52 protein-coding genes and 3 tRNA genes (1 of these 55 cut by a window edge) are annotated in these 56,956 nt (G+C 74.4%); 18 read left to right on the top strand and 37 right to left on the bottom strand.

Features of this window, described 5'->3' with window-relative positions; translation table 11 throughout:
- Positions 1-208, bottom strand: the start of a protein-coding gene (rfbC, locus tag FVA95_RS07100; RefSeq protein ID WP_149663480.1) for a dTDP-4-dehydrorhamnose 3,5-epimerase. The gene continues 365 nt to the left of window position 1, outside the view; the window shows 208 of its 573 coding nt (coding positions 1-208); it begins with the start codon at positions 206-208; the stop codon falls past the left edge of the window.
- Between the two features lie 57 nt (positions 209-265).
- The gene (locus FVA95_RS07095) at positions 266-835 is read right to left on the bottom strand and encodes a DUF4232 domain-containing protein (RefSeq protein WP_149663479.1); all 570 of its coding nucleotides are present in this window, start codon (positions 833-835) and stop codon (positions 266-268) included.
- Between the two features lie 441 nt (positions 836-1,276).
- Between FVA95_RS07095 and FVA95_RS07090 the strand changes: the two genes are divergently transcribed.
- The gene (locus tag FVA95_RS07090; protein ID WP_020628449.1) at positions 1,277-2,074 is read left to right on the top strand and encodes a glucose-1-phosphate cytidylyltransferase; all 798 of its coding nucleotides are present in this window, start codon (positions 1,277-1,279) and stop codon (positions 2,072-2,074) included.
- A 54-nt stretch (positions 2,075-2,128) separates the two neighbouring features.
- Here FVA95_RS07090 and FVA95_RS07085 read toward each other — a convergent pair whose 3' ends face one another.
- The gene (locus FVA95_RS07085) at positions 2,129-3,196 is read right to left on the bottom strand and encodes an LCP family protein (protein WP_149663478.1); all 1,068 of its coding nucleotides are present in this window, start codon (positions 3,194-3,196) and stop codon (positions 2,129-2,131) included.
- Between the two features lie 269 nt (positions 3,197-3,465).
- Here FVA95_RS07085 and FVA95_RS07080 point away from each other — a divergent pair, with 269 nt between their 5' ends.
- Complete coding sequence (locus FVA95_RS07080; RefSeq protein WP_149663477.1) at positions 3,466-3,756, top strand: hypothetical protein; 291 nt, start codon at positions 3,466-3,468, stop codon at positions 3,754-3,756.
- A 70-nt stretch (positions 3,757-3,826) separates the two neighbouring features.
- Here FVA95_RS07080 and FVA95_RS07075 read toward each other — a convergent pair whose 3' ends face one another.
- The 3 genes from FVA95_RS07075 to FVA95_RS07065 form a co-directional block, all read right to left on the bottom strand.
- Positions 3,827-4,927, bottom strand: coding sequence for a class I SAM-dependent methyltransferase (locus tag FVA95_RS07075; protein WP_149663476.1), 1,101 nt, complete (start codon positions 4,925-4,927; stop codon positions 3,827-3,829).
- Positions 4,924-5,514 carry a dTDP-4-dehydrorhamnose 3,5-epimerase family protein gene (locus tag FVA95_RS07070; RefSeq protein WP_149663475.1) on the bottom strand — a complete coding sequence of 197 codons (591 nt, stop codon included), beginning with the start codon at positions 5,512-5,514 and terminating at the stop codon, positions 4,924-4,926. The genes FVA95_RS07075 and FVA95_RS07070 overlap by 4 nt, the downstream gene beginning before the upstream one ends.
- Before the next feature lie 151 nt (positions 5,515-5,665).
- Positions 5,666-6,409 carry an SDR family oxidoreductase gene (locus FVA95_RS07065; protein ID WP_149663474.1) on the bottom strand — a complete coding sequence of 248 codons (744 nt, stop codon included), beginning with the start codon at positions 6,407-6,409 and terminating at the stop codon, positions 5,666-5,668.
- A 41-nt stretch (positions 6,410-6,450) separates the two neighbouring features.
- Here FVA95_RS07065 and FVA95_RS07060 point away from each other — a divergent pair, with 41 nt between their 5' ends.
- Positions 6,451-7,674, top strand: a complete 1,224-nt coding sequence (locus FVA95_RS07060) for a putative glycoside hydrolase (protein ID WP_149663473.1) — start codon at positions 6,451-6,453, stop codon at positions 7,672-7,674.
- Between the two features lie 14 nt (positions 7,675-7,688).
- On the opposite strand, the gene FVA95_RS07055 is transcribed toward FVA95_RS07060, so the two are convergent.
- The 10 genes from FVA95_RS07055 to FVA95_RS07010 form a co-directional block, all read right to left on the bottom strand.
- Entirely contained in the window at positions 7,689-8,804 is a 1,116-nt protein-coding gene (locus FVA95_RS07055) for a glycosyltransferase family 4 protein (RefSeq protein WP_149663472.1), read from the bottom strand.
- Positions 8,801-9,682: a bifunctional 2-polyprenyl-6-hydroxyphenol methylase/3-demethylubiquinol 3-O-methyltransferase UbiG gene (locus FVA95_RS07050; protein WP_149663471.1), complete on the bottom strand. Its 882-nt coding sequence runs from the start codon at positions 9,680-9,682 to the stop codon at positions 8,801-8,803. Before FVA95_RS07050 ends, FVA95_RS07055 begins: the two co-directional genes overlap by 4 nt.
- Positions 9,658-11,202: an oligosaccharide flippase family protein gene (locus FVA95_RS07045; RefSeq protein WP_149663470.1), complete on the bottom strand. Its 1,545-nt coding sequence runs from the start codon at positions 11,200-11,202 to the stop codon at positions 9,658-9,660. Before FVA95_RS07045 ends, FVA95_RS07050 begins: the two co-directional genes overlap by 25 nt.
- Before the next feature lies 1 nt (position 11,203).
- Positions 11,204-12,229 (bottom strand): hypothetical protein, encoded by a 1,026-nt coding sequence (locus FVA95_RS07040; RefSeq protein WP_149663469.1) that lies wholly within the window; start codon positions 12,227-12,229, stop codon positions 11,204-11,206.
- Complete coding sequence (locus tag FVA95_RS07035) at positions 12,226-13,449, bottom strand: glycosyltransferase (protein WP_149663468.1); 1,224 nt, start codon at positions 13,447-13,449, stop codon at positions 12,226-12,228. Before FVA95_RS07035 ends, FVA95_RS07040 begins: the two co-directional genes overlap by 4 nt.
- 40 nt (positions 13,450-13,489) lie before the next feature.
- Complete coding sequence (locus tag FVA95_RS07030; RefSeq protein WP_240051322.1) at positions 13,490-14,359, bottom strand: sortase domain-bontaining protein; 870 nt, start codon at positions 14,357-14,359, stop codon at positions 13,490-13,492.
- A 3-nt stretch (positions 14,360-14,362) separates the two neighbouring features.
- Positions 14,363-15,262: a DUF4397 domain-containing protein gene (locus tag FVA95_RS07025; RefSeq protein WP_149663467.1), complete on the bottom strand. Its 900-nt coding sequence runs from the start codon at positions 15,260-15,262 to the stop codon at positions 14,363-14,365.
- Between the two features lie 146 nt (positions 15,263-15,408).
- Positions 15,409-16,050: an HNH endonuclease gene (locus FVA95_RS07020; protein ID WP_369804849.1), complete on the bottom strand. Its 642-nt coding sequence runs from the start codon at positions 16,048-16,050 to the stop codon at positions 15,409-15,411.
- 189 nt (positions 16,051-16,239) lie between these two features.
- Positions 16,240-18,240 (bottom strand): glycosyltransferase, encoded by a 2,001-nt coding sequence (locus tag FVA95_RS32700; RefSeq protein WP_240051321.1) that lies wholly within the window; start codon positions 18,238-18,240, stop codon positions 16,240-16,242.
- Positions 18,237-19,529 (bottom strand): O-antigen ligase, encoded by a 1,293-nt coding sequence (locus FVA95_RS07010; RefSeq protein WP_149663466.1) that lies wholly within the window; start codon positions 19,527-19,529, stop codon positions 18,237-18,239. Before FVA95_RS07010 ends, FVA95_RS32700 begins: the two co-directional genes overlap by 4 nt.
- A gap of 160 nt (positions 19,530-19,689) precedes the next feature.
- On the opposite strand from FVA95_RS07010, the gene FVA95_RS07005 reads away from it, so the two are divergent.
- Positions 19,690-20,718 carry a glycosyltransferase family A protein gene (locus tag FVA95_RS07005; RefSeq protein ID WP_149663465.1) on the top strand — a complete coding sequence of 343 codons (1,029 nt, stop codon included), beginning with the start codon at positions 19,690-19,692 and terminating at the stop codon, positions 20,716-20,718.
- 6 nt (positions 20,719-20,724) lie between these two features.
- On the opposite strand, the gene FVA95_RS07000 is transcribed toward FVA95_RS07005, so the two are convergent.
- The 4 genes from FVA95_RS07000 to FVA95_RS06985 all read right to left on the bottom strand — a co-directional run bounded on the left by FVA95_RS07000 (position 20,725) and on the right by FVA95_RS06985 (position 24,606).
- Positions 20,725-21,651, bottom strand: a complete 927-nt coding sequence (locus FVA95_RS07000) for a class I SAM-dependent methyltransferase (protein ID WP_149663464.1) — start codon at positions 21,649-21,651, stop codon at positions 20,725-20,727.
- Positions 21,652-21,713: 62 nt separating this feature from the next.
- A complete protein-coding gene (locus FVA95_RS06995) occupies positions 21,714-22,826 on the bottom strand; it encodes a cystathionine gamma-lyase (protein WP_060714811.1) in 1,113 nt (370 codons plus the stop codon).
- 5 nt (positions 22,827-22,831) lie between these two features.
- Positions 22,832-23,890, bottom strand: a complete 1,059-nt coding sequence (locus FVA95_RS06990; RefSeq protein WP_149663463.1) for an NAD(P)H-dependent glycerol-3-phosphate dehydrogenase — start codon at positions 23,888-23,890, stop codon at positions 22,832-22,834.
- On the bottom strand, positions 23,887-24,606 hold the full coding sequence (locus FVA95_RS06985; protein WP_075310690.1) for a 1-acyl-sn-glycerol-3-phosphate acyltransferase: 720 nt from the start codon (positions 24,604-24,606) through the stop codon (positions 23,887-23,889). The genes FVA95_RS06990 and FVA95_RS06985 overlap by 4 nt, the downstream gene beginning before the upstream one ends.
- A 129-nt stretch (positions 24,607-24,735) precedes the next feature.
- Here FVA95_RS06985 and cofC point away from each other — a divergent pair, with 129 nt between their 5' ends.
- From cofC to FVA95_RS06965, 4 genes are all read left to right on the top strand, one after another.
- Positions 24,736-25,473: a 2-phospho-L-lactate guanylyltransferase gene (cofC, locus tag FVA95_RS06980; protein WP_368667304.1), complete on the top strand. Its 738-nt coding sequence runs from the start codon at positions 24,736-24,738 to the stop codon at positions 25,471-25,473.
- An 85-nt stretch (positions 25,474-25,558) separates the two neighbouring features.
- Positions 25,559-27,940: an RNA degradosome polyphosphate kinase gene (locus FVA95_RS06975; RefSeq protein WP_240051320.1), complete on the top strand. Its 2,382-nt coding sequence runs from the start codon at positions 25,559-25,561 to the stop codon at positions 27,938-27,940.
- On the top strand, positions 27,940-28,887 hold the full coding sequence (locus FVA95_RS06970) for an NUDIX hydrolase (RefSeq protein WP_149663462.1): 948 nt from the start codon (positions 27,940-27,942) through the stop codon (positions 28,885-28,887). The genes FVA95_RS06975 and FVA95_RS06970 overlap by 1 nt, the downstream gene beginning before the upstream one ends.
- Positions 28,888-29,013: 126 nt before the next feature.
- Entirely contained in the window at positions 29,014-29,946 is a 933-nt protein-coding gene (locus FVA95_RS06965) for an endonuclease domain-containing protein (protein WP_149663461.1), read from the top strand.
- 283 nt (positions 29,947-30,229) lie between these two features.
- Here FVA95_RS06965 and FVA95_RS06960 read toward each other — a convergent pair whose 3' ends face one another.
- From FVA95_RS06960 to leuC, 3 genes are all read right to left on the bottom strand, one after another.
- Positions 30,230-30,751 (bottom strand): HU family DNA-binding protein, encoded by a 522-nt coding sequence (locus tag FVA95_RS06960; RefSeq protein ID WP_149663460.1) that lies wholly within the window; start codon positions 30,749-30,751, stop codon positions 30,230-30,232.
- A gap of 138 nt (positions 30,752-30,889) precedes the next feature.
- Complete coding sequence (leuD, locus tag FVA95_RS06955; RefSeq protein ID WP_020625107.1) at positions 30,890-31,480, bottom strand: 3-isopropylmalate dehydratase small subunit; 591 nt, start codon at positions 31,478-31,480, stop codon at positions 30,890-30,892.
- A complete protein-coding gene (leuC, locus tag FVA95_RS06950) occupies positions 31,480-32,907 on the bottom strand; it encodes a 3-isopropylmalate dehydratase large subunit (protein WP_149663459.1) in 1,428 nt (475 codons plus the stop codon). The genes leuD and leuC overlap by 1 nt, the downstream gene beginning before the upstream one ends.
- A gap of 65 nt (positions 32,908-32,972) precedes the next feature.
- Here leuC and FVA95_RS06945 point away from each other — a divergent pair, with 65 nt between their 5' ends.
- From FVA95_RS06945 to FVA95_RS06930, 4 genes are all read left to right on the top strand, one after another.
- On the top strand, positions 32,973-33,677 hold the full coding sequence (locus FVA95_RS06945) for an IclR family transcriptional regulator (RefSeq protein ID WP_051050238.1): 705 nt from the start codon (positions 32,973-32,975) through the stop codon (positions 33,675-33,677).
- A 147-nt stretch (positions 33,678-33,824) separates the two neighbouring features.
- Positions 33,825-35,585, top strand: coding sequence for an Hsp70 family protein (locus FVA95_RS06940; RefSeq protein ID WP_149663458.1), 1,761 nt, complete (start codon positions 33,825-33,827; stop codon positions 35,583-35,585).
- 62 nt (positions 35,586-35,647) lie between these two features.
- The gene (locus FVA95_RS06935) at positions 35,648-36,088 is read left to right on the top strand and encodes a MarR family winged helix-turn-helix transcriptional regulator (RefSeq protein ID WP_149663457.1); all 441 of its coding nucleotides are present in this window, start codon (positions 35,648-35,650) and stop codon (positions 36,086-36,088) included.
- Complete coding sequence (locus FVA95_RS06930) at positions 36,085-37,482, top strand: MFS transporter (RefSeq protein WP_149663456.1); 1,398 nt, start codon at positions 36,085-36,087, stop codon at positions 37,480-37,482. Before FVA95_RS06935 ends, FVA95_RS06930 begins: the two co-directional genes overlap by 4 nt.
- An 83-nt stretch (positions 37,483-37,565) precedes the next feature.
- Here FVA95_RS06930 and FVA95_RS06925 read toward each other — a convergent pair.
- The 4 genes from FVA95_RS06925 to gltX all read right to left on the bottom strand — a co-directional run bounded on the left by FVA95_RS06925 (position 37,566) and on the right by gltX (position 39,426).
- Positions 37,566-37,638 (bottom strand) — tRNA-Glu (locus tag FVA95_RS06925).
- Positions 37,639-37,686: 48 nt separating this feature from the next.
- Positions 37,687-37,762: transfer RNA gene (locus tag FVA95_RS06920), tRNA-Glu, on the bottom strand.
- A 58-nt stretch (positions 37,763-37,820) separates the two neighbouring features.
- Positions 37,821-37,892, bottom strand: a tRNA-Gln gene (locus FVA95_RS06915).
- Positions 37,893-37,947: 55 nt separating this feature from the next.
- Entirely contained in the window at positions 37,948-39,426 is a 1,479-nt protein-coding gene (gene gltX / locus FVA95_RS06910) for a glutamate--tRNA ligase (protein ID WP_149663455.1), read from the bottom strand.
- Positions 39,427-39,548: 122 nt separating this feature from the next.
- On the opposite strand from gltX, the gene FVA95_RS06905 reads away from it, so the two are divergent.
- Positions 39,549-39,857, top strand: coding sequence for an EthD family reductase (locus FVA95_RS06905; protein ID WP_020625275.1), 309 nt, complete (start codon positions 39,549-39,551; stop codon positions 39,855-39,857).
- A 43-nt stretch (positions 39,858-39,900) separates the two neighbouring features.
- Here the strand turns inward: FVA95_RS06905 and FVA95_RS06900 are convergent, their stop codons facing one another.
- Complete coding sequence (locus FVA95_RS06900; RefSeq protein ID WP_020625276.1) at positions 39,901-40,941, bottom strand: 3-isopropylmalate dehydrogenase; 1,041 nt, start codon at positions 40,939-40,941, stop codon at positions 39,901-39,903.
- A 242-nt stretch (positions 40,942-41,183) separates the two neighbouring features.
- On the opposite strand from FVA95_RS06900, the gene FVA95_RS06895 reads away from it, so the two are divergent.
- A complete protein-coding gene (locus FVA95_RS06895) occupies positions 41,184-42,194 on the top strand; it encodes an LLM class flavin-dependent oxidoreductase (RefSeq protein WP_149663502.1) in 1,011 nt (336 codons plus the stop codon).
- A 28-nt stretch (positions 42,195-42,222) separates the two neighbouring features.
- Here the strand turns inward: FVA95_RS06895 and FVA95_RS06890 are convergent, their stop codons facing one another.
- From FVA95_RS06890 to FVA95_RS06870, 5 genes are all read right to left on the bottom strand, one after another.
- Complete coding sequence (locus FVA95_RS06890) at positions 42,223-42,483, bottom strand: hypothetical protein (protein WP_020627336.1); 261 nt, start codon at positions 42,481-42,483, stop codon at positions 42,223-42,225.
- 85 nt (positions 42,484-42,568) lie between these two features.
- Positions 42,569-44,179, bottom strand: a complete 1,611-nt coding sequence (gene serA / locus FVA95_RS06885; protein WP_149663454.1) for a phosphoglycerate dehydrogenase — start codon at positions 44,177-44,179, stop codon at positions 42,569-42,571.
- A gap of 260 nt (positions 44,180-44,439) precedes the next feature.
- Positions 44,440-45,444 (bottom strand): ketol-acid reductoisomerase, encoded by a 1,005-nt coding sequence (gene ilvC, locus FVA95_RS06880; RefSeq protein WP_020627338.1) that lies wholly within the window; start codon positions 45,442-45,444, stop codon positions 44,440-44,442.
- 54 nt (positions 45,445-45,498) lie between these two features.
- Positions 45,499-46,008 carry an acetolactate synthase small subunit gene (gene ilvN, locus FVA95_RS06875; RefSeq protein ID WP_060712994.1) on the bottom strand — a complete coding sequence of 170 codons (510 nt, stop codon included), beginning with the start codon at positions 46,006-46,008 and terminating at the stop codon, positions 45,499-45,501.
- On the bottom strand, positions 46,005-47,801 hold the full coding sequence (locus tag FVA95_RS06870) for an acetolactate synthase large subunit (RefSeq protein ID WP_240051323.1): 1,797 nt from the start codon (positions 47,799-47,801) through the stop codon (positions 46,005-46,007). The genes ilvN and FVA95_RS06870 overlap by 4 nt, the downstream gene beginning before the upstream one ends.
- A gap of 426 nt (positions 47,802-48,227) precedes the next feature.
- Between FVA95_RS06870 and FVA95_RS06865 the strand changes: the two genes are divergently transcribed.
- The 4 genes from FVA95_RS06865 (at position 48,228) to FVA95_RS06850 (ending at position 53,301) form a co-directional block, all read left to right on the top strand.
- A complete protein-coding gene (locus FVA95_RS06865; protein ID WP_149663452.1) occupies positions 48,228-48,773 on the top strand; it encodes a PH domain-containing protein in 546 nt (181 codons plus the stop codon).
- A 178-nt stretch (positions 48,774-48,951) separates the two neighbouring features.
- Entirely contained in the window at positions 48,952-50,793 is a 1,842-nt protein-coding gene (gene ilvD, locus FVA95_RS06860) for a dihydroxy-acid dehydratase (protein WP_149663451.1), read from the top strand.
- A gap of 71 nt (positions 50,794-50,864) precedes the next feature.
- Complete coding sequence (locus FVA95_RS06855) at positions 50,865-51,863, top strand: aldo/keto reductase (RefSeq protein ID WP_370460839.1); 999 nt, start codon at positions 50,865-50,867, stop codon at positions 51,861-51,863.
- A 55-nt stretch (positions 51,864-51,918) separates the two neighbouring features.
- Complete coding sequence (locus FVA95_RS06850; protein WP_149663450.1) at positions 51,919-53,301, top strand: NAD-dependent succinate-semialdehyde dehydrogenase; 1,383 nt, start codon at positions 51,919-51,921, stop codon at positions 53,299-53,301.
- Between the two features lie 21 nt (positions 53,302-53,322).
- On the opposite strand, the gene FVA95_RS06845 is transcribed toward FVA95_RS06850, so the two are convergent.
- The 4 genes from FVA95_RS06845 to FVA95_RS06830 form a co-directional block, all read right to left on the bottom strand.
- Complete coding sequence (locus FVA95_RS06845) at positions 53,323-54,549, bottom strand: glycosyltransferase 87 family protein (RefSeq protein ID WP_149663449.1); 1,227 nt, start codon at positions 54,547-54,549, stop codon at positions 53,323-53,325.
- Between the two features lie 75 nt (positions 54,550-54,624).
- Positions 54,625-55,287: a response regulator transcription factor gene (locus FVA95_RS06840; RefSeq protein ID WP_205015781.1), complete on the bottom strand. Its 663-nt coding sequence runs from the start codon at positions 55,285-55,287 to the stop codon at positions 54,625-54,627.
- Complete coding sequence (locus tag FVA95_RS06835; RefSeq protein WP_149663448.1) at positions 55,284-56,474, bottom strand: sensor histidine kinase; 1,191 nt, start codon at positions 56,472-56,474, stop codon at positions 55,284-55,286. Before FVA95_RS06835 ends, FVA95_RS06840 begins: the two co-directional genes overlap by 4 nt.
- A 90-nt stretch (positions 56,475-56,564) precedes the next feature.
- A partial coding sequence (locus FVA95_RS06830; RefSeq protein WP_193564307.1) for a transposase occupies positions 56,565-56,956 on the bottom strand: 392 nt, incomplete at its 5' end.

Here is a 56,956-nt window from a genome sequence, read left to right as displayed (position 1 = left end):
CGGCGTTGGGCTCCAGCTGGTAGTGGAAGCCGCGCAGGGTGCCCGCCTCGTGGTTGTACGAGAGGTTGCACTGGGTGATCGTCGGGTCGAGCCCGGCGTCGGTGAACTCCTGCTCGCAGAAGGAACGCGCGAAGAAGCCACGGTCGTCCTCGAGTCGCCTCAGGTCGATGAGAGCCGATCCGGGGAGCGGGGTCGGATGGATGTCCATGCCCCTCTTGTACGTCACGACCGTGGCTTCGTTAACCGCAGGGTGGCGACGCCCCGATCACACCGAGCCGGGCGCCACCGGGTGGATGTAGGTGCCGGGGCGGGTCGCGCCGTCCTGGCGGAGCACCGGCCCCTGGTCCCACTTCAGCGTCGTCGACGTGGTCTCGTCCGGCGCGGTCACGACGATGTCGGTCGGCGTCCAGCTGCCCCCGGGCAGCCAGGTGATGACGGTGTGCGCGGTGCCGCCCGGCTTCACGACGAGCGTGGTCGGCTCCTCCGCCGCGCGCGGCAGCGAGTAGGACGGCCCCCACTGCGGGTCGTCCGGTCCGCGCAGGTCGACGCCGCCGAAGCCGGTCATGGTGCAGGGCGCGGCCGAGGCGTTGCGCCAGACGATGGTCGTGTCCTTCTGGTCGTTGCCGAGCGTGGTGCCGACGGATGCCTCGAGGGTCCGGCTGGTGCAGCGGGCGACCTGACCGGCTTCCCCGGTGGGCTGCTGTGCCACGGTGGTGGGCGGGGACGACAGCGCCGCCGGCGCCTGGTTCGCCGGCTCGGCCGCGCCGCCGCACCCGGCGACGAGCAGGCCGGCCGACAGCAGTCCGATCAGCAGTGGTGCGCGGTGAGTGGTCATGCGCGACACCGTTCTCCGGTTCGTCCGATCACGCTGGGCCGCAACGGTGGAACCACCCGGCCGTGGGTCAGTGCCCGGGGCGCGAGCCGGTGTTCGCGCCCGACCGCCACCGGCTCCCCCGCGCCCGCGAGCACGACCGGCACCACCTTCGTGTCGCAGGCCGGCCACACGCCACCGAAACACCGAAACACCGAAACACCGACCGGAGATGTTCCCGAATCGGAAGCGCCGAAGCCGAGGCGACGTCGTCACGGGTCCCAGGTCGTGGCACCACGCAATCACGATCCGTCGACACAACGTGACGATCCGTGTCCGTTCCCGCACGGTGTGAGCCGGCGAACAGACACACGGCGCTAACAGTGCGGTAGTGATGTTCGGTTCCCCTGTACGACAGGCGCCGCCGCCCACCACGCTCCCCACGAAGGAACGGATACTCAGCCCATGGATCCCGAGACCCCCGTCGTCATCCTCTGCGGAGGCAAGGGCACTCGCATCCGGGAGGCCTCCGAGAGCCTGCCGAAGGCGATGGTCGAGATCGGCGGACGGCCGATCGTCTGGCACATCATGAAGACCTACCGGGAGCACGGCTTCCGCCGATTCGTCCTGTGCCTGGGCTACAAGAGCTGGGCGATCAAGGAGTACTTCCTCGACTACCGGGCCCGCTCCGCGGACTTCACCCTGTCCATGTCGGACCGGCACCGCATCGACTTCCACAACAGTGTCGACGAGGACTGGGAGATCACCTTCGCCGAGACCGGGCTGGAGGCCGCGACCGGCTCGCGCGTCCGGAAGATCGCGCAGTACGTCGACACCGAGAACTTCTTCCTCACCTACGGCGACGGCGTCGGCACCGTCGACATCACCGCCCTGGCCAAGGAGCACGAGGAGTCCGGGAAGATCGGCACCGTCACCGGGGTGCACCCGACCTCCAAGTTCGGCGAGATGAACGTCGAGGGCGACCGGGTCGTGGAGTTCAACGAGAAGCCCACCCAGGTCACCGGCTTCGTCTCCGGCGGCTTCTTCGCCTTCCGGCGCGAGTTCCTCGACAGCTACCTCGGCGAGCCCGGCGACGACGGCGTGTGGCTCGAGCACGAGCCGCTGCAGCGCCTGGCCCGCGACGGACAGCTCAACGTGCACCGCCACGAGGACTTCTGGTCGGCGATGGACACCTTCAAGGACTACGAGTACCTCAACGACCTGTGGTCGCGCGGCGAGGCGCCCTGGAAGATCTGGGCCTGACCGAGGCCCGCCCGGGGGGCGAGGGCCACCGGTCCCCACCCCCGGGCGAGCGGGTCACGACGGCGTCGAGCTGAGTGCCTCCGTCGGGTTGCGGTCCGCGTACTGCGCCACCGACCCGTTGCGGACCGCTCCCCAGAGCTCCGCGCTGCGCTGCTCGTCCAGGTAGACGACCGACTGCTCGCCCTCCCGGCCCAGCCCGGCCACCGGTGCCGTCACGAACGCGACGCCCGACCCGCGCAGGTTGCGGTTCTCCAGGGCCAGCTGGACCAGCCCCGTGTTCGACAGCGAGTCGTCCACGCTCACCGCGTCGCCGACACGGGTCGCGAACGAATAGAGCGCGGTCGGGTCCGTGGTGGCCTTCTCCTGCACCGTCGCGAGCAGCGCCTTGATCGCGTTCTGCTGGCGGGCGGCGCGGTCGATGTCACCGTTCGGGAGGCCGTGGCGCTGGCGGACGTAGGCCAGGGCCTGGGCGCCGTCGAGGTGGTTCTCCCCCGCCCGGAAGTCCACCCCGGCGTTGCTGGTGGCCTGCGCGACCGTCACGTCGATGCCGCCGACCGAGTCGACGAGCGAGGTGAACCCGGCGAAGTCGACGACGCCGAAGTGGTCGACCCGCACCCCGGTCAGCTTCTCCACAGTCTCGATGAGCAGCGGCGCACCGCCGAAGGCGTAGGCGGCATTGATCTTGTTCATGCCGCGGCCGGGGACGTCGACCCAGGAGTCGCGCGGGATCGACACGACGCTGGCGTGCTCGCCGTCGGGGGCGAGGGTGCCGAGCATGATCACGTCGGACCGCTGGGAACCGGCGTCGACCCCCGGGGCGGCGTCGGTGCCGGTGGTGGGTGCCTCGGCCCGGGAGTCGGTGCCGACGAGCAGGAACGTGGTGCCGCCGGACGTGGCGGGACGGCTGCCCGCGTCGATCCCGCGGAACGCGTCCGGGATGCGGGCGATGCCGCCGCCGATGCTGGAGGTCAGGTAGGCCACCACGCCGCCGACCGCGAGCAGCAGCACGAGCACCAGCGCCAGCAGCACGGCGAGCACCCGCCGCCCGCACCGACGGGGACGCCCGCCACGCAGGCCGGGCACCACGTCGTCGTGCCGGGTCGGGGGGACGGCATTGCGCATCGGGTCTCCTGGGTCGGGCGTGGGCGGTCGTCCGGTCCGTCGCGTCCGGGCGGACGGCGTGACGCGACACCGCACGGTCCCACTCCCGGTGGTGCGCCACGCCACCGGACCGTGCACGCCAGACCTTCAGTGTGCACACAGCGCAGTCACAGGGACGTGCTGTGTCATCAGATGCAGGGAACCCACGGCCCTCGTGCTGACGATCCCGACGGACCGGACGATATCAGGGGCAGCACGGCCGCACGGCCCTCGTGCACCGAGGAGGAACCATGAACGTCACGCCCGAGACCCCCGCCACCAGCGTCCCCGCCGCCGCGATCCCGGCTCCGCGGGCCGCTGCCGAGAACACCGCCCTGCCGCCCGTCGGGGCCGCCCCGGTCGCGGTCGACCTGTGCCGCTGCGGTCACGAGCGCGACGCCCACGACCACTACCGCGCCGGCACCGACTGCGGTGTCTGCGGCACCTCCTGCCGCGCCTTCCACCCCCGCAGCGGCTCCGCCGACGGCCGCTCGTTCGGTCGCGCCGCCCGGCTCACCTCGGCCCTGCTGCGCCGCCGCTGATCCCTGCGCGTCCCCGGACGGTCCGCCGGGAGGCGGGGCACGAACGCCTCCCGGCGCCGGCCCGGCCGGGTCACGCCCGGACCGGCACCGCGTCGGGGAGCAGCCACCGGCCACCGGTCGCCTCCACCTGCGGCAGTGCGCGGCGCATCTCCGGGAGCAGATCGTCGACGAACAGCAGCACCGACCGCGGCGCCGCCGCGACGAGCGCGTCCGGGGCGACGATCGGGATCGCCGTCCCCGGTGTGCGCCTGCCCTGCTTGGCGACCGAGCCGTCGGCGATCGCGGGCAGCAGGTCCGGGCCGATCCCGGCCCGCGACAGCAGCGCCACCGCCCGCGACGCCGCGCTGTAGCCCCACACCGGGCGGCCGGCGGCGCGCTCGGCCTCCAGGAACTCCCGCACGCCCGTCGTCGTCCGGTCCGCGGCCCGCTGCAGTGACGCGACCGTCGCCGCGTCGCGCATGCCGGCGGCGCCCTCGGCCGCGACCATCGCCCGCACCGACTCCTGCTGCTCGCCGCCCGCCCGCGCGACGAGCAGCACGGTGCCGCCGTAGAGCGGGAACCACCAGGCCCGGACCGCGGCGAGGCCGACGGTCTCCAGCATCCCGACCAGCGCCGGGGTCGAGTAGTAGGCGAAGTGACCGTGGCGCAGGGCGTTCCACTGCGCGCCCTCGACGATCGCGCGCAGCGTGTGGAACCCGATCACCAGCGTCCCGCCCGGCCGCAGCCGGGCGACCCGCTCACGCACGGCAGTGGCCTGGTCGGCGTCGTGCATGAGACCGAGGTTGTCGACGACGACGTCGGCCGGTTCGTCCGGTGCCACCGGCGTCGCGCCGGTCGCGGCGAGGTCGGCCACCCAGGAGCCGCCGTGCGGGCTGCCGTACTCGGCGAAGGACACCCCCGGTCCGACGACGCCGGCCGCGGCGAGGGCGGCGACGGCGGCCCGGCCCTGCTCGACCAGCGCCGCGGGCTCCAGGCCGACGACCTCCTCCACCCCGCCCGGGTCCTCGGCGAGCTGGGCCAGCCCACAGGCGTCGCACAGCCACATGCGCAACGGGGACGTCGCGTCCGGCCCCGGGTCGGCGGCGGGCGGGAAGGTCGCGCAGTCCGGCTGGACACCGAGGTCGAGCACGACCTCCCCGTCGGTCCCCGCGCAGAACCGGCAGGCCGTCACCGGCGGCCCCCGTCCCGCGTGCTGGGGACCTCGACCGGAGCGCCGTCGAGGGTGCGCAGGTAGTCCGCCCAGGACGGCGCGACCCGGTCCCGTTCGCTGGTGTCCGACGGCGGCATCGGCCAGTCGACGCCGAGGTCCGGGTCGGCCCAGTGCACCGAGACGGCCTGGATCGGGTCGTGCACGCGGTCGATGGCGTAGCAGACGTCGGCGACCTCGCCGACCACCTGGAACCCGACGAGCATCCGGCGCGGCACCCGGATCGAGACCAGGTCGCGGTCGTCGAGCCGGACGGCGACGTGACGGCCCAGCGTCGGCGACTCCAGTCGTCCGTCGACGACGACCAGGTGCGCCGCGCCGTGCGCCACCCGGATGATCTTGCCCTCGCCGCCGTGGTTGCGGCCGTGCAGCCCGCGGAGCACCCCGTGCCCGGAGCGGGACTGGCTGTCCTGGACGTAGTCGGCGCGGGTGATGCCCCAGTGCTGCGCCACGGCGTCGTCGTAGGTGCGGGAGAAGAAGCCGCGGTCGTCGCGGAAGGGGCGCGGCCGGAAGAGCAGCACGCCCTCGAGCGCGGTCGTCTCGACGTCCATCAGTGGCTCCTCCACCGCCGACGGCCCGGTCGGCCGCACCGCGGGCGAGGTCGTCCCACCACTGATCGACGTTACGGGGTGTCGCGACGACGACGGCCCGTGCGGCGCCGACCCGCATGAACCGGGGCGTTGCGCAACCGAACGGTGACCGTCAGTGATGGTTGCGGTGGCCGAGCATCCGCACCACCGGGCCCAGGACGCGGCCCGCGGCGTCGCGCAACCGGGTGTCGGGCACCTCCACCACCGCGGTGTCCCGCCGCTGTGCGTCCAGCGCGGCCGACGCCACCTGCTCCGGGGTCGCCCACCGCCACGCCGGGACCCAGGACACGTCCTCGCCGTGCCGGTCGTGGAACGGGGTCCGGGTGAACCCCGGGCGCACCACGGTCACCCGCACCCCGTGTGGCGCCGCCTCGTGGCGCAGCGCGCCGGCGAGCGCCTCGACCGCCGCCTTCGTCGCCGAGTAGACGGGGGTGCCCGCCGTGGGGTGCACCGCCGCCGAGCTGGACACCATGACGATCCCGCCCCGGCCGCGGCGCAGCATCGGGGGCAGCGCGGCCCGCGACAGCCGGGCCACCGCGGTGAGGTTGAGCGCGACCTGGGCGTCGATGTCGTGGTCGGTGTGCTCGGACAGCGTGCCCGGCCCGGCCGTCCCGGCGTTGTTCACCAGCAGCCCGACCGGGGCGTCGGCGATCACCTGCTCGGTGGCGGCCAGACCGGCGTCGGTCGCCAGGTCGGCGACGAGTGTCCGGGACCGCGGCACTCCGGCGGCGACGTCGTCCAGCCGCTCCGCATCGCGCCCCACCAGCAGTACCGGGATCCCGCGGCGGCCCAGTTCCCGGGCGAACGCGGCGCCGATCCCGCTCGACGCGCCCGTCACGACCGCCCGTTCCGTCATCGCGGTCCTTTCCCCCCACGCCCCGGGTCCGGGATCTTGGCATGATCGGCGGTGTGTGTCACCGCTGCGTCCTGGTCACGCTCGTGCTGGTCGTGGCGGTGCTCGCCGGCTGCGCCGCGGCGGCCGCTCCGCCGGCACCGTCGGGGACCGAGCCCACGACCGCCCCCGCGGTGTGCGGGCTGTGGCTCGCCACCGGTGGCACCCCGACCGACGAGCAGGTCCGCTACGCGGCCGGGCGCTACGGCGTCGTCGTCCTCAACGCCTGGGAGACCGACGTCGCGCGACGGCTGCGCGCCCAGGACCCGGGGATCGTCCTGCTCGTCTACAAGGACCTGTCCTCCACCCGCGGCTACGCCGAGGTCGGGCTGCACGGCGGGCTCCTGCCGACCGGCGTCGACGGCGCCACCGCCGACCCGGCCTGGTTCGCCACCGACACCGCCGGTCGGCGCATCGAGTGGGCGCCCTACCCGCAGCACTGGCAGATGACCGTGTGGGACGAGGCCTACCAGCGGGCCTGGACCGACCGCGTCGTCGCCGAGACCGTCCGCGACGGCTGGGACGGCGTGTTCGCCGACAACGACATGTCCTCGCTGCGCTTCTACTCCGACGCCGTGGTCGCCGGGACCACCGATCGCCACGGCACCGACACCCTGCTGCGCGACGGCCTCGACGCGCTGGTGACCCGCGCCGGGACCGCGCTCGCCGAGCGGGGCAAGGTGCTGGTCCCGAACCTGTCCGAGGCGCGGCTGTTCCCCGGCCGCTGGACCCGGCACGCGCGCTTCGGCGGGGCGATGGAGGAGAACTTCGCCCAGTACGGCGAGGACGGCGCCCTCACCACCTGGCAGGGCCACCAGTGGGCGGAGATGCTCGCCGCCCCGCCGCAGGACCTGACGCTCCTGGTGACCGCGACCGCCGGGCGGCCCGAGGCGCGGCCCGGCGCGGCCGAGCGGGCCGGGTTCGCCGGGGCAGCGCTGCTCGGCGGGCCGCGCTCCTGCTGGACGCCGTCGACCACCCGGGACTACTCCCTGCCCGAGTGGTCCGGCTACCGGTCGCTCGCCCTGGGCGAGGCGACCGGACCCGCGGTCCGCGACGGACGCACCGGTGTGTGGACCCGCGGGTTCGCCGGCGGCTGGGTGGCGCTCAACCCCACCCGCGACGACGCAGAGGTGGCGGTCCCGGGCGGGCTGCGGACCGTCGACGGGGCTCAGGTCGGGGACACGGTGAGCATCGGGTCGGCCGACGCGACGATCCTGGTGCGACGCTGACCCGCCCACCCCGGTCAGCCGAGCAGCGAGCGGTAGAGCGCCAGGTGCGACCGGGCCGACGCCGCCGCCGAGTACCGCTCGGCGGCCCGGGCGGCGAGCAGCTTCCCGGTCAGGCCCGGGTCGGGGTCGGCGAACAGCGCGCGCAGCGCCGTCGCCAGCGACTCCGGGTCGCCCGGGGCGGCGGTGAAGCGGGCCGCGCCGGGGGCGGCGAGCATCGTCGTGGTGTCGCCGGTGTCGGTGGCGAGCACCGGCTTGCCCGCGGCCATCGCCTCGATGACGACCAGCGGCTGCTGCTCCATCCGCGACGGCACGACGACGGCGTCCGCGGCACGCATCAGCTCCGGCACGTCGGTGCGGAACCCGAGCAGCCGGATCCGGCCGCCCGAGGCGGCCGCGCGGGCCTCGATCGCGGCGCGTTCGGGGCCGTCGCCGACGACGGTGAGGGTCGCGTCGGCGGGGCACACCCCTGGCCGCTCCACCGCGTCGATGAGGTCGGTGATCCCCTTGCGGGGCAGCAGGAGCCCGGCCGTGAGGAGGTGACGCACCGGCCCGGCGGGCGGGTCTGGCGGGCCGAGGTCCAGGCCGTTGTCGATCTGCGCGAGGCGGTGCGCGGGCACGCGCAGCCGCCCGGACAGGAACCGACGCATCGGTTCGGCGCAGACCACGGTGCGGTCCAGCACCCGCCCGACGACGGCGTCCGCGGCGAGCGTCGCGCGGGTGTAGCGCGACGGGGCGGGCGCTGCGGCGGTGCCGCGGAACCACGCCTCGCCGACGTCCTCGGGGACCCCGTGGTAGGTCTGCAGCAGCCACGGGCGGCGGCGGCGCCACGCCGTCGTCGCGAGGACGAGGCCGGCGCGGCGGTCGTGGGCGTGCACCAGGTGCGGGCCCCAGTCGTCGATCCGGGCGAGCAGCGCACGGGCCGCGGTGACGTCGGTCTTGTCCCCCACCCCGGACTCGGTGAACACCTCGGCCGGCACGCCGGGGCCCCGGGCGGGCCGCGGGCCGAACACCCGGACCGTGGCGGCGCCGGTGCGGTGGAGCTCGCGGGCCAGCGTCAGACACACCTCGACCGGGCCGCCCCGGTCCTGGGTGAGGACGAACGCGACCCGCGGCGGCCCCGCGGGGCTCACTGGGCGCCCCGGTACTCGCCGGGCATCGCCGACGCGGGCAGCGGGGTGTCCGAACGCGCCCCCAGGAACCACACACCGCTGGCGCCGTCGGACTGGAAGGGCTCCGGGATGACCCGGTCCAGCAGACGCAGCCAGGACAGCGCCAGCCGCACCGCCCGCCCGGCGGCGCGGGAGCGGGTCAGGCCGGTCGCGACGGCACCGATCGTCCAGATCAGCTGCACGCCGGGCCCGCCGACCACCCCGGACCCGATGCGGTCGAAGTCGCGGAACAGCCAGCGGTGGCCGGACTCGGTGAACCGGGTGAAGTCGTAGGGGCCCTCGTGGACCTGCTGCAGGAACGGCGTCTCGGCGTAGACGAGACCGCCCGGGACGAGCACGCGGTGGATCTCGGCGACGACCGTCGCCGGATCGAGCACGTGCTCCAGCACGGCCTGCACCACCACGCCGTGCACGACGCCGGCGGCGAACGGGATGCGGTGCCCGTCGGCGACGAACTGCACGTGCGGGCTCGCGTAGATGTCGAAGGCCAGGACCTCGACGCCCGCGTCGGAGTAGAGCCGGTCCGCGCCGTTGCCGATCTCCCCGCCCCCGACGACGAGCACCGTCGGGCGGGGGTGCCGGGCGCGGAGCCGGTCGAGGAACACGTCGAGGTTGCGACGGGTGCCGCCGTCGGGGTTGGTGATCCGGCGCAGGTTCCGGCGCAGCGCGGCGAACGCACCGTGTCCCCGGTCGATCTCGCTGGCGGCGCCGCCGGCGAGCAGCCGGTCCCGGTCGAGGACGCTGGTGGCGAAGTCGACGTACACCGGGGTCTCGCCGACGTGGAGCGGCTCGTCGGGCCACTCGACGAACGCGCTCAGCCGCTCTGCGGGTGCGAGCATCTCCCCACCTCCGGGTCGGTCGGGCGGGCCCCGTCGTCCGGGGCGTCGCGCAGTCCACCGCGCAGGTCGCGCAGCAGGTCGAGGTTGGTCACCGCGGCGACGGCGGCCACCGTCACGACGACGACGGTGCCGGCCGCCAGCAACGCGGGCACCGAGGCCGGGTCGTCGGCCCCCGCGGCGCGGACGGCGAGGTCGGCGAGCTCGCCCGCGGCGAGCGCCGCGGCCAGCCCGCCCACGGTCCGCAGCACCGGCCACGGCCGGGGGAGGCCACCGGCCCGGTACAGCACGAGCAGCGCGGGCGGGACCACCAGCCACACCGCGACGAGCTGCGCCCAGGCCGTCGCGACGACGCCGTGGGGGACCAGCAGCGCCAGCCCGGCGACCAGCAGTGCCAGGTGCGCGAGCTGCAGCAGCAGGTAGGCACCCGGCCGGTCCACGGCCCGCACGACCTCCTGCAGCACGTACTGCAGGCCGAAACCGAGGCCGTACCCGCAGAGCACGACGAGCACCGGGGCTGCCGGGGCCCAGCGGCCGTCGAGCACGACGATCCGCTCGGCGAGCAGGGCGAAGACCACGTAGGGCACCCCGGCGAGCACGAGCAGGGCCCGGACGAATCGGGTGACCGCGGGCCGTAGGTCCCGGCGCTCGCGGCGCAGCCGGGCGTACACCGGGAACGACACCGCACCCAGCACCAGCGACACCATCACGTACGGCGCCCAGGCGATCCGGAAGCCCAGCGAGTACACGCCGACCGCGTGCGGGCCGAGCGTGCGGGACACGGCGAGGTAGTCGACGTTCACCAGCAGCACCGCGACGACCGCGCCCGGGCCGACGACCCGGGTCCAGCGCAGCGCCTCGGCGGCGGCCGCGGTGTCCCAGCCGGGACGGATCCGCACCCCGGCGGCGATCCCGAGCAGCGGCAGCGCCACCGCACCGGCGAGCAGACCGACCGGCAGCGACAGCGCACCGAACCCGCCCGCCGCCAGCGACACCGCGAGCACCGAGGCGACCAGCGCGGACCCGACGTCGGGGACCAGCCGGCGGCGGAACTGCAGGTTCCGGTGCATGAGCCCCATCTGCACGCCACCGGCCGCGGTGAACGGCAGCGACAGCGCCGCGATCCGCACGAGCGGTTCGGCGTCGGGCGCGCCCAGCGCCGCCGCGACCGGGGCGGCGCCGAGCAGCCCGGCCAGCGCCAGCAGCACCCCGATGCCGACCGAGATCGTCATGAGGACGCCGGCCATCGCATCGGGGTCGCGGTCGGTGCGGGCGACGATGTCGAACACGCCCATCGACTGCACGACCTGCCCGACGCCAACCAGCGCGACGGCGACGGTGACCAGGCCGAGCTCGGACTCGGTGAGGAACGCGGCGAGCACGACCGTCAGGACGATCTGGCTGCCCTTGGCCAGCAGGTTGACCAGGCCGAGCCACAGGGTCCCGCGGGTGGCGCTGCGGGCGAGGCCGGAGGCGGACCCGGTGTCGGCCCCCGCGTCGGCCCCGGTCGGGGTCACGGTCATCTCAGGACACGACGGCGGCGAGCACCCGGGTGCCCGGGCGCAGCGAGCGGACCACCGCGTCGAGGTCGGCCCCGTCGGCGGCCCGGTCGACGACGAGCACGAGCGACTCGTCGGCCCGCCCGCCCGCACGGCCGCCGGGTTCCCGGGCCAGGTCGGCCTGCAGAGCGAGCACCGCGTCGGCGACGCCGGACGATCCGGCGGCGACCCGGACCGGGCCGCCCGCGGCGCGGGCCAGCACGAGCAGGCGCTCGCCGGCGTCGGGGTCGCGGGCGCTCAGCACCGGGACGATCCCGTGCCCGGCCGCGACCAGCGCCGAGAGCACCGAGCGGCGCACGTCCCCGCGGCGGGCACGCATCCGGCCGACCAGCACCACGGCGGTGCCCAGCCCGGCGAGCGTCCCGGCGATCAGGCCCAGCCCGACGCCGAGCGTGAGGTCCGGGCCCTCCTCCAGCAGGGTGGCCTGCCGGTCGAGGACCCGCAACGTGCCGGCCGGGGCGAGGAGGTCGGCGGCGGCGACGCGTCCGGCGAAGGCCTCGGCCAGGCGCGCGGCGAGGTCCGGAGACCCTGCCGAGACCGACACCCGGGCCACACCGGAGCCGGCGAGCAGCTCCACCGACACGTCGTCGGCCAGCTCGGTGGGGGCCGGGGAACCGGGCACCGCGGCGGCGACGGCGTCGAGGGTCGACGGGGAGGTCACCAGGTCCGCGATCGAGGGCATCGCCAGGGTGACGACCTCGCCGTAGCTGGTGGACACCCCGGACTCACTGATCAGCGCGGAGCCGGTGGAGCCCGAGGGCAGGGCAAGAAGCCCCACCCGCCCCTCCCAGCGGCCGGGCAGCACCGCGAACACCCCCGCGACGAGCGCAGCCACCAGCAGGCCCACGAGCACCGCGACCGCGGCGACGCGCAGCCCCGGGCGGCGTGGCCCGGCGGCCGTGGCCGTGCGGGTGGGCGGCGGCGGGGCGGGGTCCACGGGCGTCGTGCCCGGGACGTACCGATCGCGCACCACACCGTTCGACCTGCTCACCGCGTTCCTCCCCCACCGGGCGGTCCTGTCGATCTCCCGGCTTCCCCTGACTCGTTCCCGGCCGTCGATCCGTTTCCCGGAGCCGTCTCCGGCGGGGATGACATGGGCCACTGACCAGCGGCCAGCTCGGCGACGAGCCCGGCGACCCGGGCCGTCATCCGGCTCCGGTCGAACAGCTCCTCGGCCCGGGCGCGGGCCGCCCGGCCCTCCCCGGCGGCCAGGCCGGGCGCAGCGAGCCGCAGGGCGATCGCGGCGGCGAGCGCGGGCACGTCGCCGGGCGGGACGGTCCGCCCGGCCGGTCCGACCGCCTCGGCCATCCCGGTCACCGCGAAGCCGACGACCGGTCGAGCGCTGGCCATCGCCTCCAGCGCCACCAGCGGCATGCCCTCCCATCGCGACGGCAGCACCACGACGTCCGCGGCCCGGTGGTACGGCGCGGGGTCGGTCGTCGGCGGGTGCAGCAGCACCGAGTCCCGCAGCACCGGGTCGGCGGCGCAGCGTGCCCGCAGCGCGTCGGCGGCCGGTCCGTCGCCGACGACCAGCAGCCGCGCACCGGGAACCCGCGCACGGACCGACGGCCAGGCGTCGAGCAGCAGGTCCTGGCCCTTCTGCTCGGTGACCCGGCCGAGGCACAGCGCCCACGGCCCCGGTCCGAGGCCGAGCACGGTGCGGGCGTCGTCCGGCCCGCCCGCGGTGAACCGGTCGAGGTCGACCCCGTTCGGGACGACGACCGCGGCACCGCCGATCCCCGCCGCGCGGCCGGTGGCGAGCTCGTCGGCGGAGACGCACAGCAACAGTGAGGTCCAGCGGGCTCCGACGCGTTCCCAAGTCCGGGCGGCGCGGGCGAAGGGCCCGGCGACGGCGTCGAAGGACCAGGCGTGCGGCTGGACGATCGTCGGGACCCGCCCGCGGACGGCGAGCCGCCCGGCCAGCCCGGCCTTCGACGAGTGCAGGTGCACGACGTCCGGTGCGGTGCGGGCCACGATCCGGGCGAGCGCGCGGACCTCCGCGAGGACCGACCGGCCGGGCGAACGGGTCGCCTGCCAGGTCCGTACCGGCACCCCGGCACCGCGGGCGGCGTCGGCGAGCGGACCGTCGGGACAGGCGAGGCGGACGTCCCAGCCGCGGTCGTGCTGGTCGGCGCACAGCGTGCGCACGACGGCGGCCACCCCGCCGTCGACGGGCTGGCTGACATGCAGGACGCGCGGGGGTCGGCTCATCGGGACTCCGCGGGGTGCGGTCGGTGGAGGCGTGGAGGGCTCAGTGGACGGAGGCGAACACGACGATGTTGTCGGTGTAGGAGCGGACGGCACGGTCGAACGACCCGCCGCAGGTGATCAGCCGGAGCTGGGCGTTGGCGGTGCCGCCGTAGACCTCGGCGGCGGGGAGGGCGTCCTTCGGGTAGGTCGCGACTCGGTCGACGGTGAAGGTGGTCCGCTTCCCGTCGGTGCGCGGGACGATGATCTGCGCGCCGACCGGGATGTCGCGCAGCCGCCAGAACACCGCGGGCCCGGCGACCGAGTCGACGTGCCCGACGATCACCGCTGGACCGGCCTGGCCGGGCCGGGGACCGGCGGCCCACCAGCCGATCCGGCCGGAGTCGACCGGGGCGCCGAGCGTCCCGTCCGGGCCGACGACCAGCTGCTCCGGTGCGCCGGCGGTCAGTCCGATCGCGGGGACCACCAGCCCGGACGGCGGAGCGACCGGACGCGCGGCCCGGGCCCCGGTCGTCGCGACGGCGGCGGCGCGGGTCGCCTCCGGGGCGGACGGCCCGGTGACCGAGGCGGCGGTGACCACCGGCGGCGACGACGGCCCCGGCTCCGCCGCCGGGGTCAGCACCGGGACCAGCGGCAGCGCGAGCACCGCGGCGGCGACGACGGCCCGGACCGCGGGCCCGCCCGGGGTACGGGCGACCCCGGCGCGCGCGGACACGCCCACCCCGTACGCCGCCGCGCGCAGCCGCCGGACCGGCCCGGGCGGGGTCCGCAGTGGCGGGGTCCAGGCGGGGGCGGTCGGCGTGCGCAGCGGCGCCCGCCAGGGCAGGCCGGTCGCGTCGAGCCAGGTCGGGTCGGGGGTTCCGTCGGGACGGGTGCCTTCGGTGCGGGTGCCCTGGGTGCGCGGCCCGGCCACCGTTCAGCCCCTGCGGCGGGCGGCGCGGAGCACCGAGGTCCCGTAGACGAGGACGGGCGCCGCGAGCAGGCACAGCGCCAGTGGCAGCACGCCAGGGCCGTCGTCGTCCGCCGTGCCGCCGGCACCGGCGGGGACGCCGCCGCGGGGCAGCGGCGCGCCGTCGTGAACGACGGCGGGCGCTGCGCCGACCGGCAGGCCGGGGGTGTCGGTGATCGGGTGCGCCGCGAGCGCCCCGCCGGGGCCGCCGGTCACGACGACCGTGGTCACCGACCCGGCGCCGACCGGGAGCTGCGCGGCCTCGGTCGCGGCGCCGGAGGACAGTCGGACGTCCCAGGTGCGGGCCGCGACGGTCGCGTACTCGGTGACGGCGCCGTAGGCGAGGTCGGTCGCCAGCCGGGGGCCGCCGACCGCGAGGGCCTGCAGCGGGGTGGGCGTCCGGGCACCCTTGACGACCCGGACCCGGCCGGAGCCGGCGGCGGGCGCGGTCAGGTCGTCGGTGACGAGGTCGCCGCGGACCTGCCCGGAGCCGGTGTCGAAGAAGAACAGCGACTGCGCGGTGCCGGGCGCGATCTGCAGCCCGGCCGCCAGCGGGGCGGGCGCGGACGGGTCACTCCCGACCGGGCGCATGGTCACCGTGTACCGACCCGGGACGAGCCGCAGGTAGCCGGTGACGTCGCCGTAGGCGGCGTCACGGGCGACGGTCTGCTCGGTGGAGCCTGCACCGTCCGGGCCGGAGATCGTCGCGACGACGGCGCGTGTCCCCGGCGACAGGTGACCGAGCCGCAGCTGCCCGACCGGCTGCGCCGCGCCTGCGACCGGCGAGAACGCCAGTCCGGCCGCCACCGCGAGCAGGATCGTCCCCACGAGGACGGCGCCCCGTACACGCCCGGTCCGCACGTGCATCCCGCACTCCCTCGCCCCGTGGCCGGCTCGGTCACCGGACCCGCCGCATCACCGGATGCAACGATCTTCGGCCGGGCGAGGTTACCCACGATCAGGGGACGGCGGCGACCGTCGTGACCCTGTGTGCCCGACCGCGGACGAGCGGTTCACGCGGCGGCGGTCAACCACGGTTCCCAGGCCGGCAGCGGCTCCACGGCGAGCACCAGGACCCCGGCCCCGTTGCGGGCCGGCGGTGCCGGAGTGGTGCGCAGCGTCCAGCCGATCTCCTCGATCAGCCGGTCGGCCTTGCGGGAGTTGCAGGCCTTGCAGGCGGCGACGCAGTTCTCCCAGCTGTGCGCCCCGCCACGGCTGCGCGGGACGACGTGGTCGATGGTGTCGGCGCGTTTGCCGCAGTAGGCGCAGCGGCGGGCGTCGCGGCGCAGCACACCGGCCCGGGTCATGGGGACGACGCGGCGGTAGGGCACCCGGACGTAGCGGGACAGGCGCAGTACCGACGGGGCGGGGAGCGAGAGGGACTCGGAGCGGAACTCCGCCCCCTCCAACGCCTCCTGGAGGCACTCGGCCTTGCCGGAGAGCAGCAGGCAGATCGCACGTTTCGACGTGACGACGGCCAGCGGTTCGAAGCTGGCGTTGAGGAGCAAGACCCGGGACCCCGCCGGGATGCGAGCCGTGGTCGGCGGCTCGGTCCCCGGTGCCGGGACGGGATCGTCGGGGAGCGGGTCGACCGCTCTCAGGTCGCCAGGGACGATCATCTCGGCACCACTGGGGACGGGTTGTCGGTACGGCACGCGACCACCTCCGGAACGCACGAGGTCCGTGATGTAGTCGACCATACGGAAGCCCGGTTACGCGAGGGTGATAACGCGGCCTCGGGGAGGTGACCGCGCGGCGCGGGCGCCCCGGGACCGCACACCCGCCCGCCGGCGCCGCACGACGGCCCTCCGGGTCCGCGCGACCGTTCGTCGGATCGAACCAGATCAGGTCAGGACGACCGCCAGCACCCGCTCCCGCTCCGGAACGGCCGTGAGGACACCGGTGAGATCCTCGGTGCGGGTGCGCCGCGGGTCCGCGAGCGCCACGACCGCGCCGGGCCGCGCCGGACCGGCCACCGGACCGTCGCGCAGCGCGAGTGCCTCGGTGATGCGCCGGGCGTCGGTCTCCAGGCCGGGACCGGCCGGCACCACCCGGGTGCGGTCCGGCCCTGCCAGCAGCCGGATCCGGTCGACGAGCACCGGGTCCGCCGCATCCAGCACCGCGACCGGGCCGCGGCCCGCCGCGGCGACGGCCCGCAGCAGTCCCGACTGCGGGGTGGCACGTCGGCGGGGCAGCAGCGCCGCCCCCGTCACGACGGCGACGACGACCCCCGAGAGCAGCGCGAGCGCCGCGGCCAGCGTGGTCGAGGTGGCGACCGGGGTGACCGCGGCCCGGGTGTCGACCGGCACCAGCCGCCCGGCCGGGTCGAGGACGTCGGCCGCCACGACCTGGTCGGCGACGGCCTCGGCCAGCGCCTCCGCGCGGGCCGGATCGGGGTCGCGCACCGAGATCCGCGCCAGCCCCGAGGCCGGGACCAGCTCGACCGACACGGCGCGGCGCAGCTGCTCGGGGTCGGGACCGCCGGGCACCGCCGCGGCCGCCCGGCCCAGCAGCGACGGCCCGGTCACGATCTCGGGCAACGCGGGCAGGGCCAGCGAGACGACCTCGCCGTAGCTGGTGGAGACCACGGGGCGGGCCGGGTCCAGCGAGACGGTTGCTCCGACGTCCGGGCGGGCCACCAGCGTGACGCCGGCCTGCTCGGTGACCGGTCCGAGCGCGACGGCCAGCAGCACCGCGGCCGTCGTCGCGAGCCCGGCCAGGGCGGCGACGCCGGCCAGCCAGAACCGGCCGGGCCCGCCGGTGCCCGCGGCGCGGGCGTCGTGGAGCAGCGCGTCGTAGCCGGCGGCCAGCGCGGCCGGGGCGTGCTCGGCAGCCACCCGGGCCCGCCCGGCCGCGGCCAGTGCCGCGCGGCGGCGCGGGTCGGCCAGCCCGTTCAGCGCGGCGGCGACCGCGGCCGGGTCGCCCGGCGGTACGAGCAGCCCCGCCGCGGGTGCGTCGGCGCGCGGGCCGAGCGCCTCGCGGACCCCGTCGACGTCGGTGGCGACCACCGGGAGCCCGGCGGCCATCGCCTCCAGGACGACCATCGGCAGGCCCTCCCAGTCGCTGGTCAGCACGGCGACGTCGGCGGCGGCGAGCAGGGTGGGCATGTCGTCGCGGGCACCGAGGAACCGCACCCGGTCACCCAGGTCGGCGACGCGCTCCTCGAGCCCGGCGCGCAGCGGACCGTCCCCGGCGAGCAGCAGCACCGGCCCGCCCCGCACCGCGCGCCAGGCGTCGAGCAGCACGTCGTGGCGCTTCTGCGGGACCAGCCGGGCCGCGCACAGTGCGACGCCGACGTCGTCGGGCAGGCCGAGGGCACGCCGGGCGTCGGCCCGGGCGGGCAGCACCGGCGGGGTGACGGCGTTGCGCAACACCGCGATCCGGGTGTCGTGCAGGCCCGCGGCACGCAGCCGGTCGGCGACCGCCGCGGACACCGCGACCACGACGTCGGCGGCGCCCGACAGCAGCCGGGCCGCCGCCGGGTAGTCCTCGGCGGCAACGCCGTGGAACACCGTCACCAGCGTCGGCCGGCGGCGCCGGGTGTGCGCGGCGAGCCGGCAGACCAGCCCGACCAGCACGTTGTGGGCGAGCACGACGTCCGGGCGGTGCCGCCGGAGGGCGGCGGCCACGGCGAGGGCCCCGCGCAGGATCCCGACCGGGGTGCGGCGCACCAGCGGCATCGTCTCGGTGCGGTGACCCTGCGCGGCCAGCTCGTCGGCCCGCACCCCGCCCGAGGACAGGACCACGGTGTCCCAGCCGAGGCCGGTCCCGTGCCGGGCGAGGTCGGCGACGACGCGCTCCGCTCCCCCGGTCCCCATCTCGTTGACGACCTGCAGGACCTTCACCGGATCGCTCCCTCGCTGCGCAGGCCCACGGCGCAGGCCGCGGCGGTCAGTGCCCACAGGGGCATGTAGTACTGCTCGGACAGGAACGCCGAGGCGACGCAGACCGCGATGAGCGCGGTCTGCACGGCCAGCGGCAGCAGCCGCCCGGGGCCGGGGCCGGCGGCCCGGACCGCCCGCTCGGCCGACCACAGCGCCACCGCGATCATCCCGACGAAGCCGGCCAGACCGAGCACCCCGAGCTCGGCGGCGACCTCGACGTACATGTTGTGGGCGACCGGGGTCTGCTCCTCCAGCTCGGCGTTGTGGGAGGCCGCGAGGTAGTGCGAGCGGAACCCGCCGGGCCCGACGCCGAGCAGCGGTTGCTCGGGCAGCAGTGTGGCCGCCACCTCCCAGCGCAGCGCCCGGCTGTCGATGTTGGAGGCGGCGACCTGGTCCTTCTGGGAGAGCGCGCGGCCGACGTCGTCACCGAAGCCGGCGACCAGCCCGACCCCCGCGACCACGACGGCGACGGCGGCCGCGGCGAGCACCCGGGGCGCGATCGCCCCGCGCACCGTCAGCCACACCACGGCGACGACGAGCGCGATCATGCCGCCGCGGGACACGGTCACCGCCGCCCCCAGCACGAGCAGCACCAGCAGCACCCCGACCAGCACCTGCGCGGCCCGGGGTGCGCGCTCGCGCCCGTCCCGGCGCGGACGGCGCAGCCACAGCGCGAGCAGCAGCGGCACCGCCGAGACCAGCACGTAGGCCAGGTCGTTGGGGTCCTCCAGCGGCCCGGTCGCCCGCGGCGAGCCCTCGATGAGGAAGCTCCACAGGGCCCCGCTCGCGGCGACGGTCGCGCCGGCGACCGAGGCCCACACCGGCACCCGCACCGGGACCTCGCGGGAGCAGACGTCGATCAGCACGGTCACGGTGACCAGGAACGACACCCAGCGCTGGGCGTAGGTCATGGTGAAGGGGTCGCCGGCGTGCACCGCGGTCGAGGCGAGCACGGCCACGGCCAGCACGGCGAGCGGCACGTGGACCGGGTGGAAGCACGGCAGCCGGAACGGGCGCAGCCGGGCCACCAGCCACACGAGCACGAGCATCGCGGCGGGGAGCTTGGTGACGACGTCGTTGACGTCGAGCAGGTAGCCCTCGCAGGAGGCCACGCCCACGGTCAGGAACACGAGCCCCTGCAGCAGCCGGGCCAGTGGCGTGCGGGTGGCGATCTCCTGCACCAGCGCGGTGCCGGGCCGCGGGCCGGTGTCCCGCAGGACCACCGCGGCCGGTGCGGTCTGCTGCACCATCCGCCTCCGCCCGCCGTCCGACATGGTCCGTACGGCGGTGCATTCGGCCGTCCACCAGGGATCGTTACCCCTCGTGACGGAGATCGACGACACCACGGCGTAACGCCGGAGCTGCTCCGGTACGACGGTCACCCCAGCGACTCCGACAGAACGGACGAGAATGGGCCACCACCGTCAGGCACGTCCGCGGTTCAGCTTCCTGTCGACCGCGTACCGCACCGAGCACGCGGTGGCGGGGATGATCGGGTCGGTGCAGGCCCAGACCGACCCGGACTGGGAGCTCGTCGTCGTCGACAACGGGATGTCGGACGAGATGGCCCGGATCGTCGGTTCCCACGCCGAGCACGACCCGCGGATCGTGCTGGTCCGCCAGCCCAACCGGGGCGCCGCGGGCGGGATCAACCGCGCCTCGACCGAGTCCTCGGGCCGCTACGTCACCCTGCTCAACTCCGACGACCGGGTGCTGCCCGAGTTCTGTGCCCGGCTCGGCGACGTGCTCGACTCCCGCCCGGACCTCGCCGCCGTCACCTGCGACGCCTGGTTCACCGACGCCGCCACCGGGGCGCGGCTGCCCGCCTCCTACCTGGAGAACGCCGGGGCGCCGACGCCGGACCCGGAGCACGTGCTGACCCTGCCCGAGCTCATCGAGGGGCCGTGCCCGTACTACACCGGGGCGGTGCGCCGGGAGGTGTGGGACGCCCACGGCCACGTCGACGACGCCGGGGTGACCGTCGCGGACCGGCACCTGTTCCTGCGGATCGTCGCGGCGGGGCACCGGATGGTGACGCTGCCCGAGCGGCTCGCGAGCTACACCCAGGCGCCGCAGTCGCTGTCCCGCGGCGGGCCCGCGGTGCTGGCCGTGGAACAGGCCCGGGAACGGGCGGTCCGCACGGCCGCCGCAGGCTCGGACGACCCGGCCGTCGCCGCCGCCCTGGGGCGGGAGCTGCGCCGCAGCCGGCACCGCCGCGGTGTCGTCGGGGCCCGGGTCGCGCTGTTCGAGGGCGATCTCGCGACCGCCCGCGCCCGGGTCCGGGCGGCGGTGCGGGAGCGGACCGACCCGCGGACCCTCGCCGTCGCCGCCGCGGTGCTGCTCGCCCCGGGCGCGACCCGCCGGGCCTACCGCCGCTCCCGGGGCGGGGAGGTCCCGGCGCCGGTCGTCCCGGCGCGGGTCACCGACGCCGCGCGCTGAGCGCGCTCACCCGGTCCGGCGGGCCAGCACGACGAGCTTGTTGCCCCGGCCCATCCGCCGGAACAGCGCCTCCGCCGCGGGCCAGCCGCGCGCGAGCAGCCGGTCCACCGGGCCGGAGCCCTCGGCCCCGTGGTCGAAGGTGGCCTGCATCTTCGCCACCGGCGAGGTCATCCGGTGCACCTCGACGACGGTCACCCCGTGCGGCGCGAGGACCCGTTCCAGGCCCCGCTCGGTGAAGTAGATCTTGTGTTCCCAGTAGTACATGTTCTTGGCCAGGTCGACCCGCCCACCGGTGGCCCGGTGCAGCGCACGCACCAGTGGCCGCACCGGGAACGCGGCGTCCGGGGTCTCCAGCAGCACCCAGCCGCCGGGACTCAGCCGGGACAGCGCGTCGGTGAGGAACGGGCCGGGGTCGGCGACGTGCTCGATCACGTCCCAGAGGGTGACCACGTCGACCTCGGTGTCCTGCGCGGCGAGCTGCTCGGGGGTGAACACCGTCAGGCCGCGGGCGGCCGCGCCGGCCAGCGCGCGCTCGTCGACGTCGGACCCGACGGCGTCCAGCCCGCGGTCCCTCGCCCACGCCAGGAAGTTCCCGATCCCGCAGCCCACGTCGAGCACCCGCCCGCACCGGCCGGCCCGGTCCTCCAGCCGGTCGAACACGGCGGCGTAGCGCTGCTCGTAGCCCACCCGGACGGCCTCACCTGCGTAGACGTCGAACTTGTAGTCCTCCCAGTACTCCCCCGCCGTCGAACCGCCGGGGACCGGGTCGCGCAGGAACTCGGTGCCGCAGCCGGTGCAGCGCAGCAGCCGGTACCGCTCCTGGACGACGTGGCGGAGCAGCCGGCCCGGGGCGCCGCAGGCCGGGCAGGCGGCGGCACCGGCCGACCCGGTGCCGGACGTGCGCTCGGCGTGGTCGGCGTGGTCGGTGGTCATGGACGGCACCTCGTCTCGCGGCGGATCGTGCACCGCTGCGCTCGTGCCGGACCTGCCCGCCGTTACCCCCCGAGGGCGCCGATCACGTCCGCGAGGAGGTCGTCGGTGTCCTCCACCCCGCAGGACAGCCGCACCAGACCGTCCGGCACCGCGTCGCCCCACCGGGCCCGCCGGTCCGCGGCCGTGCGCAGTCCGCCGAAGCTCGTCGCCGAGTCGACCAGCGTCGCGGCGGCCAGGAAGTCCGAGACGGCGTGGGTGTCGGCCAGGGTGAACCGCAGGATGCCGTTCCAGCGCCGCATCTGGGTCCGGGCGAGCAGGTGCGACGGGTCGTCGGCCAGCCCGGGCCAGCGCACGTCGCGCACGCCGGGGGTCTCCCGCAGCGCGACGGCGAGCGCGCGGGCGTTCTCGGCCTGCCGGCCCAGCCGCAGGTCCAGGGTGCCGAGCCCGCGCAGCGCCAGCCAGGTCTCCATCGGCCCGGCGATCGCCCCGCCGCGGGTGCGGAAGGCGCGGACCCGCTCGTGGTGCACCGGGTCGGCGGCGGAGACGTGCCCGAGCAGCAGGTCGCCGTGCCCGGACAGTGCCTTGGTGTCGCTGGCGACGACCAGGTCGGCCCCCAGCGCGAGCGGCTGCTGCCCGAGCGGGGTGCACGTGGTGTTGTCGACGGCGACGACCGCCCCGGCCGCGTGCGCGGCGGCGGCGACCGCGGCGACGTCGCAGACCTCCAGGCCGGGGTTCGACGGCGTCTCCAGCATCACCAGCGCGGGCCGGTGCCGGGCGATCGCCGACGCCCAGTCGCCCGCGGTCGCGCAGTAGGCGACCGGCACCCCGAGCGGGGCGAGCTCCTCGTCGGCGAGCAGGCGTGCGACGTAGTAGCCGTCGCTGGGCAGCAGCACGCCGCGCCCGGCGCCGGTGAAGGCGCGCAGGACCGCCGCGACCGCGGCCATCCCGGACGGAAAGACCGTGCACGGCCCGCCGTCGAGCTCGCCGACGGCGGCCTCGAACTCCCGCCACGTCGGGTTGTCCGCGCGGGCGTAGAAGTCCGCGCCCTGGTCGGCCTCCTCCGGGCGTCCGAGGTGGTACGTACTGGTCAGCACCGGTCCGCGATGGATCGGGTCGCCCACGGCGTGGGCGTGCTGCTCCCCGCCGTGCACACAGCGGGTGCCGTCTCCGAGCATGGGGTTCACTCCGGTTTCGGGGCCCGGGAGATCAGTTCCTTGGCCATCTGGTGGGCGGTCATGCCCTCGTGGCAGACCCGGCGGACCGCGTCGGCGATGGGCAGCTCGACCCCGGCGCGCTCGCCGAGCTCGCAGATCGACAGGCAGGACTTCACGCCCTCGGCGACCTGGCCGTGGTTGGCCTTCTCCGCCTCGGCGAGGCTCGCGCCGCGCCCCAGCTGCTCGCCGAAGGTCCGGTTGCGCGACAGCGGGGAGCTGCACGTCGCCACCAGGTCGCCCATGCCGGCCAGGCCGGCGAAGGTCAGCGGTGAGGCACCGAGCGCCATCCCGAGCCGCGACATCTCGGCCAGCCCGCGGGTGATCAGCGACGCCCGCGAGTTGTCGCCCAGCCCCATCCCGGAGGCGACGCCGACGGCGAGTGCGATAACGTTCTTGCCCGCCCCGCCCAGCTCCGCCCCGACGACGTCGGTGTTGGTGTAGGCGCGGAAGTAGCCGGTCGCGCAGGCGGTCTGCAGCGCCACCGCGCGCTCGTGGTCGGAGCAGGCGATGACGGTGGCCGTCGGCTGCTCGTGCGCGATCTCGGCGGCCAGGTTCGGCCCGGACACGACGGCGAGCCGGCCCGGGCCGACACCGGTGACGTCGTCGATGACCTCGGTCATCCGCTTGAGCGTCCCCAGCTCGACGCCCTTGGCCAGGCTGGTCAGGGTGACCCCGGCCGGGACCAGGTCGCGCCACTGCTCCAGGTTGGCGCGCAGCGACTGCGACGGCACCGCGAGGATCACCGCGTCGACGCCGTCGAGGGCCTCGGCGGCGTCGTGGGTGGCGCGCAGCGTGTCCGGCAGCGCGACGTCGGACAGGTAGTCCGGGTTGCGCCGGTCGGCGTTGATCGCCTCGGCGATCTCGCAGCGGCGGGCCCACAGCCGCACGTCCCGGCCTGCGTCGCCGAGGACCTTCGCGAACGCGGTGCCCCAGCTGCCCGCGCCGAGCACGGCGACGCGCTGGATCGAGTGCACCGGCTCGTTGACCGGGCGCTCCCCGAACGACGGGGCCCCAGGGACGCTCATCGGCCTGCCTCGCTCTCCGGGCGTCGGCGGTAGAACTCCTCCGGCGCGTCCTCGTCGCGGACCTCGGCGAGCAGCTCCCGCACCCGTCCCATGATCAGGTCGGTGACCTCGCGCAGGACGTGGGCGTCCAGCGGGCGCCCGCGGTAGGCGCTCAGGTCCACCGGGTCCCCCGCGCGCAGCACGACGTCGGTGCGCGGCAGCGGGCGGAACTTCTTCTCGTAGCCGTTCAGGACCTCGCGGGTCCCCCAGTGCACCATCGGGATGACCGGCGCGTCCGAGGCCAGGGCCATCCGCGCGACGCCGGTGCGCGAGCGCATCGGCCACCCGTCGGGGTCCCGGGTGATGGTGCCCTCCGGGTAGATGATGACGATCTTGCCGTCGGCGAGCGCCTGCGTGCCCGCGGCGAGGCTCTGCTGGGCGTCGGCGGAGTCGCGGAACACCGGGATCTGGCCCGAGCCGCGCAGCACCGCGCCGAGCACCGGCACGTTCCACAGGCTGCTCTTGGCCAGGAAGCGCGGCACCCGGCCCGCGCTGTGGACGTAGGTGCCGGTGTGGATCGGGTCCAGGTGGGAGATGTGGTTGCCGACCAGCAGCGCACCGCCGCGGGCCGGGAGGTGCTCGCGGCCCTGGTAGCGCGGCCGGCCGGTGAGCCAGCCGATCGAGTAGAAGAACGGGACGGCGAGACCGACCCAGAATCCGCCCTTCTCGCGTGCCACCGGCGGCCTCCTCCTGCCCGCCGCTGCGGCGGGTCGTGGGGTCGTCGCGGATCGGGATGATCCGGATCTGATCCGTGGAGTCTCCCCACAGAGGCCCCACGGTGTCACGCGGGGTGCCAGACTGGGGCCGTGACCCTGCGGGTGGACCTGGTGGTACCGGTGAAGCCGCTGCCCCGCGCGAAGACCCGGTTGCGTGGCGCCGCCGACGGCGGGGTCGGCGATCTCGACGCGCACCAGCGGCTCGCGCTGGCCCTGGCCCGCGACACAGTGGCCGCCGCCGTCGCCGCGACGGCGGTCCGGCACGTGCTGGTGATCTCCTCGGACCCGGCGGTGGCGGTGGAGGTCGGCGCGCTCGGCGCCGAGGTCGTCACCGACCCCGGGCGCAGGCTCAACGGCGCGCTGCGCCACGGTGCCGCGCTGCTGCGCTCGCGCGACCCGCACGTCGCGCTGGGGGCGCTGCAGGCCGACCTGCCCGCACTGCGCCCGGCCGAGCTCGACGCCGCCGTCGCCGCGGCCGCCGTGCTGTTCGCCGGCGGCGCGACCCGCGCCTTCCAGCCCGACGCCCCCGGCGAGGGCACCACGCTGCTGCTCGTCGCCCCGGGGCAGGACCTCGACCCGCACTTCGGCCGCGGGTCGGCCGCCCGGCACCGCGCCTCCGGGGCCCGTCCGCTGCCCGGTGACCGTCCCGGTCTGCGCCGCGACGTCGACACCGCCGCCGACCTCGACGACGCCGTCGCCCTCGGGGTGGGGGCGTGGACCCGGGCCGTGGTCGACGCCCGGCACGGACCCCCCGCCGTACCCCGCCCACCCGGATGCCCCCCGCCGGGTGAGGCCGTCGCCCGACGGTGTGGCACACCACGTACGTGACGGTGTGGCAGACCACGTACGTGACGTCGTCGGCCGGGGCCGTGTCCCCGTGGACGGTTGCGGAGCGGTACGAAACAATCGTGACGTGAGCGACGACTCGGCGACCCCGGACGGACGGAACGGCACCTCCGCGCACCCGGGCGGCCGTCCCCGGACGGCGGCGCGCCGTGCCCCGCGGCCGGCGTCGCGGCGGTTGCACACCGCGAGCCGCAGCGTCGCCGACCAGGCACCGTCCGCGGAGATCCCGGCCCAGCAGCACGCGCCGTCGGGTCCCGCGGCGCCGCCCGCCCCGCCGGCCGCCACGCCGTCGCCGAGCCAGGGGGCGGCCCCGATCGCGCCGCCCGCGGGGGCGACCACCCCGGCGTCGACGATGGGCGAGCTGCTCCCCGAGGACCGGTACCTCAACCGCGAGCTGTCCTGGCTCGACTTCAACGCCCGCGTGCTGGCCCTGGCCGAGGACTCCAGCCAGCCGCTGCTGGAGCGCGCGAAGTTCCTCGCGATCTTCGCCTCCAACCTCGACGAGTTCTACATGGTCCGGGTCGCGGGCCTGAAGCGCCGCGACGAGACCGGCCTGTCCGTGCGCAGCGCCGACGGCCTCACCCCGCGCCAGCAGTTGGCCCGGATCACCGAGCGGAGCCGCGCGCTGTCGCGGGCGCACGCCGAGGTGTTCATGGACGAGCTGCGCCCCGAGCTCGACGCAGCCGGCATCCACCTGCGCAGCTGGGAGGACCTGACCGACGCCGAGCGCCTGCGCCTGTCGGACTACTTCACCGAGACGGTGTTCCCGGTGCTCACCCCGCTCGCGGTCGACCCGGCGCACCCGTTCCCCTACATCTCCGGGCTGTCGCTGAACCTGGCGGTGACCGTCCGTGACCCGGAGGGCCGGACCGAACGCTTCGCCCGGGTGAAGGTGCCGAACAACGTGCCGCGTCTGGTGTCGGTCGACCCGCCGGACACCGACACCCGCGCCGGGAACCGGCAGTGCACGTTCCTGCCGATCGAGGACCTCATCTCCGCGCACCTCGGTGACCTGTTCACCGGCATGGAGGTCACCGAGGTCCATCCGTTCCGGGTCACCCGCAACGCCGACCTCGAGGTCGAGGAGGACCGCGACGAGGACCTCCTGCAGGCCCTGGAGCGCGAGCTCGCCCGGCGCCGGTTCGGGCCGCCGGTGCGCCTCGAGGTGCTCGACACGATGTCCGAGCACGTGCTGGAGCTGCTGCTGCGTGAGCTCGACGTCGATCCCAACGACGTCGTCACCGTCCCCGGGCTGCTCGACCTCACCAGCCTGTGGCAGGTGCACGGGGTCAACCGCCCCGACCTGAAGGACGAGCCGTTCCGCCCCGCGACGCACCCCGCGTTCGCCGAGCGGGAGACCCCCCGCAGCGTGTTCGCGACGCTGCGCGAGGGCGACGTGCTCGTGCACCACCCCTACGACTCGTTCTCCACCTCGGTGCAGCGCTTCATCGAGCAGGCCGCCGCGGACCCGAACGTGCTCGCGATCAAGCAGACCCTCTACCGCACCTCCGGTGACTCCCCGATCGTCAACGCGCTGATCGACGCCGCCGAGGCGGGCAAGCAGGTCGTCGCCCTGGTGGAGATCAAGGCCCGGTTCGACGAGCAGGCCAACATCCGCTGGGCGCGCGAGCTGGAGAAGGCCGGCGTGCACGTCGTCTACGGCCTCGTCGGGCTCAAGACGCACTGCAAGACCTGCCTGGTCGTGCGCCAGGAGGGGTCGGAGATCCGCCGGTACTGCCACATCGGCACCGGCAACTACAACCCGAAGACCGCGCGGCTCTACGAGGACGTCGGCGTGCTCACCGCCGACCCGGCGATCGGCGCGGACCTCACCGACCTGTTCAACTCCCTCACCGGCTACTCGCGGCAGACCTCCTACCGGAGCCTGCTCGTGGCGCCGTACGGGATCCGCCGCGGCATCGTCCGCCGCATCGACGACGAGATCGAGGCGCACCTGTCCGGCGAGGCCGGCGCGCGGGTGCAGATCAAGGCGAACTCGCTCGTCGACGAGGCGATCATCGACGCCTGCTACCGGGCGTCGCAGGCGGGCGTGCCGGTCGACATCGTGGTGCGCGGCATCTGCGCGATCGTCCCCGGGAGGCCGGGGCTCAGCGAGAACATCACCGTCCGGTCGATCCTCGGGCCGTTCCTGGAGCACTCCCGGGTGCTGCACTTCGGCTCGGCCGACGAGTACTGGATCGGCTCGGCGGACATGATGCACCGCAACCTGGACCGCCGGGTCGAGGTGATGCTGCGGGTCGCCGACCCGAAGCTCGCCGACCAGCTCGGCGCGATGTTCGACTCCTGCCTGGACCCGGCGACGCGCTGCTGGACGCTCGGCCCGGACGGGACCTGGTCCCCGTCGCCCGCGCCGGGATCGGAGAACATCCGGGTCCGCGACCACCAGGTGGAGATGATGAACTCCCGGCGAGGGAAGAGCGAGGACTGATGCTCTCCGCGCAGTTCCGGACCGACGGGGCCGAGGTCGACCCGGCGGGGATCGCCGACGTCGTCGCGGCCGGGACGGTGCCGTGGCGCCGCGCGGACGACGGCACCGTCGAGGTGGCCCTGGTCCACCGCCCCCGCTACGACGACTGGTCCTGGCCCAAGGGCCACCAGGACCCGGGCGAGGCGCTGACGTCGACCGCGCTGCGCGAGACCGTCGAGGAGGCGCACCTGGAGTGCCGCCTCGGCGCGCGGCTCGGCCACACCGCGTACGACGTACCCGGCAAGGGCCACAAGGTCGTGCACTACTGGGCCGCCGAGGTCGTCCGCGACCCCGGCTTCACCGCCACCGACGAGACCGACGAGCTGCGGTGGCTGCCCCGCGACGAGGCCGACGCGCTGCTCAGCCGCCCGGCGGACGCCGACCTGCTGGACCGGCTCGACCAGGTGGGGCCGCCGTCGTCGACGGTGGTGCTCGTGCGGCACGCCAAGGCGGGCAACCGGGCCGCCTGGGAGGGCGACGACGACCTGCGCCCCCTCTCCGGCACCGGGTTCACCCAGGCCGACCGGCTCGCGGACTTCCTCGCCCGCTTCGGCCCGGACCGGCTCGCGACCGCCCCGCCGCTGCGCTGCGGCCAGACGATCGAGCCCTACGCACGGGCGTCCGGTGCGGGCGAGCCGGACGTGGAGCCGCTGCTGGGCGAGCACGGCTACTGGGTCTCGCCCGCCGACGGCCTGGCCCGCTTCCGCGCCCTCGCGGCGCAGCCCGGCGTGACGCTGCTGTGCAGCCAGGGCGGGGTCATCCCGGACGTCGTCGGGCACCTGCTGGCCGACGCGGGGCGGTCCCCCGACCCCGACCTGCCCTCCCACAAGGCCAGCACCTGGGTCCTGGGCTTCGGCGACGACGGCGCCCTGCTGTCGGCCGACTACTACCGCCGCCCGCCGGCCTGACCCGCCTCGCCGTCCCGCTCCTCCCGCCGTACCTGGCGCCGCGCCACCTGGCATCGGCCTGTGCGATCGCGAACGGGCGCACCGGTTCCGGCCCGGCGGACGTGGGCCGAGGTGCAGGGTGCACGGGTGGAGGAGCCGTTCCGGGGGTCGGACGCCGTCGCGCGCGGGATCGTCACGCCGGCGCGGCTGCGCGGGCCACGGTTCGTGCGTCTGTTCCCCGACGTGTACGCGTCCGCTGCGGTCCCCGTGACGCCGGTGCTCCGGGCCCGGGCCGCATCGCTCTACGCCGGGCCGCTCGGGGCGGCATCGGCCTACTCGGCGGCCGAGATCCTCGGCGCGTCCTGCGGACCGTGGGGTGCACCGGCCGAGCTCGTCGCGCCACGGCGGATCCGGCCCCGCCCGGACCTGCTCGCCCACCAGGGCGTCCCGCTCGAACCCGGGCTCTGCGACGGCGTCCGGGTCACCTCGCCCCGCGCCACGGCGTGGGAGCTGTGCCGGCGACTCGAACTCGTCGACGCCGTCGTCGCCCTCGACGCGCTCACCGCCCGGAGACGGGACCGGCCGGTGTTCGTCCCGCTGCGGGGCACACCGGCGCCCGAGCAGCGGAAGCTGTCCCGGATGCGGGCGCCGTGTCCCGGCTTCGACCCCGCCGACCTGCTGGTCCTGCGGGCGCTGTACCCGCACGTACGGGGCTCGGCCCGGCTGGACCGGGTCGTCGCGCTCGCCGACCCGCGTGCGGAGTCCCCGCCCGAGACCCGGCTACGGCTGCTGCTCGCACTCTCCGGGCTCCCGGTCCCGCAGGTCCAGTTCCCGCTCTACGACGACCGGGGCCGCTCCTGGGTGCGGTTCGACCTGGCCTACCCCGACGCCCTGCTGGCGATCGAGTACGACGGCGCGGAGCACGACGACCCGCTCGACCGCGTCCGCGACGCCCGCACCGCGGCACTGGGATGGCAGACCCTGCGGATCACCGCCGACGGCCTCACCCGCAACACCCGTCGCACCGTCGGGACGGTCCGTGCCCTGCTCGCCCAACGGACCCGCCTGGGTTCCCGCTGACCCCCACCGGCGCCGCGCACATCTCCCCGGCTCGGTCGGGCAGCGCCGCGAGGCAGGGGGCGAGCCGCACGCGACCCCACCGGCCTGGAACCGCCCGGCTGCCCGCACGCAGCTCGACCCGCCCACACCGGCGCGCTCGCCGGACCACCCCGAGCCCAGGGCGCACACCGACGGAAGCCCGTCGATCAGTACATGAGCGCTGTCCGCACCGGCTCGAACAGCACCCATGTACTGATCGACACGCGCAGGCAGCGCTGGGAGGGCGGGGCGGGGAGCGCCGCGGCTACTTCTCCGCGGTGGTCCTCCGTCGGGCCGACTTCTTCTCGGCAGCAGCCCCCTTCTTCGCGGAAGCGGCCGGCTTCTTCTCCGGGGCAGCTGCTGTCCCCGCCGGGCCGGCCGTCTTCTTCGCCGGAGCGGCCGCCTTCTTCCCGGGGGCGGCTCCGTCAGCAGGAGTGGCTGCGGCGGCCGGAGCGGCGGCCGCGGCCCGCTCCGCGCGGCGCGGGGCGCTGGTCGCGTTCGCGGCGGCGGCCTCGCTGGCGGCCACCCGTTCCTTGAAGGCCGCGCCCGGCCGGAACGACGGCACCACGGTCTCCCCGACGGGCACCGTCTCCCCGGTGCGCGGGTTGCGGGCGGTGCGAGGAGCGCGTCGACGCGGCTCGAACACCCCGAACCCGGTCAGGGTGACGGTCTCACCGCGGCCGACCGCGTCCACGATCACATCGACCATCGCGTCGACGGCCGCCGTGGCGGCACGACGGTCTCCGAGCCGGGCGGTCAGCGCGTCGACGAGCTGAGCCTTGTTCATGGTCACGAAAGGTAGGGCTGCGCCCTGCCGCGCACCAGATCCGGGCGCGAGTCCAGGTCGCATACCCTCCATTAGTACAGGTCCGAACGGGTGACCACCACGCCTTCTGTCAGGTCATGGTGACCACCCGTGTTCGGTTCAGGCCAGGGTGCGTGGCATCCGGGCGGGCCGGGTTCCCTCGAACGCGGTGATGTCGGCCTCGTGCCGCAGCGTGAGTCCGATGTCGTCGAGGCCCTCGCGCAGCCGCCACCGGGCGTAGTCGTCGATCTCGAACGGCACGGTCAGGTCGCCGGCCTGCACGGTCTTCTCACCGAGGTCGACGGTGACCTGCGTGCCGGGCTCGTTCTCCAGCTTCTTCCAGAGCAGCTCGACGTCGGGCTGGGCGACCTGGGCGGCCACCAGACCGGCCTTCGCCGAGTTGCCGCGGAAGATGTCGGCGAACCGCGAGGAGATGACGACCCGGAAGCCGTAGTCCATCAGCGCCCAGACGGCGTGCTCGCGCGAGGACCCGGTGCCGAAGTCCGGTCCGGCGACGAGGACCGACCCGCGGGCGTAGGGCTCGGTGTTGAGCACGAACGACGGGTCCTGGCGCCAGGCCGAGAACAGACCGTCCTCGAAGCCGGTGCGGGTGACCCGCTTGAGGTAGACCGCCGGGATGATCTGGTCGGTGTCCACGTTGGACAGGCGCAGCGGCACGCCGATCCCGGTGTGGGTCTCGAACTTCTCCATCAGTCCAGGTCCTCCGGGCTGCTCAGGGTGCCGCGCACGGCCGTCGCGGCCGCGACGAGCGGCGACACCAGGTGGGTACGACCGCCCTTGCCCTGCCGTCCCTCGAAGTTGCGGTTCGAGGTCGACGCGCAGCGCTCGCCGGGCGCGAGCTGGTCGGGGTTCATGCCCAGACACATCGAACAGCCCGCCGAGCGCCACTCCGCGCCGGCGTCGAGGAAGACCTTGTCCAGCCCCTCCTCCTCGGCCTGGAAGCGGACCCGCATCGACCCCGGGACGACGAGCATCCGCACGCCCTTCGCGACCGTGCGCCCGTTCAGCACATCGGCCACCGAGCGGAGGTCCTCGATCCGGCCGTTGGTGCAGGACCCGACGAAGACCGCGTCGACGGGCACCTCGCGCAGCGGGGTCCCGCCGGTCAGGCCCATGTAGGACAGCGCCTTCTCCACCGCGGCGCGCTCGCCGTCGTCGGCGATGGCCGCCGGGTCCGGCACGGACTCGCCCAGCGGCAGGCCCTGCCCGGGGTTGGTGCCCCAGGTGACGAACGGGGTGAGCTCGTCGGCGTCGATGTGCACGACCCGGTCGAACTCCGCGCCGTCGTCGGTGCGCAGGGTGCGCCAGTCGGCGACCGCGGCGTCCCAGTCGTCGCCGGCCGGGGCGTGCTCGCGGCCCTTCAGGTAGGCGAAGGTCGTCTCGTCGGGGGCGATCATGCCCGCACGGGCACCGGCCTCGATCGACATGTTGCAGATCGTCATCCGGGCCTCCATCGAGAGGTTCTCGATGACGTTGCCCCGGTACTCCAGCACGTGGCCCTGGCCACCGCCGGTGCCGATCTTCGCGATCACCGCGAGGATGACGTCCTTGGAGGTGACGCCCGGACGCAGCGTGCCGTCGGAGCTGGTCACCTCGATCGCCATCGTGCGGAACGGCTTGAGCGGCAGCGTCTGGGTGGCGAGCACGTGCTCGACCTCGGAGGTGCCGATGCCGAAGGCCATCGCGCCGAACGCGCCGTGGGTGGAGGTGTGGGAGTCCCCGCAGACCACCGTGGTGCCCGGCTGGGTCAGACCCAGCTGCGGGCCGACCACGTGCACGATCCCCTGCTCGGGGTCGTTCATCGGGTGCAGCCGGACGCCGAACTCCGCGCAGTTGCGCCGTAGGGTCTCCACCTGGACCCGCGACACCTCGTCCGCGATCGGGGCGAGCACGTCGAGGGTGGGGACGTTGTGGTCCTCGGTCGCGATGGTGAGGTCCGGGCGCCGGACCGGGCGGCCGGCGAGCCGGAGCCCGTCGAACGCCTGCGGACTCGTGACCTCGTGCACCAGGTGCAGGTCGATGTAGAGCAGGTCGGGCTCGTCACCCTCGCCCTTGCGGACGAGATGCCGGTCCCAGACCTTCTCGGCCAGCGTGCGCGGCTTGTCTGCGGTGGTCACGCCCGCCTCCCTCTGTGATCTGATCGCGGTGGACTTCCCAGATCGTGGGAAGTTAGTATCGGAACGTGGGACAGTCTAGCGGGATCGGCGTGCTCGACAAGGCCGTGGGGGTTCTCCGGGCGACGGCGGAGGGGCCGTGCGGCCTGGCGGAACTCTGTGAGCGCACCGGGCTGCCCCGGGCGACGGCGCACCGGCTCGCCGTCGGCCTGGAGGCACACGGGATGCTGCTGCGCACCCCGGACGGGCGCTGGCACCCCGGCCCCACCCTCGGCCAGCTCGCCGGTGGGCGGCCGGACCCGCTGCTCGATGCCGCGGCCGCGGTCCTGCCCCGGCTGCGCGACATCACCGGCGAGAGCGTTCAGCTCTACCGACGCGACGGGATCCACCGGATCTGCATCGCGCATGCCGAGCCGCCGTCCGGGCTGCGCGACACCGTGCCCGTCGGCTCCCGGCTGCCGATGACCGCGGGCTCGGGGGCCAAGGTGCTCGCCGCCTGGTGCGACCCGGCCACCCAGCGCCTCATCCTCGCCGACGCCAGCTTCTCCGAACGCGTCCTCGTCGACGTCCGCCGCCGCGGCTGGGCACAGAGCGTCGCCGAACGGGAGGCCGGTGTGGCGTCAGTGTCGGCCCCGGTGCGCGACGCGGCGGGCCAGGTCGTCGCCGCGGTCTCGGTGTCGGGACCGGTGGACCGGATCGGGCGCCGGCCGGGGGTCCGCTGGGCCGCCGACCTGCTGGCCGCCGCGGACGCCCTGCAGCACCGGCTCGTCTAGGTGTGATGTCCGGGGAGCGTCCCCTGCCGAGCCGCACCCCCTGCCACGTCCCGAGTCGGTCGAGGTCGCGGTTCCGGGCTCCACTACCGTGTGGTGGTCCGGCACCGGGCCGGACCCTTCGGACATGGTCGGCACACCGGGGAGACGATGGGTTACCTGCTGGGCATCGACGTCGGCACCACTCGAACGGCGGCCGCGGTCATCCACGCCGGCACCGTCGAGATGGTCACGCTCGGTGACCACTCGGTCGACATCCCGTCCGTGGTCTACGTGGCGCCGGACGGCGGGCTGCTGTTCGGCGAGGCCGCCGAACGCCGCGCCCTGACCGAGCCGGACCGCGTCGCACGCGAGTTCAAGCGGCGCATCGGCGACCCGACGCCGATCCCGCTGGGTGAGCAGTCCTTCGCCCCCGAGCAGCTGTCCGCGCTGCTGGCCGAGCACGTCGTCGACGTCGTCGCACGCACCGAGGGCGGCGCACCCGACCGCATCGCGGTGACCCACCCGGCGTCCTGGGGCATGCACAAGTGCGACCTGTTCGCCGCTGCCCTGGCCGAGCGCGGCCTGACCGTCACCTTCCTCACCGAGCCGCAGGCCGCCGCCCTGCACTACGCGACGAACGAGCGGGTCGAGCCCGGCGCGACGGTCGCCGTCTACGACCTCGGCGGCGGGACCTTCGACGCCGCCGTCGTCCGCAAGGAGGCCGCGGGCGGCGGGTTCACCCTGCTCGGCAGGCCCGAGGGCGTCGAGCAGCTGGGCGGCGCCGACTTCGACCAGGCCGTCGTCGACCACGTGCGCGACGCCGTCCCGGCCGCCTTCGAGGGCCTCGACGAGACCGACCCGAACGCGCTGTCCGCGATGGCCCGGCTGCGCCGCGACTGCCGCGAGGCCAAGGAGGCCCTGTCGGCCGACACCGAGGTCTCGATCCCGGTGTGGCTCGGCGAGGTCCGCACGACGGTGCGCCTGCACCGCAGCGACTTCGAGGAGCGCATCCGGCCCCGCCTGGAGGAGTCGGTCGAGGCGTTGCAGCGCGCGATCGCCTCGGCCGGGCTGGCCGCCGCCGGGCCGTCGGTGGTGCTGCTCGTCGGCGGGTCCTCGCGGGTCCCGCTGGTCGCCGAGCTGGTCTCCACCGGCCTCGGACGTCCCGTACAGGTCGACGCGGACCCGAAGAACACCATCGCGAAGGGCGCCGTCGTCGCGCTCGGGCCGCCCGACCCCGTGCCCGGCACCGGCTCGGGCGGGTTCGGCACGGTGTCGACGAGCAGCGGTCCCGCGCTGGCCCCCGACCCCGGCCCGCTGCCCTGGGAGAACCCGGACCCGGTCACCGACCGGATGCCGACCGGCGGTACGACCCAGCTCGACGGCGACCGCACCGCCTACCTGGAGAGCGCCCGCGCCGACCCGCCCACCGACCGCCTCCCCGTCGTCCCGCCGGTGGGCTACGACCAGACCGCCGTGCACGGCTACGGCGGGTACGGCGGTTACGACGACGGCGAGACCACCATCGCCCCCGGGCCGGCACCCGTCCGCCGCTCCCCCGCGCTGCTCATCGGCGCCGGCGGGGTCGTCGCGGCACTGGCCGTGCTGGGCACGGTGTTCTTCTGGCCGCAGGACCGCACGATCAGCAACGCGACCCCCGAGCTGCCGGCGATCCCGACGACGACCCAGGCCCCGCCCCCGACGACCGTCGAGGACGAGCCGGTGCGGGAGCCGCAACGGACCCGGGAGCGGCCGACCGAGGCCGACCCGACGACGACCGACGCCCCCGCCCCGCCGCCGCCACCGGTCGTGACCACCACGACGTCGGCTCAGTCGCCGAGCCCGACGTCCTCGTCGTCCTCGACGCCGCCTCCGCCGAACAGCTCGACGCCCAACCCGCCGGAGGGGAACCCGGTCCCGCCGGGCACCTGAGCCCACCGGCAGATCGACAGTCCGAATTGATGAATCCGGACTGTCGACCTAGCGTGGGTTGCATGCCGCAACCACCTACGGGGACCGCCGCCTCCACTGCTCGCGCGGTCCGGATCGGCGTCGGCCGGCTGCGCCGCCGCATGCGCGAGCACTACGACCGCGACCAGCTGACGGCGTCGCAGATCGCGCTGCTCGGCCGCCTCGACCGCGGTGGCCCCAGCACCGCCGCCGCACTCGCCGCCGCCGAGGGCGTCCGCCCGCAGTCGGTCGCGATGTCGATCGCCGCCCTGGAGGAGCGGGGCATGGTCGAGCGACGCCCGGATCCGTCCGACGGGCGCCGGCAGATCGTCTCGGCCACCGACCTCGGCCGGCGGTTCACCGCCGACGCCCGGTCCGCCGGCGAGGACTGGCTCGCCGGGGCGCTCGCCGACCGACTCAGCGCCGACGAGCTGCGCACCGTCGACGAGGCCATGCGGCTGCTGGAACGGGTGACCGAGCGATGACTCCGCGCCGGGGCCGCCGTACCGGGCCGTCCACGTTCGACCGCCGGCTGCTCCTCCCCATGATCGGTGGGGCCGTGCTGAACCCGGTGAACTCGTCGCTGATCGCGGTCGCGCTGGTGCCGATCGGGCTCGCCCTCGGCGCCCCCGCGACCGAGACCGCCTGGCTGGTGTCCGGGCTCTACCTCGCGACCGCGGTCGGCCAGCCGGTCACCGGACGCCTGGTCGATCTGTACGGCCCGCGTCCGCTCTACCTGGCCGGCGCCGTGCTGGTCGGTGTCGGCGGGGTCCTGGGGGCGCTCGCCCCGGGCATCTGGTGGCTGGTCGCGGCGCGGGTCGTCATCGGGCTCGGGACGTGTGCGGGCTACCCGGCGGCGATGGCGCTGATCCGCGGCGAGGCCGACCGCACCGGCACCGACAGCCCGGAGGGCGTGCTGACGGTGCTCTCGATCGCGACGTCGACGATCGCCGTCGTCGGGCCGAGCCTGGGAGGTCTGCTCCTCGGGGTCTCGGGCTGGCGGGCGGTGTTCGTGGTGAACGTCCCGCTGGCCCTGCTGTGCCTGGTGCTCGGTGCAGTGCGGCTCCCCCGTACCCGGGTCGCCCACCGCGGCGTGCGGGCCGCGCTGCACCGGGTCGACCCGCCGGGCATCGCGCTGTTCGCGGTCACCACCGTCGCGCTGTTGCTCGCCCTGCTGCACCCCGACGCCGGCGCGGTCGCCCCCGCGCTGGTGGCCGTCGCCGCCGGGGCGGGACTGGTGGTGCGCGAGCTGCGGACCCCCGAGCCGTTCCTGGACCTGCGGGTGCTCGGCGGGAACCTGCCGCTGCTGCTGACGTTCGTCCGGGCGCTGCTCACCGCGACCGTCTCCTACTGCGTGCTCTACGGCTTCACCCAGTGGCTGGAGCAGGGCCGCGGGCTCACTCCGGCGACGGCCGGGCTGGTCCTGCTGCCGATCTTCGTCACCGGGATCGGGGTGACCGCGCTGACCGGCAGGCGGCGCGCGATCCGGGGCAAGCTGCTCGTCGGCGGGGTGGCGCAGGTGCTGCTCGCCGCGCTGCTGTTCGCCCTCGGGCCGGCCAGCCCTGTCTGGGTCATCGTCGTGGTCGCGCTGCTCGCCGGGCTGCCGCAGGGCCTGAACAACCTCGCTGTGCAGAACGCGGTCTACCGGCAGGCCGACCCGGAGCGGGTCGCGTCCTCGGCCGGGCTGATGCGCACCTTCTTCTACCTGGGCGCCATCGCCGCCTCGGCCGCAGGCGGGATCGCCTTCGGCGGTACGGCGGGCGACGGCCTGCCCGTCCTCGCGGCGGTGATGCTCGTCGCCTCGACGCTGTTCGTCCTGCTCACCCTCGCCGACCGTTCACTGGCCCGGCTCACCGGACCGGAAGGAGCACCGTCGTGACCGACCGGCTCCCCGGGCTGCTGGGTGCGGCCCGGCCCGGACACGACGAAGGCCCCGCTCCGGAGAGCGGGGCCTTCGTGGAGTAGTCCCGACGGGATTTGAACCCGCGCTACCGCCTTGAGAGGGCGGCGTCCTAGGCCGCTAGACGACGGGACCAGGACAGTCGGCTCGGTCTCGATTGCGGACCCCTGCGCGTGGAGTCCGTGGTAGTCCCGACGGGATTTGAACCCGCGCTACCGCCTTGAGAGGGCGGCGTCCTAGGCCGCTAGACGACGGGACCTTGGACGAGACCGTGCCGACTGTCAGAAATCGTCATTCCGAAGAATCTGCGATTTCCGCTGGGGTACCAGGACTCGAACCTAGACTAACTGAACCAGAATCAGTCGTGCTGCCAATTACACCATACCCCATCGAAAAGCGGGCCTCGTTCCGGAGCGAGGCCCGCTCTCCGTTGATGTAGGTACTCTAACCCATGCTCCGGGAGCGTCTGACACCGGCCCCCAGGCGGGCGAGCGACCGCTCGCGGCCCAGCAGCTCCATGCTCTCGTAGAGCGGCGGGGACACCGTGCGGCCGCTGATCGCGACGCGGACGGGGGCGAACGCCTTCCGCGGCTTGAGCTCCAGACCGTCCACGAGCGAGGTCTTGAGCGACTCCTCGATCGCGGGGGCCGACCACTCCGGCAGGTCCGTGAGCCCGGCGACCGCGGCCTCCAGCACCGGGGCCGCGTCGGAGCCGAGGTTCTTCGCGGCGGCGTCGTCGTCGGGGGTGAAGGCCTCCTCGTCGCGGAAGAGGAAGGCCAGCATCCGGGCCGCGTCCGACAGGACCTGGCTCCGCTCCTGCACCAGCGGCGCGGCGGCGGCGAGCACCGAGCGGTCGGGGTCGGTGATCCCCTCGGCCGCGAGGTAGGGCACGACACGCTCGGCGAAGTCGTCGGGGGCGAGCAGGCGCAGGTGCGCGGCGTTGATCGCCTCGGCCTTCTTCAGGTCGAAGCGGGCGGCGTTGCTCGACACCCGGGACACGTCGAAGGCGGCGACCATCTCGTCGAGGGAGAACACGTCGCGGTCCTCGGCGATCGACCAGCCGAGCAACGCGAGGTAGTTGAGCAGCCCCTCCGGCACGAACCCGCGGTCGCGGTAGTGGAACAGGTTCGACTGCGGGTCCCGCTTGGACAGCTTGCGGCTGCCCTCACCGGTGACCAGCGGGAGGTGGCCATAGGTGAAGGGGCCGTGGCCGATGCCGACCCGGGCCAGCGCCTCCAGCAGCGCGATCTGCCGCGGGGTGGACGCCAGCAGGTCCTCCCCGCGCAGGACGTGCGTGATCTCCATCAGCGCGTCGTCGACCGGGTTGGTCAGCGGGTACAGCGGCGTGCCGTCACCACGGGCCAGCACGAAGTCGGGCACCTGCCCGGCCTTGAACGTGATCTCGCCGCGGACGAGATCGGTGAAGGTGATGTCGTGGTCGGGCATGCGCAGCCGGTAGACCGGCGCCCGGCCCTCGGCGCGGAACGCGGCGCGCTGCTCGTCGGTGAGGTCGCGGTCGGCGTTGTCGTAGCCGAGCTTCGGGTCGCGACCCGCGGCCCGGTGCCGGGCCTCGATCTCCTCGGCGCTGGAGAAGGACTCGTAGACCTCCCCGCCGTCGATCAGCCGGCGCAGGGCGTCGGCGTAGACCTCGCCGCGCTCGCTCTGCCGGTACGGCCCGTGCGGTCCGCCCTTCTCGACGCCCTCGTCCCAGTCGAGGCCGAGCCACTCCAGCGCGTCGAGCAGGGACCGGTAGGACTCGTCGGAGTCACGGGAGGCGTCGGTGTCCTCGATCCGGAACACCAGCGCCCCACCGTGGTGACGGGCGTGGGCCCAGTTGAACAGGGCGGTGCGGATGAGACCGACGTGCGGGGTACCGGTGGGCGACGGGGAGAACCGCACCCGGACCTGGGCTGGAGTACTCATGGTCGGTCCAGCGTATCGACCCCGCCCGGAGGGGTGGTGCACGCGGGCGCCGGATGGGCCAGGGTGGGGGTTGCCGCGGCGCAGCGAGGCGCCGCACGACGACCCCTCAGGAGGGAACACCCGTGTTCCAGCTGACCGCCCTGTACAACCACCCCGAGGACGCCGCCGCGTTCGACAAGCACTACGACGAGGTGCACGCCCCGCTGGCGAAGAAGATCCCCGGCGTGGCCCGGGTCACCGTCTCCCGTCCGGTCCCGGGTCCGGACGGCGCGCAGCCGCCGTACCACCTCGTGGCGGTCCTGGAGTTCCCGGACGCCTCGGCGTTCCAGGCCGGCATGGGCGGCCCCGAGGGCCAGGCCGCCGTCGCCGACCTCGACAACTTCGCCGGGGCCGGGGTGACCCTGCTGACCGGGCCGTCGAACCAGGTCTGAGCCGGTGGGTGGCCGCCGGGACCCGGCGGCCACCCACACCGCGTCAGTTGGTGGCGACCTCGCGGCTCGACACGAGCGCGGCGAGCCGGTCCCCGATCGACGACGTGTTGCCCGTCGCCGCGTGGTCCCGGGTGGCCAGGTCGAACGCGACCGCGGCCTCGATCCGGCGGGCCGAGTCGCGGTCGCCCATGTGGTCGAGCAGCAGCGCGACCGACAGCACGGCGGCCGTCGGGTCGGCGATGCCCTGGCCCGCGATGTCCGGGGCCGAGCCGTGCACCGGCTCGAACATCGCCGGGTGGGTTCGGCTGGCGTCGATGTTGCCGCTCGCCGCGAGCCCGATGCCGCCGGTGACCGCCGCCGCCAGGTCGGTGAGGATGTCGCCGAACAGGTTGTCGGTGACGATCACGTCGTACCGGCCCGGGTCGGTGACCAGGTGGATCGTGGTCGAGTCGACGTGCTGGTAGGCCACCGACACCTCGGGGTACTCCAGCGACACCTCCTCGACGATCCGCGACCACAGCGCGCCGGCGAAGGTGAGGACGTTGGTCTTGTGGACCAGCGTCAGGTGCTTCTTCGGCCGCCGCTGGGCGCGGGCGAACGCGTCGCGCACGACCCGGTCGATGCCGAACGCGGTGTTCTGGCTGACCTCGGTCGCGATCTCGTGCGGGGTGTCCTTGCGGAGCAGGCCGCCGGTGCCGACGTACGGGCCCTCGGTCCCCTCGCGCACGACCACCAGGTCGATCTCCGGGTTGCCGGCCAGCGGGCCGCGCACCCCCGGGTAGAGCCGCGCGGGGCGCAGGTTCACGTGGTGGTCCAGCTCGAAGCGCAGGCGCAGGAGCAGGCCGCGCTCGAGGATGCCGCTGGGCACCGACGGGTCGCCGACCGCACCCAGCAGGATCGCGTCGTGCTGCTTGATCTCGGTCAGCACCGTCTCCGGGAGCAGCTCGCCCGTGGAGTGCCAGCGGGCGGCACCGAGGTCGTACTCGGTCGTCTCCACGTCGCGGGCGACCTCGCCCAGGACCTTGAGTGCCTCGTTGATCACTTCCGGGCCGATGCCGTCACCGGGGATGACCGCAAGGCGCATGACCTCGTCCTCTCGTCGTACTGCTGGCCGCACGCTACCGCCTGCCGACGCAGGGTCATCGTTCGGCCACCCACTGGGGTGGTCCCGTCCGGGTGAGGTGTGCGCCGCACGCGGTCGGAGTACCCGCGACACACGGCCGTTCCGGGGACTCCGGCGCGTGTCGAGGGGTGCGACGACGGCCGCGACCGTCACCTGTGCGGGTGACGGGGAAGAAGCGCGACGACGTCGTCGTTGCCCCGGACGTGCCCACGCCCGACCGCCCGCTGCGTCGCCTCGGCTTCCTCACCATCGGTTCCTTCGACGGCGACGACCCGCGCCCCGGACACGAGACGACCCTGGAGATGATCGCCCTGGGCGAGCGTCTGGGGTTCGACTCGGCCTTCGTCCGGCACCGTCACCTGCAGTTCGGCATCTCCTCGCCGGTCGCGGTGCTCGCCGCGGCGACCCAGCGGACCTCACGGATCGAGCTCGGGACGGCCGTGGTCCCGCTGGGCTGGGAGAACCCGCTGCGTCTCGCCGAGGACCTGGCGACCGTCGACGTGCTCTCCGGCGGCCGGCTCAACCCGGGTGTCTCGGTCGGGCCGCCGATGCAGTGGGAGCACGTGCGGGACGCGCTCTACCCGGACACCGCCGACGTCGAGGACTTCGGCCGCGAGCGGGTGTCGAGGCTGCTGCGCCTGGTCCGCGGGGAGCGGGCGAGCACCTTCTCCGGGACGGTCGGGATCGAGTCCTTCTCCGAGCGGGTGCAGCCGCACTCCCCCGGTCTGGCCGGACGCATGTGGTACGGCGCGGGCAGCGACTCCTCCGCCGTCTGGGCCGCGGAGCAGGGGCTCAACCTGCTCACGAGCAACGTGGTCCGCAGCGGCGGGGAGAGCGACTTCGCCGCGATCCAGTCCCGGCAGATCCGCGCCTACCGCGCGGCGAACCCGGCGGGACGGGTGTCGCAGGGGCTGGTCGTCGTCCCCACCGACTCCGCGACGCCTGCCCAGCGCGAGCGCTACGCCGCCTACGCCGGGGAACGCGACGCCAGGGTCGGCGTCCCGCAGGGCCCGGCCGGGCTGCTGTTCGCCCGCGACCTGGTCGGCACCTCCGCCGAGATCGCCGAGCGTCTGTGGGCCGACGCCGGGTTCCGGGAGGTCGACGAGGCGGTGTTCGCGCTGCCGTTCGGCTTCCCGCACGACGACTACGTCCAGATCGTCACCGACATCGCCGGCGCGCTCGGACCGGCACTGGGCTGGACCCCGCGCGGCTGACCCGCCCCGGCGGCCGGCCGCCCCGGGCTCAGTGCCCGGCGCGCGGCAGCGACCGGCGGGCCCGCACCCGGCCCGGTGCCTCGATCAGCCCGACGAGCGCGGCGAGGACCACGAGCATGCCGGGGCCGATCGTCATCGTCGCCGACGGCGGCCCGGTCACGATCGCCATCACCGACACGACGTAGGGCACGGTCAGCGACAGCCCGGTGACGAACCCGACGCCGAGCAGCACCAGGCACGCGACGCCGATCGCCGCACCGGCCAGCACCAGCGCTCGCAGCCAGCTCACTGGAGTACTCCCTCTCGACGTGGCGAGCGGACACGATCCCACGCCGGGCCCGGCCGGCACAGGTCCGTTCCCGCGATCCGGGACGTCAGTCGTCGAAGGAGATCAACCGGATCGTCCGGGCGCCGACCGAGGCGCCGATCGGCTCCAGCACCGCCGGGTCGATCTGGCGGTCCACCCGCAGCAGCATGATGGCGTCGGTGCCGTCGGTGGTCTGCGAGATCTGGGCGGCCTCGATGTTGACCGCGGCCTCCCCCAGCAGCGACCCGACCCGGCCCATCACGCCGGGGCGGTCGGCGTACTCCAGCAGCACGACCTCGCCCTCGGCGCGCAGGTCGAAGTGCCGTCCGTTGATCTCGACGAGCTTCTCGACCTCGGCACGGCCGGTCAGGGTGCCGGACACGGTGACCTTCTCGCCGTCGGGCATGGCGCCGCGCAGCTGCACCACGCTGCGGTGGTTGGCGCTCTCCGGACTGGTGGTGATCTCCACGGCGACCCCGCGCTCCTCGGCGAGCTGCGGCACGTTCACGAAGGTCACCTGGTCCTCGACGACGTGGGTGAACACCCCGCGCAGCGCGGCCAGCCCGAGGACCTGGACGTCCTCGCTGGCCAGCTCGCCCGCGACGTCGACGGTGACCGAGGTCGGGGTCCGCCCGGCGACGGCGTGCAGCGTGGTGCCCAGCTTCTGCACCAGCGGCAGCCAGGGCCGGACCTCCTCGCCGACGGCGCCGTGGATCTGCACGTTGACCGCGTCCGGCACGAACTCCCCGGCCAGCGCCAGCTGCACCGAGCGGGCCACGTCGGTCCCGGCCCGGTCCTGCGCCTCGGTGGTGGAGGCACCCAGGTGCGGGGTGACGACGACGTTCTCCAGCTCGAACAGCGGGCTGGACGTGGTCGGCTCGGTGACGTAGACGTCGATCCCGGCGCCACCGACGTGCCCGGAGCGGACCGCCTCGGCCAGGGCGTCCTCGTCGATCAGGCCACCGCGGGCGGCGTTGACGAGGAGCACCCCGGGCTTGGTGAGCGCGAGCTGGTCCTTGCCGATGAGCCCGAGCGTCTCCGGGGTCTTCGGCAGGTGCACGGTGATCATGTCCGCGGTGCGGAGCAGATCGTCGAGGCTCAGCAGCTCGATGCCGAGCTGGGCGGCGCGCGACGGCGCGATGTAGGGGTCGTAGGCGACCAGCGTCATGCCGAACGCGGCGAGGCGCTGCGCGACGAGCTGGCCGATCTTGCCGAGACCGACGATGCCGACGGTCTTGCCACCCAGTTCGACCCCGCCGTAGGACGAGCGCCGCCACTCACCCGAGCGCAGCGCGGCGTCCGCCGCCGGGATGTGGCGCGCGGTCGCGAGCAGCAGCGCGATGGCGTGCTCGGCGGCGGAGACGATGTTGGAGGTCGGGGCGTTGACGACCATCACCCCGCGCGAAGTGGCGGCGGGGACGTCCACGTTGTCCAGGCCGACCCCGGCCCGCGCGACGACCTTGAGACGGCCGGCCGCGGCCAGGGCCTCGGCGTCGACCCGGGTGGCGGACCGGACCAGGAGCGCGTCGGCGTCGGCGAGTGCCGCCAGCAGGGCCGGACGGTCGGTGCCGTCGACGCGGCGGATCTCGACGCCGTCACCGAGCAGCTCGACGGCGGAGGGCGCGAGCATCTCCGCGAGCAGGACGACGGGACGGTGGTCGGTGGCTGCGGTGCTCACGGTGTGCGAGTGCTCCCCGAGGTCGGTGCGCGAACGTCGACCATCCTAGGACCGCGCGGGCCGCCGCGGACCGGGACGGACGGACGGGTCGTCGCGCGGCACACCCCCGAACGCGCGAAACCCCCGCCCGGTGTCGCCGGTACGGGGGTTTCGCGTCGCCTGGTCCGGATGGGTGCGTCCGGACCCGGGCATCCGCGGGCCGTCTGGGGCCCGGGCGGATTCATCCTGCCGGACGCGCCCGGCAGAGGGTCATACGAGGGTCACTTGGCCTTCTCGCCGACCCAGCTCATCAGACCGCGGAGCTTCTCACCGACCTGCTCGATCGGGTGCTCGGCGCCCTGCTGCTGCAGCTTGGTGTAGTTGCCGCGGCCGGCCTCGTCCTCGGCCACCCACTCGCGGGCGAAGGTGCCGTCCTGGATCTCGCCCAGGATCTTCTGCATCTCGGCCTTGACCGCGGGCGTGATGACGCGCGGGCCGCGGGTGAGGTCGCCGTACTCGGCGGTGTCGGAGATGGAGAAGCGCTCGTTGGCGATGCCGCCCTCGTACATGAGGTCGACGATCAGCTTGAGCTCGTGCAGGCACTCGAAGTAGGCGATCTCCGGGGCGTAGCCGGCCTCGGTCAGCACCTCGAAACCGGTCTGGACCAGCGCGGCGGCACCGCCGCAGAGCACGGCCTGCTCACCGAACAGGTCGGTCTCGGTCTCCTCCTTGAAGGTGGTCTCGATGACGCCCGCGCGGGCACCGCCGATCCCGGCCGCGTAGGAGAGCGCGAGCGCCTTGGCGTTGCCCGAGGCGTCCTGCTCGACGGCGATCAGGGCGGGGACGCCCTTGCCGTCGACGAACTGGCGCCGGACCAGGTGGCCCGGGCCCTTCGGGGCGACCATGGCGACGTCGACGTTCGCCGGGGGCTTGATCAGCTCGTAGCGGATGTTGAAGCCGTGCCCGAAGAACAGCGCGTCGCCGTCCTTCAGGTTCGGCTCGATGTCCTGGGCGTAGATGAAGCGCTGCTTGGTGTCGGGCGCCAGGACCATGATCACGTCCGCCCAGGCGGAGACCTCGGCCGGCGTGCCGACCTCGAGTCCCTCGTCGGCGGCCTTCTGCCGGGACTTGGAGCCCTCGGGCAGACCGATCTTCACCTCGACCCCGGAGTCACGCAGCGACAGCGAGTGCGCGTGCCCCTGGGAGCCGTAGCCGATCACGGCGACCTTGCGGCCCTGGATGATCGACAGGTCGGCGTCGGCGTCGTAGTAGATGTTGACACTCATGGCTCTGGGACGGTTCCTCTCAGGGGGTGTGTAGCCGTCGGCTACGCGGTCTGTCTAACGGACGGCCGCGGCGGTGATGGACCGGGGGCCGCGGCCGACGGCCACCATCCCGGACTTCACCATCTCGCGGATCCCGTAGGGCTCCAGCATGCGCAGGAGCGCGGTGAGCTTGTCGGCCGAACCGGTGGCCTCGACGGTCAGTGCCTCCGGCGAGACGTCGACCACCTTGGCGCGGAACAGCTGCACGGTCTCGACGACCTGGCTGCGCACCGTGGCGTCGGCCCGGACCTTGACCAGCAGCAGCTCGCGCTGCACCGAGGCGTCCGGCTCCAGCTCGACGATCTTGATGACGTGCACCAGCTTGTTGAGCTGCTTGGTGACCTGCTCCATCGGGAGCTCGTCCACCTCGACGACGATCGTCATCCGGGAGACATCGGGGTGCTCGGTCGGGCCCACGGCGAGGGAGTTGATGTTGAACCCGCGCCGGGAGAACAGCCCGGAGACCCGGGCCAGCACGCCCGGCTTGTCCTCGACCAGGACCGAGAGGGTGTGGAGCTCGCTCACTTCTCGCCCTCCAGGGCCTGCTCGGTGACGTCCGCGACCTGGTCCACCGAGGCGGCCAGCTCGTCGTGCTCGAACTCGGGCCGGATGTCGCGCCGGACGTTGATCTCGTCGTTGCTCATCCCCGCGGCGACCATCGGCCACACCTGGGCGTCGGCGCCGACGACGAACTCCACGACGACCGGCCGGTCGTTGATCTCCATGGCCTGGTGGATGACCCGGTCGACGTCCTCCTTGGACTCGACCCGCAGCCCCTCGCAGCCCATCGCCTGCGCGAGCATCGGGAAGTCCGGGATGCGCAGCTTGTGGGTGTTGAGGTCGGTGTTGGAGTACCGCTCGCCGTAGAACAGGTTCTGCCACTGGCGGACCATGCCGAGGTTGCCGTTGTTGATGACGGCGACCTTGATCGGGATGCCCTCGATCGCGCAGGTGGCGAGCTCCTGGTTGGTCATCTGGAAGCAGCCGTCGCCGTCGATGCACCAGACGACGGTGTCCGGCTCGCCGACCTTGGCGCCCATCGCGGCCGGGACCGCGTAGCCCATGGTCCCGAGCCCACCCGAGTTCAGCCAGGTCCGCGGCTTCTCGTACTTGACGAACTGGGCGGCCCACATCTGGTGCTGGCCGACCCCCGCGGCGTAGATCGCGTCGGGCCCGGCGATCGCGCCGATCCGCTCGATCACGTACTGCGGGGACAGCGCACCGTCGGTCGGCTCGTCGTAGCCGAGCGGGTAGCGGTCGCGCAGCCCACCGACCTGCTTCCACCAGGACGACAGGTCCGGCTCGCCGTGCTCGGCGCGGTCGGCACGGACGGCCTCGACCAGGTCGGCCAGGACCTCCTTGCAGTCCCCGACGATCGGCACGTCGGCGCGCCGGTTCTTGGAGATCTCGGCCGGGTCGATGTCGGCGTGGATGATCTTCGCCTCGGGGGCGAAGCTCTCCAGCTTGCCGGTGACCCGGTCGTCGAACCGGGAGCCGAGGGCAACCAGCAGGTCGGCGCGCTGCATCGCCGCGACCGCGGCGACGGTGCCGTGCATCCCGGGCATGCCCAGGTGCAGCGGGTGGCTGTCGGGGAACACACCGCGCGCCATCAGGGTGGTGACGACGGGCGCCCCGGTCAGCTCGGCCAGCTCCCGCAGCTCCTCGGCGGCCTCGGCCTTGAGGACGCCGCCGCCGACGTAGAGCACCGGCTTGGCCGACTCGCGGATGAGCCGGGCGGCCTCGCGGATCTGCTTGCCGTGCGGCCGGGTCGTCGGCCGGTAGCCGGGCAGCTGCAGCTCCGGGGGCCAGGAGAACGTGGTCTGCTCCTGCAGCACGTCCTTCGGGATGTCCACCAGGACCGGGCCGGGCCGGCCGGTGGACGCCAGGTGGAAGGCCTCGGCGATCGCGCGCGGGATCTCCGTCGCGTCGGTCACCAGCATGTTGTGCTTGGTCACCGGCATGGTGATGCCGGTGATGTCGGCCTCCTGGAAGGCGTCGGTGCCGATCAGCGGCCGGGTCTGCTGACCCGTGATGGCCACCAGCGGCACCGAGTCCATGTGGGCGTCCGCGATCGGGGTGACCAGGTTCGTGGCCCCCGGTCCGGACGTCGCCATGCAGACCCCGACCTTGCCGGTGGCCTGCGCGTAACCGGTCGCAGCGTGTCCGGCGCCCTGCTCGTGGCGGACGAGGATGTGACGCACCTTCGTCGAGTCCAGGAGCGGGTCGTAGGCGGGCAGGATCGTCCCGCCGGGCAGCCCGAAGACGACCTCGCAGCCGATCTCCTCGAGCGAACGCACCAGGGACTGGGCGCCGGTCATGGGCTCGTCCACGATCCGCGGACCGGGGACGGCGGTGTCGGCGAGAACAGAGGTGTGACTGCGGGACGTCGTGGTGCCGGCCGGAACGGCGGACCGGCCGGGCGGCGGGCCCGGCTTCGGGCCGGACGAGCCGGACTTGGCGGGGACGGTGGTCATCTGGGTCTGCCTCGCTGGAGATCGTGTCGATCAGATGCCGGACATGGGCTGGACATGAAAAAAACCCCCGCCGCCCGGTTGCTCCGGGCGCTGCGAGGGTGAGCGCGTCGTCGTTCGACATGGTCGAACTCAGGCGACGACGCGCCCAAGAAGTACGAGAATTCGAACGGCGAACATGGGTCGACGCTAGCACGCGTCCCACGGACGGAGTCAAACGACCCCACCCGTCCGGGCCGCCGTCACCCCGCCCCTGTTTGCCACACTGGGGTCGTGAGCAGCACCGACGACCACGCCGTCCCCGCCGACACCGCCTCCGCCCCCGCACCGCGGGCCACGGCGGCGTCCCAGCAGGTGGACAGCGAGCTGGCGTGGACCCCACGGGTCCGCGACGAGGGCCGCAAGCTCCGCGTGGGCTCGCGCGCGCTGGTGTTCAAGCCGAGCCGGCTGACCATCTTCGCCATCCTGGTCGCGGTCGTCGGGTCGACGCCGCTGGTGTTCAGCCTGCCGTGGTTCTGGGTCGTGCTCGTGCTGTCGGTGGCGGCGATCGTCTGGATCCTGCGGGTCCGCACCACCGTGGACCCGGAGACGCTGACCGTGCGCAGCGCGTTCTCCTCGCGCACCGTGGACTGGGACGACGTGCGCGGTCTGCGGATCGGCTCGCGCTCGCGGGTCAGCGCGGTGCTGGGCGAGGACGACGACCTCGTCCTGCCCGCGGTGCACGCACGCGACCTGCCCGCGCTCTCGGTCGCCAGCGGGGGCCGCTTCGCCGACCCGGCCGCGGTGACCGAGCCGGAGGACCCGGCCGAGGGTCACTGACGACACCGACGCCCGTCGCGGGGCGTACGGTTGCGGGCGATCGGCCCGCCGGCCGGCGGGACGCGACCCGCCCCGCCGCCGTCGCGCCGCACCCCGGGCGGCTCGCGCCCACGCTCCGCGACGCGCCCACCGGGGTCCCCTCACGAACCACCACGGAAGACCCGGCTGGAGAAGACCGATGCCCGCCCTGCGTTCCCGCGTCACCACCCACGGTCGCAACGCCGCCGGAGCGCGTTCGCTCTGGCGCGCGACCGGCATGGGTGACGACGACTTCGGCAAGCCGATCGTCGCGATCGCCAACTCCTACACCCAGTTCGTGCCCGGCCACGTGCACCTCAAGGACATGGGTGACCTCGTCGCGGGCGCGATCAAGGAGGCGGGCGGGGTCGCCAAGGAGTTCAACACGATCGCCGTCGACGACGGCATCGCGATGGGTCACGGCGGGATGCTCTACTCGCTGCCCAGCCGCGAGATCATCGCCGACGCGGTGGAGTACATGGTCAACGGCCACGCCGCCGACGCCCTGGTGTGCATCTCCAACTGCGACAAGATCACGCCGGGCATGCTGAACGCCGCGATGCGGCTCAACATCCCGACCGTGTTCGTCTCCGGCGGGCCGATGGAGGCCGGCAAGGCGGTCGTCGTCGGCGGGGTCGCGCAGGCCCCCACCGACCTGATCACCGCGATCTCGGCGTCCGCGTCGTCGGAGGTGGACGACGCCGGCCTCGCCGAGGTCGAGCGCTCGGCCTGCCCGACCTGCGGGTCCTGCTCCGGGATGTTCACCGCGAACTCGATGAACTGCCTCACCGAGGCCCTCGGGCTCTCGCTGCCGGGCAACGGCTCCACGCTGGCCACCCACGCCGCGCGCCGCGAGCTGTTCCTGAACGCGGGCCGCACCGTGATGGACCTGGCGACCCGCTGGTACCGCGACGACGACGCCTCCGCGCTGCCCCGCAACATCGCCACCCGTGAGGCGTTCGAGAACGCGATGGCCCTCGACGTCGCGATGGGCGGCTCCACCAACACGGTGCTGCACATCCTGGCCGCCGCCCAGGAGGGCGAGATCGACTTCGACCTGGCCGCGATCGACGCGATCTCCCGGCGGGTGCCGTGCCTGTCCAAGGTCGCACCGAACTCGGACTACCACATGGAGGACGTCCACCGGGCCGGTGGCATCCCCGCCCTGCTGGGCGAGCTGTGGCGGGCCGGGCTGCTCAACACCGGGGTGCACACGGTGCACTCCCCCTCGCTGGAGCAGTGGCTCACCGAGTGGGACATCCGGTCGTCGGCGCCGTCGGAGACCGCGGTCGAGCTCTACCACGCCGCGCCGGGCGGGGTCCGGACCACGCAGGCGTTCTCCACCGAGAACCGCTGGTCGAGCCTCGACACCGACGCCGCGGGCGGCTGCATCCGCGACATCGAGCACGCCTACTCCGCCGACGGCGGCCTGGCCGTGCTGCGCGGCAACCTCTCGGTCGACGGCGCCGTGATCAAGACCGCGGGCATCCCCGAGGACATCTGGGAGTTCGAGGGCCCGGCCGTGGTGCTGGAAAGCCAGGAGGAGGCCGTCTCGGCGATCCTCAAGAAGGAGATCAAGCCCGGCGACGTGCTGGTCATCCGCTACGAGGGCCCCGCCGGCGGGCCGGGCATGCAGGAGATGCTGCACCCGACCGCCTTCCTCAAGGGCGCCGGTCTGGGCAGGGTCTGCGCCCTGATCACCGACGGCCGGTTCTCCGGTGGCTCGTCGGGCATCTCGGTCGGCCACGTCTCCCCCGAGGCGGCCGCCGGCGGCACGATCGGCCTGGTCGAGAACGGCGACCGGATCCGGCTCGACGTCCGCGCCCGGTCCCTGGAGCTGCTCGTCGGCCCCGAGGTGCTCGCCGACCGGCGCGCCAAGATGGAGTCCTCCGAGCGGCCGTGGCAGCCCGTGGACCGGCAGCGCGTCGTGTCGAAGGCGCTGCGCGCCTACGCCCACATGGCGACCAGCGCCGACACCGGGGCGGTCCGTCGCATCCCCTGACCCCCGGCACGCACGACGGCCCCGGTCCGCTCCGATGCGGGCCGGGGCCGTCCGCGTCTAGGTTGGTCGGCATGGCCACCGGAATGAGCCTCGGCACCCGTCGTCTCGGCGATCTCACCGTCTCCGCCCAGGGCCTGGGCTGCATGGGCATGAGCCAGGCCTACGGCGACACCTCCGACCGCGCCGAGTCGATCGCGACGATCCACCGCGCCCTCGACCTGGGCGTCACCCTGCTCGACACCGCGAACGTCTACGGCGACGGCGCCAACGAGGAGCTCGTCGGCGCCGCGATCGCCGACCGCCGCGACCGCGTGGTCCTGGCCACGAAGTTCGGCATCACCCGCGACGCGGACGGCAACCAGGGCGCCCGGGGCGACGCCGCCTACGTGCGGCAGTGCGTCGAGGAGTCGCTGCGGCGCCTGCGCGTCGACCACATCGACCTGTACTACCAGCACCGGGTCGACCCGGACACCCCCGTCGAGGAGACCGTCGGCGCGCTCGTCGGGCTGATCGAGGAGGGGAAGATCCGCCACTACGGCCTGTCCGAGTGCGGTGCGGACACGCTGCGCCGCGCGCACGCGGTGCACCCGCCGGCCGCGGTGCAGTCGGAGTGGTCGCTGTGGACCCGCGACATCGAGGGCTCCGTCGCGCCCACCTGCGCGGAGCTCGGGGTCGGCGTCGTGCCGTTCTCCCCGCTGGGCCGCGGCTTCCTGACCGGCGCGATCACCTCGACCGGTCAGTTCGGCGAGGGCGACATGCGCCGCGGTCTGCCCCGCTTCTCCGAGGAGAACCTGGCCGCGAACCTCGCGATCGTCGACGCGCTGAAGGCCGTCGCACAGCGCCGTGGGGTCACCGCCGGGCAGCTCGCGCTGGCCTGGGTGCAGAGCCGCGGGGAGCACGTCGTCCCGATCCCGGGCACCAAGCGGCGCACCTACCTGGAGCAGAACGTCGAGGCGGCGACGCTGGAGCTGACCACGCAGGAGCTGGCCGAGATCGAGGCCGCCGCACCGGCGTCCGCGGTCGCGGGCGAGCGCTACCCGGAGCACCTGCAGCGCAACGTCGGGCGTTGACTCTGCGACGACTCTGCGATGTTTGCCCGTTTCCGAGGAAGGACACCCGTCGTACATGACCTCCTACGTCACGACCAACCCCGCCACCGGGAAGACCGAGAACGAGTTCCCCGAGCTCACCGACGCCGAGGTCGGTGACGTCCTGCGCCGGGTCACCGAGGCGTTCCCGTCCTGGCGTTCGACCCCGGTCACGGACCGGGCGCAGATCCTGGTCCGGGTCGCCGAGGCCTACGAGGCCCGCCGTGACGAGCTCGCCACCCTGATCGCGACCGAGATGGGCAAGCCGGTCCGGGAGGCCGCGGGCGAGGTGGCGCTGGCGGCGTCGATCTACCGCTGGTACGCCGAGCACGGCCCGGAGCTGCTGGAGCAGGAGACGCTCGACCCGCAGGGCGCCGCGGAGTCGGTGGTGCAGACCGAGCCGGTCGGGCCGCTGATCGGCGTCATGCCGTGGAACTTCCCCTGCTACCAGGTGGCGCGCTTCGTCGCGCCGAACCTGATGGTGGGCAACACGATCGTCCTCAAGCACGCCCCGATCTGCGCGGCGTCCGCCGCGGTGATGGCCGAGATCTTCCACGACGCCGGCGTCCCGGCCGACGTCTACGTCAACGTGTACGCGACCAACGACCAGATCGCGGAGATGATCGCCGACCCGCGGGTGCGCGGGATCTCGCTGACCGGCAGCGAGCGGGCCGGTGCCGCGGTCGCCGAGACCGCGGGCCGGAACCTGAAGAAGGCCGTGCTGGAGCTGGGCGGCTCGGACGCCCTCATCGTGCTCGACGACGCCGACATCGCCCGCACCGCGAAGGTCGCCGCCCGGGCCCGCCTGATGAACGCAGGCCAGGCCTGCAACTCCCCGAAGCGGATGATCGTGCCGAACGACAAGGTCGAGGAGTTCGTGTCGGTGCTGGTCTCGACGTTCGAGTCGACCGAACCGGGCGACCCGACCGACCCCGGCACCCGGCTCGGCCCGCTGTCCTCGGTCACCGCCCGCGACGGCGTCGCCGAGCAGGTGCGTCGCGCCGTGGAGCAGGGCGCCACCCTGCACACCGGCGGCGACGTCGTCGACGGCGACGGCGCCTTCCTCCGCCCCGCGGTCCTGACCGGCGTCACTAAGGACATGGACGCCTATTCCGAGGAGATCTTCGGCCCGGTGGCGGTGGTGTACGGCGTCGACTCCGTCGACGAGGCCGTCACCCTGGCCAACGACGTGGACTTCGGGCTCAGCGGATCGGTGTGGAGCACCGACGCCGACCGCGCCCGGGAGGTCGCCGACCGCCTCGAGGTGAGCATGGCCTACGTCAACGAGCACGGCACCACGCTGCCCGGGCTCCCCTTCGGCGGGGTGAAGCGCTCCGGCTTCGGTCGCGAGCTGGGCCGCTGGGGCATGGGCGAGTTCGTCAACACCCGGCTGCGCCGCACGGCCAAGGCCCGCGACTGAGCGCACGCGCCGAGATGCACCTCAGGGCTGTCCGCGGACGCGCCCGGCAGCCGTGGGGTGCTTCTCGGCGACCGTGTCCCGCCGCAGGGACCACGCGATCACGACGAGGACGGCGAGTCCCCAGAGCGGGAGATGGGCGGCGACCAGCTGGTCCGGTACACCGCCGCTCCCGTTCCGGACCAGCCAGTGGGGCCCGATCGCGAACAACGGCACACCGGCGAGGAGCACCCCGCACAGCGCTCGGGAGCGCCGGGCGTGCTCAACCAGGACGGGCGCGAAGGCCAGGACCCAGACCCAGTGATGCGACCACGAGATCGGTGAGACCAGCGTCCCGGCGACGGCCAGTACCGCCGCTCCCAGCAGCGGGGCCCCCTCCCGTACGCAGCGCCGGGCCAGGACCAGCGCAGCCGCGCCCACCGCGGCGGCCGCCACGCACCACAGGCCGATCGTCACGGGGCCGGTCGCACCGGACCGGACCAGGATCCCGCGCAGGCTCTGGTTGTCGACGTAGCCGAGATCGAGCGGGATCCCCACCCCGCTGAGCCGGCCGGACCAGAAGGTGACCGAGTCCGCCGGAGCGAGCACCGCACCGAGCACGATCGACGCCGCGAAGGTGACCAGCGCGACGACGGCCCCCCGGCGGTCACCACGCAGGACCAGCCAGACCACGAAGACCAGCGGCGTCAGCTTGACCGCCGCCGCCAGTCCGATCGGCGCCCCGCGCCACCGGTCCCAGAACGCGCCCCGGGCGAGCAGCCCGGCAGCGACCAGCCCGACCAACACGATGTTGACCTGGCCGAGGAACAGCACCAACCGGACCGGGTCTGTCAGCAGCACCACCGGAGTCGCCGCTGCGAGCCACCGGGCCCGGACCGGTCGGCCCACCGCGCGCTGCATCGCCGCGCCCACGACCGGCACCAGCGCGGCCGACACCACGGTCAGCAGCGTGGCCGCGAGCGGCATCGGCACCGACGCGAGTGGGACGAACAGCACCGCCGCGATCGGCGGGTACACGAACGGCAGGGAATCGCCGTAGCCGGTCGGGAACACCTCGGTGTAGAGCGGCCGCCCCGTCAGCCACGCCTGGGCCGCCTGGCAGTACACGTCGAGGTCGATCCGGTACTGGGCCGTCCACCCGGTCGACAGGAGCCCGATGCCCTCGACCCCGTGCAGGAACAGGAAGACCACGCCCACCGATGCGGCGAACGTCGCGAGCGGCAGCACCGGTCCGGGGCGCGAGAGCAGCATGACGGCACGGTCCGGTGGTGAAGGGGGCCGAGGCGTCACCCCGGGGCGGGAACCCCGTCCGGCTCTCCAGGGGGATCAGCGCCCCGGTTCGACCAGTCCGCTCTCGTAGGCGACCACGACGGCCTGGGCCCGGTCGCGCAGGTGCAGCTTGGCGAACAGCCTCCCTACGTGCGACTTGACCGTCTCCTCCGCGACGACCAGGTCAGCGGCGATCTCGCGGTTCGACAGGCCGCGGGCGATCAGCCGCAGCACGTCCCGTTCACGGGAGGTGAGTGCGGCCAGGCGTGCGGTCTGGGCACGTGACGGCGGGCGGTGGGCCGCGAACCGCTCGATCATCCGTCGGGTCACCGACGGCGCCAGCAGTGCGTCGCCGGCGGCGACCGTGCGCACCGCGGTGGCGAGCACGTCCGGCGGGGCGTCCTTCAGCAGGAACCCGCTCGCCCCGGCACGGAGCGCCTCGTAGACGTAGTCGTCGACGTCGAAGGTCGTCAACACGACGACACGGGGGCGATGGCCACGCGCGTCCGCCAGCAACTCCCGGGTGGCCGCGATGCCGTCGAGGACCGGCATCCGGACGTCCATCAGGACCACGTCGGGACGACGGTCCCGGACGACGGCGACCGCCTCCCGTCCGTCGGCCGCCTCGCCGAGGACGGTGATGTCCGGTTCCGCGTCCAGCAACGCCGCGAAGCCGGCACGCACCATGGCCTGGTCATCCACCACCACGACACCGATCACGTCGTCCCCCACGGCAGACGGGCCCGGACGACGAAACCGCCGTCGTCGGTCGGACCGCTCTCCAGCTTCCCGCCGAGCAGACGGGCGCGCTCGGCCATGGCTCGCAGCCCGGTCCCCGCACCGGGTGCCGGCACGGGCGGTGCGGGCGGGCGGTCGTTGGTGACCTCGACGCACACCGATCCACCGGGCGTCGCCGTGACCCGGACACCGATCGCGGCGCCCGCCGCGTGCCGGACGGCGTTGGCCAACGCCTCCTGCACGATCCGGTGCACCGAGACGGCGACGACGTCGGGGACGTGGTCGCCACCGTCCACGTCGAGGGCGACGGGGCAGCCGGCTCCTCGGGTGGCCTCGACCAGGGCCGGCAGGTCGGAGAGACCGGGCTGGGGCGCGTTCCCGGCCCGGTGCGGATCGTCGTCCGGGTCGTCGTCGCGCAGCACCCCGACCAGGCGACGCATGTCGGCGAGAGCGGACCGGGACAGGGCGGCGAGCTCGTCGAACTCGACGGCGGCCGAGTCGGGGACGCCCGGGATGCGTCGGGTCGCGCTGGCCGAGCGCACCGCCAGGACCGACAGGTGGTGGGCGACGACGTCGTGCAGCTCACGCCCGATACGGTTCCGCTCCGTCCGGAGTGCGCGCATCCGGAGTTCCTGCTGCTTGCCCACGAGTGCCGACCACCGGTTCCGGCTCCGGATCCCCACCGCGGCGGCCAGCAGCATCGAGACGATCCAGAGCACGGCGAGCTGCCACCACGGGCCCGTCCATTGCCCCGAGCCCAGCGAGACGACCGTCCGGAGTGTCGCGGCGAGCGCCATCAGACTCCCCAGGACGGCCGTGCTCCGCGGCCGCAGCGCCGACGCCGCGACGAGCAGGATCGCTGCCTGGGAGAGGTGGGTGTCCACCATCCAGGGAGGCGGTGCACCGCCGGGTCCCGGCCACGGAAGCTGCAGGAGCACCGTGGCCGCGAGCGCCCACCCCTGGCGGTCTCCGGCCACCATCAGGGCGAGCGCGAAACAGACCGCACGCACGAGCAGCAGAATGTCGTCGAGCTGCAGGAAGGTGACGACGGCCAGGGCCGCCACGCCCAGTGCCGCCGGCAGGAACGGCCATCGCGGCCAGACCCGGCGGCCGCTGTCCGGCCACCGCGGCATCCGCGCCGACCGCACGTCCGACCACAGGCCGCCCACGTCATCCACCCACGATCGCCCCGAACTCGTCCAGCGCCGCGGTCACCACGGCGAGGGTCTGTAACGAGAACGGTGGTTCCGGCGATGTTGTCAGTAGTGCTCGGCGCCCGGCCAGCGGTCACCGAAAGTGATGGCGAAGGCGTTGAGGACTGGCTTCCAGCGCATCATCCATCGGGTGTGGCCTCGTCCGGTCGGGTCGAGGCTGCGGGTGACAAGGTACAGACATTTCATCGCGGCCTGCTCGCTGGGGAAATGCCCTCGCGCTCGGACCGCTCGCCGGTAGCGGGCGTTCAACGATTCGATCGCGTTCGTCGTACAGATCACCCTCCGGACCTCGATGTCGTAGTCGAGGAACGGCATGAACTCGGTCCAGGCGTTACGCCACAAACGTATCATCGCCGGATAGGCTCGCCCCCACTCGTCATCGAGATCATCCAGCGCGGCTGCAGCGGCATCGGCGGTGGACGCGGTGTAAATAGCTC

It is taken from the genome of Pseudonocardia sp. EV170527-09 (assembly GCF_008369905.1).
Classification (GTDB): domain Bacteria; phylum Actinomycetota; class Actinomycetes; order Mycobacteriales; family Pseudonocardiaceae; genus Pseudonocardia.
This window is presented reverse-complemented; position numbering and strand designations above follow the sequence as displayed.

Bases quoted from the DNA above. Each gene is read 5' to 3' on its own strand.
- FVA95_RS07095 (WP_149663479.1), bottom strand. From the start codon at position 835: ATGACCACTCACCGCGCACCACTGCTGATCGGACTGCTGTCGGCCGGC.
- FVA95_RS07090 (WP_020628449.1), top strand. From the start codon at position 1,277: ATGGATCCCGAGACCCCCGTCGTCATCCTCTGCGGAGGCAAGGGCACT.
- FVA95_RS07085 (WP_149663478.1), bottom strand. From the start codon at position 3,196: ATGCGCAATGCCGTCCCCCCGACCCGGCACGACGACGTGGTGCCCGGC.
- FVA95_RS07080 (WP_149663477.1), top strand. From the start codon at position 3,466: ATGAACGTCACGCCCGAGACCCCCGCCACCAGCGTCCCCGCCGCCGCG.
- FVA95_RS07070 (WP_149663475.1), bottom strand. From the start codon at position 5,514: ATGGACGTCGAGACGACCGCGCTCGAGGGCGTGCTGCTCTTCCGGCCG.
- FVA95_RS07065 (WP_149663474.1), bottom strand. From the start codon at position 6,409: ATGACGGAACGGGCGGTCGTGACGGGCGCGTCGAGCGGGATCGGCGCC.
- FVA95_RS07060 (WP_149663473.1), top strand. From the start codon at position 6,451: ATGATCGGCGGTGTGTGTCACCGCTGCGTCCTGGTCACGCTCGTGCTG.
- FVA95_RS07050 (WP_149663471.1), bottom strand. From the start codon at position 9,682: ATGCTCGCACCCGCAGAGCGGCTGAGCGCGTTCGTCGAGTGGCCCGAC.
- FVA95_RS07045 (WP_149663470.1), bottom strand. From the start codon at position 11,202: ATGACCGTGACCCCGACCGGGGCCGACGCGGGGGCCGACACCGGGTCC.
- FVA95_RS07035 (WP_149663468.1), bottom strand. From the start codon at position 13,449: ATGAGCCGACCCCCGCGCGTCCTGCATGTCAGCCAGCCCGTCGACGGC.
- FVA95_RS07025 (WP_149663467.1), bottom strand. From the start codon at position 15,262: ATGCACGTGCGGACCGGGCGTGTACGGGGCGCCGTCCTCGTGGGGACG.
- FVA95_RS07010 (WP_149663466.1), bottom strand. From the start codon at position 19,529: ATGGTGCAGCAGACCGCACCGGCCGCGGTGGTCCTGCGGGACACCGGC.
- FVA95_RS07005 (WP_149663465.1), top strand. From the start codon at position 19,690: ATGGGCCACCACCGTCAGGCACGTCCGCGGTTCAGCTTCCTGTCGACC.
- FVA95_RS07000 (WP_149663464.1), bottom strand. From the start codon at position 21,651: ATGACCACCGACCACGCCGACCACGCCGAGCGCACGTCCGGCACCGGG.
- FVA95_RS06995 (WP_060714811.1), bottom strand. From the start codon at position 22,826: ATGCTCGGAGACGGCACCCGCTGTGTGCACGGCGGGGAGCAGCACGCC.
- FVA95_RS06990 (WP_149663463.1), bottom strand. From the start codon at position 23,890: ATGAGCGTCCCTGGGGCCCCGTCGTTCGGGGAGCGCCCGGTCAACGAG.
- FVA95_RS06970 (WP_149663462.1), top strand. From the start codon at position 27,940: ATGCTCTCCGCGCAGTTCCGGACCGACGGGGCCGAGGTCGACCCGGCG.
- FVA95_RS06960 (WP_149663460.1), bottom strand. From the start codon at position 30,751: ATGAACAAGGCTCAGCTCGTCGACGCGCTGACCGCCCGGCTCGGAGAC.
- leuD (WP_020625107.1), bottom strand. From the start codon at position 31,480: ATGGAGAAGTTCGAGACCCACACCGGGATCGGCGTGCCGCTGCGCCTG.
- FVA95_RS06940 (WP_149663458.1), top strand. From the start codon at position 33,825: ATGGGTTACCTGCTGGGCATCGACGTCGGCACCACTCGAACGGCGGCC.
- FVA95_RS06935 (WP_149663457.1), top strand. From the start codon at position 35,648: ATGCCGCAACCACCTACGGGGACCGCCGCCTCCACTGCTCGCGCGGTC.
- FVA95_RS06930 (WP_149663456.1), top strand. From the start codon at position 36,085: ATGACTCCGCGCCGGGGCCGCCGTACCGGGCCGTCCACGTTCGACCGC.
- gltX (WP_149663455.1), bottom strand. From the start codon at position 39,426: ATGAGTACTCCAGCCCAGGTCCGGGTGCGGTTCTCCCCGTCGCCCACC.
- FVA95_RS06900 (WP_020625276.1), bottom strand. From the start codon at position 40,941: ATGCGCCTTGCGGTCATCCCCGGTGACGGCATCGGCCCGGAAGTGATC.
- ilvC (WP_020627338.1), bottom strand. From the start codon at position 45,444: ATGAGTGTCAACATCTACTACGACGCCGACGCCGACCTGTCGATCATC.
- FVA95_RS06870 (WP_240051323.1), bottom strand. From the start codon at position 47,801: ATGACCGGCGCCCAGTCCCTGGTGCGTTCGCTCGAGGAGATCGGCTGC.
- ilvD (WP_149663451.1), top strand. From the start codon at position 48,952: ATGCCCGCCCTGCGTTCCCGCGTCACCACCCACGGTCGCAACGCCGCC.
- FVA95_RS06855 (WP_370460839.1), top strand. From the start codon at position 50,865: ATGGCCACCGGAATGAGCCTCGGCACCCGTCGTCTCGGCGATCTCACC.
- FVA95_RS06850 (WP_149663450.1), top strand. From the start codon at position 51,919: ATGACCTCCTACGTCACGACCAACCCCGCCACCGGGAAGACCGAGAAC.
- FVA95_RS06845 (WP_149663449.1), bottom strand. From the start codon at position 54,549: ATGCTGCTCTCGCGCCCCGGACCGGTGCTGCCGCTCGCGACGTTCGCC.